Origin of the sequence: Flavobacterium olei, assembly GCF_039749035.1 — a bacterium.
GTDB classification, from domain to species: domain Bacteria; phylum Bacteroidota; class Bacteroidia; order Flavobacteriales; family Flavobacteriaceae; genus Flavobacterium; species Flavobacterium olei.
Genome location: NZ_JBDKWC010000004.1, coordinates 1 through 57,671 on the forward strand (window position 1 = coordinate 1; position 57,671 = coordinate 57,671).

At 34.7% G+C, this 57,671-nt stretch carries 53 protein-coding genes and 1 pseudogene; 21 read left to right on the top strand and 33 right to left on the bottom strand.

All coding sequences use genetic code 11. The features are described from left to right. The first annotated feature begins 169 nt into the window (after nt 1–169). Complete coding sequence (locus ABEB31_RS10880; protein ID WP_347051677.1) at nt 170–454, top strand: hypothetical protein; 285 nt, start codon at nt 170–172, stop codon at nt 452–454. A gap of 46 nt (nt 455–500) precedes the next feature. Here ABEB31_RS10880 and ABEB31_RS10885 read toward each other — a convergent pair whose 3' ends face one another. From ABEB31_RS10885 to ABEB31_RS10915, 7 genes are all read right to left on the bottom strand, one after another. Then, nucleotides 501–3,320, bottom strand: coding sequence for a T9SS type A sorting domain-containing protein (locus tag ABEB31_RS10885; protein ID WP_347051678.1), 2,820 nt, complete (start codon nt 3,318–3,320; stop codon nt 501–503). A gap of 338 nt (nt 3,321–3,658) precedes the next feature. Next, on the bottom strand, nt 3,659–3,964 hold the full coding sequence (locus ABEB31_RS10890) for a DUF6787 family protein (RefSeq protein ID WP_347051679.1): 306 nt from the start codon (nt 3,962–3,964) through the stop codon (nt 3,659–3,661). 33 nt (nt 3,965–3,997) lie between these two features. Beyond that, on the bottom strand, nt 3,998–4,435 hold the full coding sequence (locus tag ABEB31_RS10895) for a DUF6146 family protein (RefSeq protein WP_347051680.1): 438 nt from the start codon (nt 4,433–4,435) through the stop codon (nt 3,998–4,000). A gap of 187 nt (nt 4,436–4,622) precedes the next feature. Continuing rightward, nucleotides 4,623–5,186, bottom strand: coding sequence for a DUF937 domain-containing protein (locus ABEB31_RS10900; RefSeq protein WP_347051681.1), 564 nt, complete (start codon nt 5,184–5,186; stop codon nt 4,623–4,625). 102 nt (nt 5,187–5,288) lie between these two features. Continuing rightward, nucleotides 5,289–6,239: a D-2-hydroxyacid dehydrogenase gene (locus tag ABEB31_RS10905; RefSeq protein WP_347051682.1), complete on the bottom strand. Its 951-nt coding sequence runs from the start codon at nt 6,237–6,239 to the stop codon at nt 5,289–5,291. A 114-nt stretch (nt 6,240–6,353) separates the two neighbouring features. Beyond that, complete coding sequence (gene serC / locus ABEB31_RS10910) at nt 6,354–7,424, bottom strand: 3-phosphoserine/phosphohydroxythreonine transaminase (protein ID WP_347051683.1); 1,071 nt, start codon at nt 7,422–7,424, stop codon at nt 6,354–6,356. A 93-nt stretch (nt 7,425–7,517) separates the two neighbouring features. Next, nucleotides 7,518–8,588, bottom strand: coding sequence for an acyl-CoA reductase (locus ABEB31_RS10915; RefSeq protein WP_347051684.1), 1,071 nt, complete (start codon nt 8,586–8,588; stop codon nt 7,518–7,520). Between the two features lie 150 nt (nt 8,589–8,738). Between ABEB31_RS10915 and ABEB31_RS10920 the strand changes: the two genes are divergently transcribed. Together ABEB31_RS10920 and ABEB31_RS10925 are read left to right on the top strand one after the other, a co-directional pair. Next, nucleotides 8,739–9,089 (top strand): 4Fe-4S dicluster domain-containing protein, encoded by a 351-nt coding sequence (locus ABEB31_RS10920; RefSeq protein WP_111366760.1) that lies wholly within the window; start codon nt 8,739–8,741, stop codon nt 9,087–9,089. 163 nt (nt 9,090–9,252) lie between these two features. Next, entirely contained in the window at nt 9,253–10,413 is a 1,161-nt protein-coding gene (locus ABEB31_RS10925; RefSeq protein ID WP_347051685.1) for a peptidase associated/transthyretin-like domain-containing protein, read from the top strand. Between the two features lie 91 nt (nt 10,414–10,504). Here ABEB31_RS10925 and ABEB31_RS10930 read toward each other — a convergent pair whose 3' ends face one another. Then, nucleotides 10,505–13,171 carry a TonB-dependent receptor gene (locus tag ABEB31_RS10930; protein WP_347051686.1) on the bottom strand — a complete coding sequence of 889 codons (2,667 nt, stop codon included), beginning with the start codon at nt 13,169–13,171 and terminating at the stop codon, nt 10,505–10,507. A 265-nt stretch (nt 13,172–13,436) separates the two neighbouring features. Between ABEB31_RS10930 and ychF the strand changes: the two genes are divergently transcribed. From ychF to ABEB31_RS10975, 9 genes are all read left to right on the top strand, one after another. Then, nucleotides 13,437–14,531 carry a redox-regulated ATPase YchF gene (ychF, locus tag ABEB31_RS10935; RefSeq protein ID WP_347051687.1) on the top strand — a complete coding sequence of 365 codons (1,095 nt, stop codon included), beginning with the start codon at nt 13,437–13,439 and terminating at the stop codon, nt 14,529–14,531. Nucleotides 14,532–15,003: 472 nt separating this feature from the next. Continuing rightward, a complete protein-coding gene (locus ABEB31_RS10940) occupies nt 15,004–15,681 on the top strand; it encodes a TIGR02117 family protein (RefSeq protein ID WP_347051689.1) in 678 nt (225 codons plus the stop codon). Nucleotides 15,682–15,774: 93 nt separating this feature from the next. Further along, nucleotides 15,775–16,719 (top strand): YihY/virulence factor BrkB family protein, encoded by a 945-nt coding sequence (locus tag ABEB31_RS10945; protein WP_347051690.1) that lies wholly within the window; start codon nt 15,775–15,777, stop codon nt 16,717–16,719. After that, a complete protein-coding gene (locus ABEB31_RS10950) occupies nt 16,716–17,240 on the top strand; it encodes an NADPH-dependent FMN reductase (protein WP_347051691.1) in 525 nt (174 codons plus the stop codon). The genes ABEB31_RS10945 and ABEB31_RS10950 overlap by 4 nt, the downstream gene beginning before the upstream one ends. A 4-nt stretch (nt 17,241–17,244) precedes the next feature. Continuing rightward, entirely contained in the window at nt 17,245–18,222 is a 978-nt protein-coding gene (locus ABEB31_RS10955; RefSeq protein WP_347051693.1) for a transglutaminase domain-containing protein, read from the top strand. A gap of 81 nt (nt 18,223–18,303) precedes the next feature. Next, nucleotides 18,304–19,479 (top strand): nicotinate phosphoribosyltransferase, encoded by a 1,176-nt coding sequence (gene pncB / locus ABEB31_RS10960; RefSeq protein WP_347051694.1) that lies wholly within the window; start codon nt 18,304–18,306, stop codon nt 19,477–19,479. Between the two features lie 161 nt (nt 19,480–19,640). Next, a complete protein-coding gene (locus ABEB31_RS10965; protein WP_347051695.1) occupies nt 19,641–21,509 on the top strand; it encodes a DNA topoisomerase IV subunit B in 1,869 nt (622 codons plus the stop codon). 19 nt (nt 21,510–21,528) lie between these two features. Then, entirely contained in the window at nt 21,529–22,632 is a 1,104-nt protein-coding gene (locus ABEB31_RS10970) for a PDDEXK nuclease domain-containing protein (RefSeq protein ID WP_347051696.1), read from the top strand. A gap of 29 nt (nt 22,633–22,661) precedes the next feature. After that, a complete protein-coding gene (locus tag ABEB31_RS10975) occupies nt 22,662–25,382 on the top strand; it encodes a DNA gyrase/topoisomerase IV subunit A (RefSeq protein WP_347051697.1) in 2,721 nt (906 codons plus the stop codon). A gap of 71 nt (nt 25,383–25,453) precedes the next feature. Here ABEB31_RS10975 and ABEB31_RS10980 read toward each other — a convergent pair. Then, nucleotides 25,454–26,095, bottom strand: a pseudogene (locus tag ABEB31_RS10980) (AAA family ATPase); the annotation flags it as partial. A gap of 3 nt (nt 26,096–26,098) precedes the next feature. Here ABEB31_RS10980 and ABEB31_RS10985 point away from each other — a divergent pair. Next, the gene (locus ABEB31_RS10985) at nt 26,099–27,865 is read left to right on the top strand and encodes a type VI secretion system baseplate subunit TssF (RefSeq protein WP_347051698.1); all 1,767 of its coding nucleotides are present in this window, start codon (nt 26,099–26,101) and stop codon (nt 27,863–27,865) included. Nucleotides 27,866–27,922: 57 nt separating this feature from the next. Here the strand turns inward: ABEB31_RS10985 and ABEB31_RS10990 are convergent, their stop codons facing one another. From ABEB31_RS10990 to ABEB31_RS11040, 11 genes are all read right to left on the bottom strand, one after another. Further along, nucleotides 27,923–29,707, bottom strand: a complete 1,785-nt coding sequence (locus tag ABEB31_RS10990; protein ID WP_347051699.1) for a cytochrome-c peroxidase — start codon at nt 29,705–29,707, stop codon at nt 27,923–27,925. Nucleotides 29,708–29,776: 69 nt separating this feature from the next. After that, entirely contained in the window at nt 29,777–31,255 is a 1,479-nt protein-coding gene (locus ABEB31_RS10995) for a PhoX family protein (protein ID WP_347051700.1), read from the bottom strand. A gap of 163 nt (nt 31,256–31,418) precedes the next feature. Beyond that, nucleotides 31,419–32,045 carry a 3'-5' exonuclease gene (locus ABEB31_RS11000; RefSeq protein ID WP_347051701.1) on the bottom strand — a complete coding sequence of 209 codons (627 nt, stop codon included), beginning with the start codon at nt 32,043–32,045 and terminating at the stop codon, nt 31,419–31,421. Nucleotide 32,046: 1 nt separating this feature from the next. Further along, nucleotides 32,047–33,966: a DUF294 nucleotidyltransferase-like domain-containing protein gene (locus tag ABEB31_RS11005; RefSeq protein WP_347051702.1), complete on the bottom strand. Its 1,920-nt coding sequence runs from the start codon at nt 33,964–33,966 to the stop codon at nt 32,047–32,049. Nucleotides 33,967–34,119: 153 nt separating this feature from the next. Further along, nucleotides 34,120–34,491, bottom strand: coding sequence for a DNA topoisomerase IV (locus ABEB31_RS11010; protein ID WP_347051703.1), 372 nt, complete (start codon nt 34,489–34,491; stop codon nt 34,120–34,122). A 70-nt stretch (nt 34,492–34,561) separates the two neighbouring features. After that, nucleotides 34,562–35,137, bottom strand: a complete 576-nt coding sequence (locus tag ABEB31_RS11015; protein WP_347051704.1) for a DUF1572 family protein — start codon at nt 35,135–35,137, stop codon at nt 34,562–34,564. A gap of 2 nt (nt 35,138–35,139) precedes the next feature. Next, nucleotides 35,140–35,712, bottom strand: a complete 573-nt coding sequence (locus ABEB31_RS11020) for a pentapeptide repeat-containing protein (protein WP_347051706.1) — start codon at nt 35,710–35,712, stop codon at nt 35,140–35,142. Nucleotides 35,713–35,774: 62 nt separating this feature from the next. After that, nucleotides 35,775–35,996: a DUF6095 family protein gene (locus ABEB31_RS11025; RefSeq protein ID WP_347051707.1), complete on the bottom strand. Its 222-nt coding sequence runs from the start codon at nt 35,994–35,996 to the stop codon at nt 35,775–35,777. 165 nt (nt 35,997–36,161) lie between these two features. After that, the gene (gene murQ, locus ABEB31_RS11030) at nt 36,162–36,974 is read right to left on the bottom strand and encodes an N-acetylmuramic acid 6-phosphate etherase (RefSeq protein WP_347051708.1); all 813 of its coding nucleotides are present in this window, start codon (nt 36,972–36,974) and stop codon (nt 36,162–36,164) included. A 544-nt stretch (nt 36,975–37,518) separates the two neighbouring features. After that, a complete protein-coding gene (locus ABEB31_RS11035; protein WP_347051709.1) occupies nt 37,519–38,187 on the bottom strand; it encodes a ZIP family metal transporter in 669 nt (222 codons plus the stop codon). Between the two features lie 85 nt (nt 38,188–38,272). Then, nucleotides 38,273–39,037 carry a class I SAM-dependent methyltransferase gene (locus ABEB31_RS11040; protein WP_347051710.1) on the bottom strand — a complete coding sequence of 255 codons (765 nt, stop codon included), beginning with the start codon at nt 39,035–39,037 and terminating at the stop codon, nt 38,273–38,275. Nucleotides 39,038–39,192: 155 nt separating this feature from the next. Here ABEB31_RS11040 and ABEB31_RS11045 point away from each other — a divergent pair, with 155 nt between their 5' ends. Both ABEB31_RS11045 and ABEB31_RS11050 read left to right on the top strand, forming a co-directional pair. Continuing rightward, complete coding sequence (locus tag ABEB31_RS11045; protein WP_347052238.1) at nt 39,193–40,359, top strand: THUMP domain-containing class I SAM-dependent RNA methyltransferase; 1,167 nt, start codon at nt 39,193–39,195, stop codon at nt 40,357–40,359. Nucleotides 40,360–40,552: 193 nt separating this feature from the next. Beyond that, nucleotides 40,553–40,789 (top strand): hypothetical protein, encoded by a 237-nt coding sequence (locus ABEB31_RS11050; protein ID WP_347051711.1) that lies wholly within the window; start codon nt 40,553–40,555, stop codon nt 40,787–40,789. A gap of 123 nt (nt 40,790–40,912) precedes the next feature. Here the strand turns inward: ABEB31_RS11050 and ABEB31_RS11055 are convergent, their stop codons facing one another. From ABEB31_RS11055 to rlmD, 3 genes are read right to left on the bottom strand one after another with little or no spacing between them, the layout of a single operon-like run. After that, nucleotides 40,913–41,755: a DUF6048 family protein gene (locus ABEB31_RS11055; RefSeq protein WP_347051712.1), complete on the bottom strand. Its 843-nt coding sequence runs from the start codon at nt 41,753–41,755 to the stop codon at nt 40,913–40,915. Continuing rightward, on the bottom strand, nt 41,727–42,266 hold the full coding sequence (locus ABEB31_RS11060) for a DUF6452 family protein (protein ID WP_347051713.1): 540 nt from the start codon (nt 42,264–42,266) through the stop codon (nt 41,727–41,729). Before ABEB31_RS11060 ends, ABEB31_RS11055 begins: the two co-directional genes overlap by 29 nt. Before the next feature lie 7 nt (nt 42,267–42,273). Beyond that, on the bottom strand, nt 42,274–43,686 hold the full coding sequence (rlmD, locus tag ABEB31_RS11065) for a 23S rRNA (uracil(1939)-C(5))-methyltransferase RlmD (protein WP_347051714.1): 1,413 nt from the start codon (nt 43,684–43,686) through the stop codon (nt 42,274–42,276). Between the two features lie 330 nt (nt 43,687–44,016). Here rlmD and ABEB31_RS11070 point away from each other — a divergent pair, with 330 nt between their 5' ends. Next, nucleotides 44,017–44,892: a sensor histidine kinase gene (locus tag ABEB31_RS11070; protein WP_347051715.1), complete on the top strand. Its 876-nt coding sequence runs from the start codon at nt 44,017–44,019 to the stop codon at nt 44,890–44,892. A 47-nt stretch (nt 44,893–44,939) separates the two neighbouring features. Here ABEB31_RS11070 and ABEB31_RS11075 read toward each other — a convergent pair whose 3' ends face one another. From ABEB31_RS11075 to epsC, 3 genes are all read right to left on the bottom strand, one after another. Further along, nucleotides 44,940–45,926, bottom strand: coding sequence for an aldo/keto reductase (locus ABEB31_RS11075; protein ID WP_347051717.1), 987 nt, complete (start codon nt 45,924–45,926; stop codon nt 44,940–44,942). A gap of 103 nt (nt 45,927–46,029) precedes the next feature. After that, nucleotides 46,030–46,917: a cysteine synthase CysM gene (gene cysM, locus ABEB31_RS11080; protein WP_347051718.1), complete on the bottom strand. Its 888-nt coding sequence runs from the start codon at nt 46,915–46,917 to the stop codon at nt 46,030–46,032. A 2-nt stretch (nt 46,918–46,919) separates the two neighbouring features. Then, complete coding sequence (gene epsC, locus ABEB31_RS11085) at nt 46,920–47,711, bottom strand: serine O-acetyltransferase EpsC (protein WP_347051719.1); 792 nt, start codon at nt 47,709–47,711, stop codon at nt 46,920–46,922. A 190-nt stretch (nt 47,712–47,901) separates the two neighbouring features. Here epsC and ABEB31_RS11090 point away from each other — a divergent pair, with 190 nt between their 5' ends. Next, the gene (locus tag ABEB31_RS11090; protein WP_347051720.1) at nt 47,902–48,603 is read left to right on the top strand and encodes a DUF1003 domain-containing protein; all 702 of its coding nucleotides are present in this window, start codon (nt 47,902–47,904) and stop codon (nt 48,601–48,603) included. Between the two features lie 93 nt (nt 48,604–48,696). Here the strand turns inward: ABEB31_RS11090 and ABEB31_RS11095 are convergent, their stop codons facing one another. Beyond that, nucleotides 48,697–48,963: a DUF2752 domain-containing protein gene (locus ABEB31_RS11095; RefSeq protein ID WP_347052239.1), complete on the bottom strand. Its 267-nt coding sequence runs from the start codon at nt 48,961–48,963 to the stop codon at nt 48,697–48,699. A 148-nt stretch (nt 48,964–49,111) separates the two neighbouring features. On the opposite strand from ABEB31_RS11095, the gene ABEB31_RS11100 reads away from it, so the two are divergent. Both ABEB31_RS11100 and ABEB31_RS11105 read left to right on the top strand, forming a co-directional pair. Next, nucleotides 49,112–49,261, top strand: coding sequence for a hypothetical protein (locus ABEB31_RS11100; protein ID WP_347052246.1), 150 nt, complete (start codon nt 49,112–49,114; stop codon nt 49,259–49,261). A gap of 1 nt (nt 49,262) precedes the next feature. Continuing rightward, nucleotides 49,263–49,814, top strand: a complete 552-nt coding sequence (locus tag ABEB31_RS11105) for a Smr/MutS family protein (RefSeq protein ID WP_347051722.1) — start codon at nt 49,263–49,265, stop codon at nt 49,812–49,814. A 143-nt stretch (nt 49,815–49,957) separates the two neighbouring features. Here ABEB31_RS11105 and ABEB31_RS11110 read toward each other — a convergent pair whose 3' ends face one another. Beyond that, nucleotides 49,958–50,932 carry a hypothetical protein gene (locus ABEB31_RS11110; protein ID WP_347051723.1) on the bottom strand — a complete coding sequence of 325 codons (975 nt, stop codon included), beginning with the start codon at nt 50,930–50,932 and terminating at the stop codon, nt 49,958–49,960. 89 nt (nt 50,933–51,021) lie between these two features. On the opposite strand from ABEB31_RS11110, the gene ABEB31_RS11115 reads away from it, so the two are divergent. Continuing rightward, on the top strand, nt 51,022–52,146 hold the full coding sequence (locus ABEB31_RS11115; protein WP_347051724.1) for a cysteine desulfurase family protein: 1,125 nt from the start codon (nt 51,022–51,024) through the stop codon (nt 52,144–52,146). A gap of 52 nt (nt 52,147–52,198) precedes the next feature. On the opposite strand, the gene ABEB31_RS11120 is transcribed toward ABEB31_RS11115, so the two are convergent. From ABEB31_RS11120 to ABEB31_RS11130, 3 genes are all read right to left on the bottom strand, one after another. Then, the gene (locus ABEB31_RS11120) at nt 52,199–52,768 is read right to left on the bottom strand and encodes an L-threonylcarbamoyladenylate synthase (protein WP_347051725.1); all 570 of its coding nucleotides are present in this window, start codon (nt 52,766–52,768) and stop codon (nt 52,199–52,201) included. A 102-nt stretch (nt 52,769–52,870) separates the two neighbouring features. Then, on the bottom strand, nt 52,871–53,839 hold the full coding sequence (locus ABEB31_RS11125; protein WP_347051726.1) for a WaaS/CpsH family glycosyltransferase: 969 nt from the start codon (nt 53,837–53,839) through the stop codon (nt 52,871–52,873). 53 nt (nt 53,840–53,892) lie between these two features. Then, entirely contained in the window at nt 53,893–54,969 is a 1,077-nt protein-coding gene (locus ABEB31_RS11130; RefSeq protein WP_347051727.1) for a glycosyltransferase family 4 protein, read from the bottom strand. 84 nt (nt 54,970–55,053) lie between these two features. On the opposite strand from ABEB31_RS11130, the gene ABEB31_RS11135 reads away from it, so the two are divergent. Beyond that, nucleotides 55,054–55,821, top strand: coding sequence for a Kdo domain containing protein (locus ABEB31_RS11135; protein WP_347051729.1), 768 nt, complete (start codon nt 55,054–55,056; stop codon nt 55,819–55,821). On the opposite strand, the gene ABEB31_RS11140 is transcribed toward ABEB31_RS11135, so the two are convergent. After that, on the bottom strand, nt 55,802–56,587 hold the full coding sequence (locus ABEB31_RS11140) for a glycosyltransferase family 2 protein (RefSeq protein ID WP_347051730.1): 786 nt from the start codon (nt 56,585–56,587) through the stop codon (nt 55,802–55,804). The genes ABEB31_RS11135 and ABEB31_RS11140 overlap by 20 nt on opposite strands. A gap of 5 nt (nt 56,588–56,592) precedes the next feature. Then, nucleotides 56,593–57,660, bottom strand: a complete 1,068-nt coding sequence (locus ABEB31_RS11145; protein ID WP_347051732.1) for a glycosyltransferase family 9 protein — start codon at nt 57,658–57,660, stop codon at nt 56,593–56,595. Between the last annotated feature and the right edge of the window lie 11 nt (nt 57,661–57,671).

Genomic DNA, 57,671 nt, shown 5'->3' on the forward strand with positions numbered 1-57,671 from the left:
CTAAAATCTAAAATCTAAAATCTAAAATCTAAAATCTAAAATCTAAAATCTATCCCGAAGCCTCGGGACTAAAATCTCAATATGGAAATTAAGGAACGATATTTGAAAATGAAATAATGACTTTAGTTTAGTAATTTTTAATTTTGATTTACTTTAAAATAAATGTGTTATGCAAAATTTGGAAGTTGTAGAAGATAACAGAATGTCTAAACTAATCATCGGATTAGTGTTGGACGGAATCGGTATGATTTCATTTACGATTCCTTTTTTGGGTGAATTTTCAGATGTGGTTTGGGCTCCTATTGCAGCAATTATTATGGCCCGAATGTATAAAGGAAGAGTGGGGAAGGTTGCCAGTGTTTTGACTTTTGTAGAAGAAATAATTCCGTTTACGGATATTATTCCGTCATTTACCCTGACGTGGATTTATACTTATTTCTTTCAGAAAAAATAAAAAAGGCGGTTCAGTTGAACCGCCTTCAAAATTTTTTGGGGCAAATTTATCGGATTATAATTTTTCTGGTGTATTGTATTTTCTTACTCTGCGGATTAACCACTTTTATTAGAAAAACTCCTTTTGAATGCAACTGAATATTTTCCTGTGTTTTTCCTCGTACTTTTTGTTTCCATATTTCTTTTCCCGAAATATCATATATTTTAAGATCTGAGATTTCTGTTTCTTCATTATCAATAAAAACAGAGAAAGATCCGCTGCTTGGAACTGGCCATACTTTAAAAGAATTGTTTTTGCTTTCTGTGATTACTTCATCTGTTCCTAATGTCAGACTTTGTCCGCTAATGATGTTCACTTTTCGTTTCATTGTTCCGCCTTCAGAATCCGTAACTGTAAATTCAAAAGAACATAATCCGTTTGCATCGGGTGTAAAAGCTACGATATCGGTGTTTAAAACTGCATTTCCGTTTACAATATTCGAAACTGCATACGAAACTCCATTTGTGAATCCGCGTGATAGTTTTTGAATATTGATATCGATTTTACTTCCGTCAGGAGATTCATAGTGTGGTAAAGACATCCATTGCAAATAAGCATCTAAATTAGTGTAACCATCATTATTCGTATCTGCATTAGAATCTGAGAAATCGCCAATAGCAGAGTTTATATTTGTGCCTGTTATTGTTTCCCACCAATTTGGTAAACCGTCCTGATCGCTGTCCCAATCTGCATTTCTAACCACCGTTGGATAACTTTCGAATCCTCCAACATCCGATTCATTATCCGGAAAACCGGGTTTTCCCGTTACGCTTCCGACCGCAGAATAAGTTCCGTTTAATGTTTCTGCGATAATGCGCTGATCGTGATCGTCAAATTCGGGTTGGGTGCAGCCTACATCTGAAAGTACAATTTTATAAGCATTTTTTGCTGATTGCGTTGTTACGTAAGAGGGGAAGAATGGCGTATTTACAAAATTATCATAAGTAACGGAATTACCGGATGCTTTTCTCCCGGCTGTCTGATTGCTTTCGTCGAAATAACCGGGCATTACGTTTCCATTGAAATAACATTGCTGCATTCCGGTTCCAACTCCTTCATTCTGCTGATTAAATGCCACAAATATTTTTGTTCCTGCTCCGGGTTTATAGTAATTGTTAACAAAATTTACCTCTTTGGTTCCGCCATCTGTAGATCTGTTTCCCCAATTATAAACCACATTATTGGTAATGTCCATTCTTCCTGTGTAGGCACCGCTTCCATCCAGTCCGCCTCCGAGACTCCAGTTTCTACCGTAACAATGCGCTAAAAGATTGTGGTGGAAACTTCCGATATCACCACCGATTGTGGCTGCATATCCATGTTCTGTACCTGTCGGATAATTTTGATGGTTGGCTGCATTTAAAGCTTCGGAGATAAGAGTTCTTTGAAGTGTGATATTTTTTCCGGATCGGGAACTGAAGGATTCGTCAATTGTCCAGCTGATCGAGCAATGGTCAATTATGCTATTATCGGCTCCGGTTAATCCCATTCCGTCATAAGTTGGTCCTGCGCCAATTCTAACACGAAGATTCTGAACCACCGCATCATTTCCTGTTACTCCAAACGGAGCAGATTTAATGGTAATTCCTTTTCCGGGAGCCGTTTGTCCGGCAACGGTTACATAGGGCTGACTTAAAACCAGACGTGATTGTAACTGAATAATTCCTGCTGTATTAAAAATAATTGTTCTGGGTCCGATATCATTTGTAACAGCTTCACGAAAACTCCCCGGACCGCTGTCATTTAAATTGGTTACCGCTACTACTTTTCCGCCGCGTCCGCCGCGTGCAAAACGTCCGTATCCTTCTGCTTCAGGAAAAGCCAATTGTGCAGGACGAAAACGCCAGACATTTCCTTTTTCAATTCCGTTAGTGCAAACTTCATCAATGCGCCAATAATAAGTAGCTCCTGTATAAAGTCCGTTTACCTGGTAAGAGTTACTGGCTAAAGCCTGATTGCCTTTAAATTCCGGAGAAGACGTTGTCGCATTGTCAACAGCAGCCTGATCTGCCCCAAAATAAATGTTGTGCGAAACTGCATTTGCAGCAGACGTCCATTGCAATAATTTTCCGCCAGAACTTAATTCGACATGTTCGTCATTTTGTTTTGGACTTGGATTTGTTGCCTGATAAAAGATATTAGGTGTGTTAAGCTCAAATCCGTTTAAAATGAAGTTTTTAATGTTTTCTGTTCCCGAAGTTTCTGCAGACATTAATAAGACAACATCATTTCCTGTTACAGCCTGAAATTTCAGATAAACAGATTTGGCATCTGTTGTTTTTGTAGCTCTTACAGATGGAATTAAATTGTCTGCCACTAAATTACCATCGATTGAAATATCGATCGGACTAAAATTATTTCCTGAAGGACTGTCTACAGCATTAAAAAAAGCTAAAACAGTATGCTCTCCCGTCGCTAGTCCACTTATTTTTAGTTCAATTCGAGCACCCAGATTAGCAGTTGCTCCTTTTACTGTAAGTCCGTCACAAACTAATCGGGCATAATATGGAGCCTGAATTCCTGCTTTATACCAGTTCGTTCCAAGTGCATCTCCATTATTTCCTACACGGCTTACAGTAAATGTTATGCCTTTTTCCGTATAAGTGCTTGTGTTTCCCGAGGCTACTACCCAGGCGGTATAATCTGGATCATTCACTTCAGTTTTAGGTCTCGCTGACTGGTCAAAGTCAATTTTTACAATCGGATTCTGTGCAGAAATCTTCTGGATTGGCGCAACAAGACAGATTACTGCCACTATTCCACAGAATTTTAAGTAATTTTTCAGCATGTCAAAAGGTGGTTTGGTTAGTAAGTATAGATCAGTCATAACTATTTTTTAAATAACTGAATATCAGGTTTAAAAAGTAATTATCACTATAGTAAAGATTGTTATTACTACAAATAAAAGTATCCTGCACCATCCTGTTCTGGTTGGTTATTTCGTGTTAATTTTGGATAAAATGAAGGTGATTCGTTTTTTTATATTGAATTTTTGTGAAGTTTGTATTAGATGAATACAAGGATTTAATCCACTTTGCCATAAAAAAGGAAAGTTGAAGAATAAATCCTCCAGCACTGAAAAATTTTAATATAAGGAGGATATTTATTTTACAAAAGCATTTGAACCAGAATGGTTTTCAGTCGAAAAAAAGCGAAAAGCGAAAATTAATCTTTAAATAAGAATCCAAGTCCCATTCCTTTAAGCATTTTTTTTTCAAAATTCCAAAAGAAGCGAAATTGTCCAAAAATGGTTCCGATTGCAACCAGTAGAACCTGGTAAACCGGAAGAATAACTAATAAACGGATTAAAGTAAACCACACTGCACCAAGATCTTCTTTGTGAATTCCGACCCAGTCGCAAAAAGGTTTCGAAATCCATGCGGATGCAGATCCGGTGATAGCAAAAACAATAAAAATAATTACGGCTTGTAGATTGGAAGTAATTCCCCAGCGTTGTTTAAGTTTCTCCATTATTTATTTATAACCTTTACAAATATACTAACATTATCTTAGTGGTACATAGCCCGCGAGTTTTTGTTTGTAAGTATTTTGAAAATAAATCATATAGTTATAAATGAGGTAATTTACTTCATATCCATAACGAATCTGTTGCTGATAATCAATCGTCATTTCATAGAGGTTGGGATTGTAGCGATTAGGTTGAGAAGCTCTTATATTCCATTCTACTACATATTGGTAATTTTTATTTTCCAGATAAGATAGAGTGTAATAATTTCTCGGAAGAGCGCGGGAATTAAGCCAGGAGCTAAATCCGTTGTCAATGATTATAACTTCGTATTCTAAAGAATCATTTGCGATTCTAACGGTATCATTTCCTTTTTTGACCGATTTTGTATCTGTCGTACCCGCAATATTTTGCGAAGCCGAAGAGCAGGCAATTATGGTGCAGATAATGATTAATATGGAAATGCATTTTTTCATACTTTAAATTTACGAATAAATTTTTTAAGATGCTAAGTTTCTGAGCCTCGATCCATACATTTCAAGACTAGGTTTTGTTAAAATAAAAAGCCGCCTGCATAGCAAACAGCTTAATGTATTTTTTTAAAGTCTCAAAACTTTAGTTCTGAGGCTTCGTGATAGTATCTACGAATCTTAGAACCTCAGATTAGGATTTTCCAAATAACTTACCAATAAAACCGGCAATTCCTCCTTTACTCTTGGTAACTACCAATACATCGGCCACATCTACTTTTCCATCATTGTTCTGGTCCAGACCAAATTGCATTCCGTATTTAGAAATCGTATCCATCAATCCAGATGCCTGGGTGCTGTTTCCTGAAATTGCCGAAATAACATCAGAAATTTGGAAACTGTTATCATTGGGATCTTTTGCTTTATTTACTAACGAATTTAAAATCTGAGGAATCATATTGGAGGCCACTCCCGTAGAATCGGCACTGCTTAGACCGAATTTTTCTCCAAGACTGCCGCTCAGTTCCTGTTGAATTTTCTGAACCACAGGATTTGTACTGTCTATTGCTTCATTACCGGCAAATAATCCGGCTAATTGTTCTCCGCCGCCTTCAGAAACCAACTTTTGAAGACTGCTGAAAATAGAAGAACTTGTTTCGCTGATCACGGCTTGATTATGTTCGTCCGGAACAGCAGCATTGTTTACTACAGCATCTCCGCTGTATTGTTGTACTAATTGGGTTAATTGTTCAAACATAATATATAGAGTTTTAAATTACACACCAAAATTAATAAAAAGAAAGGGATTTACTACAAAATTGTAATAAATCCCTATAAAGATAAGTTATTTTTTAATTGCTTAGCTTAACAACGTAATAATTTGAGAAGCTAGTTCTGTACCAATTCTGTCTTGTGCCTCTCCGGTTGCAGCTCCAATGTGTGGGGTCAGTGAAATTTTAGAATGCATTAAGATAGCCATTTCCGGTTTTGGTTCGTTTTCGAAAACGTCCAGACCTGCAAATGCCACTTTTCCGGAGTCTAAAGCTGCTACTAAAGCTACTTCATCAATAACACCTCCGCGTGCGCAGTTTACAATTCCAACGCCGTCTTTCATAATTTCAAGTTCTTTCTCTCCAATAATGTAACCATTCTGAGCAGGAACGTGAAGAGTAATAAAATCTGCTTCTTTAAATAATGATTCTAAAGATTGAGAAACCACTTTTGTAGTAATAGATTGTCCGTCAAAAAATTCAACTTTAATATCCACTTCAGGAATAAAACTATCTGCTGCAATAACTTTCATTCCTAAACCAAGAGCCATTTTTGCAGTAGCTTGTCCGATACGGCCAATACCAACAATACCTAAAGTTTTCCCTCTTAACTCAGTTCCGTTTGCATATGCTTTTTTCAGACCGTCAAAGTTTGTATCTCCTTCAAGGGGCATATTTCTGTTAGAATCGTGCAAGAAACGCACGCCGTTAAATAAATGTCCGAAAACCAATTCAGCAACAGATTCTGAAGAGGAAGCCGGAGTATTAATTACATGGATTCCTTTGCTTTTCGCATAATCCACATCTATATTATCCATACCAACACCACCACGGCCAATAATTTTGATTCCGGGACAAGCGTCGATAATATCTTTACGAACTTTAGTGGCGCTGCGCACTAAAATTACGTCTACATTGTTTTCATTAATATAATTAGCTACTTGTTCCTGAGCTACTTTTGTAGTGATAACTTCAAATCCGCCTTTCTCTAAGGCCAGAATTCCACTTTTAGAAATTCCGTCATTTGCTAATACTTTCATTTTTTGATATTTTGTTTATTTGGTTAATCGTTTATTTATTTAATCGATAACCAACTATTATGTTTTTCTTTTGATATTTTAAAGCAAAGATTTTACGATTAAACGATTTAACAATTAAACTTTACTTTCAAGCGCTTTCATTACATCAACTAAAACCTGTACGCTTTCAATTGGCATAGCGTTGTAGATGGAAGCTCTGTAACCACCAACAGAACGGTGTCCTGGCAATCCTGAGATATTGGCTTCTTTCCATAAAGCATCAAATGTTGCAGCATGATCCGGGTTGGTCAATAAGAAAGTAACATTCATGTTGGAACGGTCTTCTACATTTGCAGCACCTTTAAATAATGGATTTCTGTCGATTTCGGCGTAAAGTAATTCTGCTTTAGCGTTGTTTAATTTTTCAACAGCAGCAATTCCGCCTTTTTCTTTAATCCATTTTAAAGTTAAAAGAGAAACATAAACAGAAAAAACAGGTGGAGTATTGTACATACTTTCTGCTTTGATATGTTTAGCATAATCTAACATACTTGGAATTGTTCTTCCGTTTTTACCTAAGATTTCTTCTTTAACCACTACTAAAGTTGTTCCTGCAGGTCCCATATTTTTTTGAGCTCCGGCATAGATTAAATCAAATTTTGAGAAATCTAATTCACGTGAAAATATATCAGAACTCATATCGCAGACAACCGGAATATTGGTTGCCGGAAAATCTTTCATCTGGGTTCCGAAGATTGTATTGTTACTTGTGCAGTGAAAATAATCTGCATCTGCAGGTATTTGGTAACCTTTTGGGATATTAGTATAATTATCTTCTTTTGAAGAACCTACGATAACTGTTTCACCGAAAAGTTTAGCTTCTTTTATCGCCGCAGTTGCCCACGTTCCAGAATCCAGGTAAGCTGCTTTTCCGTTTTCTTTCATTAAGTTATATGGAGCCATTAAGAATGCTGTACTAGCACCACCTTGTAAAAATAAAGCCTGATAACCTTTTCCCTGAAGTCCTAATAATTCTAATGCAAGCGAACGAGCTTCCTCCATCACTTCTACGAAATCTTTGCTTCGGTGCGAGATTTCAAGGATTGATAATCCTGAATCATTAAAATTTAAAATTGCTTGTGATGCCTTCTCAAAAACTTCCTGAGGTAAAATACTTGGTCCTGCGCTGTAGTTGTGTTTTTTCATGGTTGTTGTTAATAGTCGAAAATTTTAAAGACGCAAATTTCGGCAATAAGAGCCGAAAAAGCGTTAAAATATTCGAAATAATTAAACAATTTATTACTTTGTTGTTAACAAAAACGTTATAGTATCGACATTATCTGCGTAATCCCACAATTGGGGTTTTTGTGTTTCTCCAAATGCAATATTGTTCGATATTAAATTGCTGCTTACTATACACTGAATCTGATCGGAGTCATTTTGCAATCGTTTTTCCAGTTCATCGGCGTTTTCATAATATTCGTAAAAAACACTCGAAATAGGCGAGGCGTAGCTTGCGTCTTCCTTTAAAGTCAAAAATCCGTTATCCAGCAATTTGAAATTACTCATTAAAAAAACTGCCTTATTGTAATCGTAATTATTAGCATATTTTTCGTAATGTATAACATCCTGATATTTAAAAATGGCCTGAAAAAATGCATCAAAAGTATATCCTTGCGGAACAAATAGTTTGGAAACATTGCGGCATCCCAAACCAAAATACCTGAATATATCTTCGCCCAGATTTTCTAATTCTTCCGTAGTTTCTTTTCCGGTTAAGATCGCAACAGAATTTCTGTTTTTTCGAATAATCGAAGGTTTGTCTTTAAAATAATATTCAAAATATCGGGAAGTATTATTGCTTCCGGTTGCAATAACAGCATCGAAATTCTCCAGTTTCCCTTCCACGAAAGTGATTTTATCTTTTAAATTTTCATCAACAGCAATTAAATATTTTGCTAAAAAAGGCAAAAGATGCTGATCGTTTGAGGAAGTTTTGATTAAAGCCTTATTCCCGGTAATTAAAACTGATAAAAAATCGTGAAAACCCACAAGCGGAATATTTCCCGCCAGTATTAAAGCAACCGTCTTTTCTTTTGTAAGATTCTGATCGCCTAAGGAATATGCAGAAAGCCATTTGTCAAGGTTTTCTTTTGTTAGTGCTTCTGCCCAGGATTGCAGTGAAAAATATACCTGTTCCGGCGTGTACCATCCATTATGAGATTGTGATAAATGAATTAGCTTTTCGAAATCATCAAAAAAGATATCATTATATAAAACGTCAGATTTTTGCACAGACGCTCCTTCAGAAAACTGACTTAAAAATTTTCCTAATTCAACAAAAACACTTTTTTTTGTTTCTAATGTCATAATGTTTGCTTATGAATTGTTTTGATTGTAATTTTGCACAAAAATAAGTTTTTTTAGCGGTAAGCGATACGCTTTATGCAATAAGCTTTAGAAAAAAATAATATTAGCAAATAGCTTAAAGCTTAAGGCTTAAAGCATAAAATAAAAAAGATGGCAATTATTATAACTGACGAATGTATCAATTGTGGGGCTTGCGAACCGGAGTGCCCGAATACAGCAATATATGAAGGAGCAGATGATTGGAGATATAAAGATGGTACAAGTCTTTCTGGCAAAATAGTTTTACCTGACGGAACTGAAGTGGACGCAGATGATGCTCAAACTCCAATTTCTGATGAAATCTATTATATTGTGCCTGGGAAATGTACAGAATGTAAAGGTTTTCATGATGAGCCTCAATGCGCGGCTGTTTGTCCTGTAGACTGTTGTGTACCGGATGATAATCATGTGGAAGATGAAGAAACCTTGTTGGAAAGACAGGCGTTTTTACACAACGAATAAAAAATTAAGTAGTTTTACTATAATCCCGGTATATCCGGGATTTTTTTATGCCGTAAAACTATTCTATTTAGTAAAGTTAGTTCTCTGATTATTAATGTTTTATTTTTCAATGATGATTTATTAATAAAAATTTAATACTTTAGTTGAAAATTTAATAACGCCTATGAAGAAATTACTACTTTTTTTTGTCGTATTATTTAATATAAGCGGTTTTGCCCAAAGTCAGGAATATTCTATTATTGTCAAAGACATCGAGACTTTGGAACCAATAGAAAATGCCACTGTGGTGATCTTAAAAACCCAGCAAATTTTATTGAGTAACGAACAGGGTATTGTAACTTTTATGTTAAGCGGCGGTTCTAATATTCAGGTTTCAGAAACCAATTACGAAGATATTACGGTACGATGGACATCTTTAAACGGAGATCAGAAGTTTGTTATTTATTTAAAAAGTAAAGATAATAAACTCGACGAAGTAGTTTTATCTAAAGAATCTCCCGAAAAAATACTCCAGAAATTAGTCTCTAATTCGATAAAAAAAATTAGCGTTTCACATCGCCAGAAAGTATATGTCAGAGAATTTTTTATGCTGGACAATCAATATTCCTATTATAATGACGGATTGGTGAATTTTCAGTTTGATAAAAATAATAATGCCACTACTTTGCTGGTGGAGCAAAACAGATCGTACGGACTGTTGGAAAGCGATGTTAGTGCCGATCTTAAAGGTTATGATCTGAATAATATCATGGAGAATTATTCCAATTTTAAATATTTTGATCCTTTATTAGATTCCAAATCAAAGAAAGAATACGATTATACAATTAAAGGACATTCTACCAACAAAGAATATTATGTAATGTCGGTGAGTCCTTTGGATAAAGCTAAAGAAGGGATTGATAATTTTCAGATTATTTATGATCCTGTTAAAAAGCTTATCTTAGAATTCACTATTTCGGTAACACCCGCAAGTCTGAATAAGCTGGAAGAAAAAACAAAAGAAGGGGAAAAGAATCTAACGAAATCTTTTGTAAAAGTAAACTACAGGTGCGACGGAAAAGATTATTATGTCTTATGTTCTAATGAAGAAACGGGTTATAGTGTTATTCAGAAAGAGAAAACTAAAAACATTCAGGTGCGTAACAGTTTTGTTACGACAGGTTTTAATAAACAGAATTTCACGTATAGCGAAAGTGATGTTTTTAAAGAAAAATCCCTTTTCAATAAGAAAAATAAAATCCTGACCAATTACTGGGATATTTCAGGATTTAAAGCAACCGATGAAGAAAAAGCCATCATCGCCTCTCTCGAGTTTAAATTGTAATTAATAAATAGAAAAGAAAAATCCTGAATTGTGAAGTTCAGGATTTTTTGTTTTTATATGATGAAGTTGTTCAGATGGAAAACAACAATTCTTAGAAATTAAATCCAAGTCGTGCGTAATAATAAGCTCCGCTGAAACCCATTTGTACAGCGTCCCAATATCCTCCGGCTTCTGTATTACCTTGCTCATCTTGTTTGGTTGGATAAACATTCAGTAAGTTATTGCTTCCGACGCTGATTTTTAAATTTTTACTCAATTGATAGCCCACAGTCAGATCTGTAATTAATCGCGGATTGTAAACATCATCTTCATCGGCATAATCAACCAAAACTACTTTACTGAAACGGGTAAAAGCTAATCCGGCATCAAATTTCTTTCGGCTGTAATTTAAGTTAAGGCCAAATTTATTATCCGGAGCAGACGCCAGTAAAAAAGCTCTTTCTCGTTTTCCAAAGAAAGTGGCTTCATCCAAAGTTCCGTTTTGAACATTGTCAATTTTCATATCATTAATATTCCCAACCAAAGTTGCTCCAAGCTGGGACTCGCCAAATTTCTTTTTCCACGAAAGTACTAAATCCAGTCCATGAGTGCTAGTATCTACACCATTAACGAAAAATTGTGCTTCAGAAACGCCAAGGTTCAGTGCAGATGCATCAAAATATCCGGTAAGTACGATACGGTCTTTTACCTTAATATAATAACCGTCTATGGTGGCAGTAAAATCGCCAAATGATGCGGTAAAACCTAACGAAGCATTTAGTGCTTTTTCTTCGTTTAATTTCTGAATTCCAAAGGCTCTTGTTACCGGACTGTCATTTGGTGCCAGTAAAACTTCTGTTGCGCCACTTGAATTAAAATTCGTAAAACGCAGGTTATAATAAATCTGCGCGAGTGACGGAGCGCGGAAACCTGTACTTACAGAACCTCGTAAATTTATATGATCAGAAAGTTTAAGTCTTGAAGCCAATTTTCCGTTTACAGTGCTTCCGAAATCGCTGTAATTTTCAAAACGAACTGCCGCGTTAAACATTAAAGCTTCTGTAACATCTAATTCGGCATCTGCATATAGAGAAAAATTGGTTCTGTCTTTGTTTACCTCATTTGCAGGACTGTAACCAGGAAAACCCTGAGAACTTCCTGGTCTCGGAATAGTTGGTGAAGATTCCGGATCTGTAGGATCGTAATCCGGATTGGGAACTGTTGGCGCGCTTTGCGTTGTAGGGTCGGTTATGGGTTGTCCGTTTGTATCGTAAGTGGTATATGAACCTTCTTCACCTGCAAAAATCTCAAATTTCTCAACTCTGAATTCACTTCCAAAAGCGATGTTTAAACCACTTAATACAGAATCATAGTTTTTTGAAATATCAAAATTAGTTGTGTTTTGAAGTAAGCTATGTCCTCCCGCATCAAATTCCAAAGGAGAGTTTTCTTCCAGCGAAGCATTTATTGTTCCTTTAATGTCGTATTGAAATTTATTTTTACCAAAAGTATTACTCAAATCCAGTTTCCATCCTCCGGAAGTTTCAGTTCTGATTCCTGCTGCGACAGAATTATCATTTATTTTTGAAGTAATTCGAGGCGTATAACCGCCGGGATAAACAGATTCTACAACTCTTTCACCATCATTTCTGGTAAAAGCGTAAGCATCAGTATCTCTGAAGTTGCTTCCTCCAAAGGCATAAAATTCTGTTTTATCTGCAATCGGAATAGTCAGGTTGGCAAATAAATTGACACCAGTCATTTCAGCGTCGCCAAAACCTTTTCTAAAATCATAAGCAGGTCGCAGCGTTTTATTTTTGTTTAAAAATTCTCCTGTGATATTTACAAAACCTCCTTTACTGCCAATTTTTGTTCCATAGTTGGCCGCAACTCTAACCGAACCTCCATCAAAATCCTGATCCTTTCCATATGAATTTCCGTTCCCGTTCAGATCCAGTCGATAACCTTTTGTATTGGGAGTTCCGGGTAAAAATTCTCCTTTAGCATGGGTGTTAAATACGCCATAAGTAACAGAACCTGTCAATTCATCGACATTATCATTCGTTACAATATTTATAACACCCGAGATAGCGTCTGAACCATATTGCGCAGAAGCTCCGTCTCTCAGAATTTCTATTCTTTTTATAGAAGCTGCCGGAATTGCATTTAAGTCTGTTCCGGTGTTTCCGCGTCCGCGAGTTCCAAATAAATTGATTAGCGAAGATTGGTGTCTTCTTTTTCCATTAATTAAAACCAAAGTCTGATCGGGTCCCATACCTCTTAATGATGCCGGATCAACGTGATCGGCACCGTCAGAACCAGATTGTTTATTGGCATTAAAAGAAGGCGCAACATATTGCAAAAGCTGATTGATTTCTATTTTCCCACTTTGTGTTGTTACCTCTTTTACATTTATAACATCAATGGGAACGGCAGAATTTACAACAGTTCTTTTTGCATTTCTGGAACCAACAACCACTACATCACTTAAAACCTGACCTCCGCTTTCGTCTAAAGTAACATCGATTTTGCTGCCTGAAGTACTTTTTTCAACCGTTCCAAATCCGACATAACTAAATATTAAAGTAGCTCCTTCTTTGACTTTAATGGAATAACTTCCTTCAAATCCTGTCGACACTCCATTGCCTGTCCCTTTTTCTAAAATATTTACTCCTGGCAGCGGTGCGCCGGATTTATCTGTGACGACTCCCGTGATTTCCTTTTGGGCAAAGAGGAAAGCCGAGTTGAATAGCAATAAAAATAATGCAATCTTTTTCATGAGTTTTGGTTTTTTGGTTTGTTTTTTTGTTGATTAGTATTATAAATGTAGTGTTTTTTAACAAAAAATTAGTAAAATGTTTAAAAATTTATTCAATTAGCTTTATAATTATATTATTGAACATTTTTACTTCCTGCAAGAGGTATTAAATCTTATATTTGCAAAATTTTAAAGCCAAAAAATATCATTTTGGCAGAAATAGAAATTCGAACAGTCAACGGGTCTTATATATTGAGGCTCAAACAAAATAAATACAAATCAACAGATGAAAGCAGGAATTGTAGGATTACCAAATGTTGGAAAATCAACATTATTTAATTGTTTATCTAATGCTAAAGCGCAGAGTGCAAACTTTCCGTTTTGTACAATTGAACCCAATATTGGTGTTGTAAACGTTCCGGATCCAAGAATCAACAAATTAGAAGAATTGGTAAAACCAGAACGTGTGCAAATGGCCACTGTAGATATCGTAGATATTGCAGGTTTGGTAAAAGGCGCAAGTAAAGGGGAAGGTCTTGGAAACCAGTTTTTAGGAAACATCAGAGAGTGTAATGCCATCATTCATGTTTTACGTTGTTTTGATAATGACAATATTGTGCATGTTGACGGAAACGTAAATCCAATTCGTGATAAAGAAACTATCGATATCGAATTACAGTTAAAAGATCTTGAAACGATCGAAAAACGTCTTGAAAAAGTAAAACGTGCAGCAAAAACAGGAAATAAAGAGGCTCAGACAGAAGAATCCTTGTTAAACAGAATTAGAGAAGCACTTTTACAGGCAAAATCGGCAAGAACGATTATTCCACAAAATAATGATGAAGAGGTTTTAATGGAAGGTTTCCAATTAATTACTGCGAAGCCGGTATTATATGTTTGTAACGTGGATGAAAGTTCTGCCGTAAATGGAAACAAATATGTAGATCAGGTTCGTGAATTGGTAAAAGATGAAGAAGCTGAGGTTATCATCCTTTCAGTAGGTGCGGAAGCCGATATTACAGAGTTAGAAAGCTACGAAGAGCGTCAGGTTTTCCTGGAAGATATGGGATTAACAGAGCCGGGAGCTTCTGTTTTAATTCGTGCTGCTTACAAATTATTAAAACAACAAACCTATTTCACGGCCGGAGTAAAAGAAGTTCGTGCATGGACCATCAATATTGGAGCAACTGCGCCACAGGCAGCGGGAGTTATCCACACTGATTTTGAAAAAGGTTTCATTCGTGCCGAAGTTATTTCATACGAAGATTACGTTCAGTACGGTTCTGAGGCAAAAGCAAAAGAAGCAGGGAAGTTTAAAGTTGAAGGAAAAGAATACGTGGTTAAAGATGGTGATGTAATGCATTTCCGTTTTAACGTTTAATTTTTTTTTGATATTAGAAGAAAGAGGGAAGAAGAAAGAAGAAAGAATATAGAGTAAAGAATATAGAATATAGATAAACCGTTGGAGAAATTCAGCGGTTTTTTGTTTTACCGCAAAAAGATCCAGGAAGAATTTACTCAAAGGTTTGCAAAGATTTAATATTATAAAATTGCAAGGCTTACATAGATTACTTTATGTCAGGCTGAGCGAAGTCGAAGCCCCGCAAAGATTGGCAAGTCACTTTTAGATTTTCTTACTTGTCCTTCTCCCGTACCCCGGGTCGTTCGGGAAAACAAAAAATGTTTATAAATCTGTTTTATTTGCAAAATCTGCGAGAAAAAATCCTCTTAATTTACGCTTCCGCGAAAGCGAATCTCAAAAATAGTATAGTATTTTAATGCAGAATAATTTTTGGCTAAAAAATTGGTTACAGAAAATTAACCAATACTAAATCTAAAACCAATCTATCAAAATGGTAAAAAAAGCACTCAAATTTCTCGGCTGGACACTTTTCGGAATTTTCAGTTTTCTTGCTTTATATGTCACATCAGTTTTACTTATTTCAAAAATTACCGTCAATTCAGATACTGACTTTATAAAACAACAAAAAACTGTTCCCATTTACATTCTCACAAATGGGGTTCATACCGATATTGTAGTTCCTGTTCATAACGAAATCAAAGACTGGCGAAATCAAATTCAGTTTAGTCAGACCAAATCAAAAGATTCTTTAATGAATTATATTGCTTTTGGATGGGGCGATAAAGGATTTTATCTGGACACGCCCGAATGGTCCGATCTGAAAGCAAGCACAGCTTTAAAAGCCACGTTTGGAGTAAGTTCTTCTGCCATGCATACCACCTTTTTTAAACAGCTGCATGAAGGGGAAGATTGCAAACGCATTTTGATTTCAAATGAAAATTATCAAAAATTAGTCAATTATATTTCAGATAGTTTTAGTGATCCAATTCATCCGCAATGGATCGAAGGTCACAGTTACGGAAAGAAAGATGCTTTTTATGAAGCAAAAGGAAGTTATAGTCTTTTTTATACTTGCAATACGTGGGCGAACAGCGCTTTAAAAGCTGCCAATCAAAAAGCAAGTTTGTGGACGGTTTATGATAAAGGGATTTTTTGTCATTACGAATAATTTCACATGGAAAAAATATAAAATTCATCTAAAAAGCAAGAATTAACCTTTTCGAATATTGCTTAAATTTGAGTGTATCTCAAAAATCAGCATATGAAAATCAAAAATATTCTATCAAAGACGTGGTTTCTGTTAAAAAACACTTTTCTTGAATTTAACGAAGATAACGCCATTAAACTTAGTGCCGCATTGTCCTATTATACCATTTTTGCATTGCCGCCTTTATTGATTATTATTATTACAATTTGCGGATTCTTTTTTGGTGAAGATGCTGTAACAGGCCAGTTGTACGGACAGATAAATGGTTTGGTAGGAAATGGCGCTGCAACTCAGATTCAGGAAGCTATAAAGAATGTCGAGTTATCGGGAAGCAATGTTTTTGCAACCGTTTTTGGTATTGTAATGCTGCTGATTGGAGCATCGGGGGTTTTTGCTGAAATACAAAGTTCTATAAATTTTATTTGGGGTCTGCGTGCAAAACCGGATAAAGGCGTCAAGAAATTTATTCAAAACAGATTAATGTCGTTTTCTATGATTGCATCTGTTGGGTTTTTAATGATTGTCAGTCTTTTTATCAATACAATATTAGACGTAATGAGTGCGCGCTTAAAATTGTACTTTCCCGAAAGCACGGTTTATCTATTTTATGTGGTCAATATAATTATTGTTCTGGCGAGTATTACATTGTTATTTACCATTATTTTCAGAACCTTGCCCGATGGTAAAATTAAATGGAAAGATGCTATTATAGGATCCAGCGTTACGGCAGTCCTTTTTATGATTGGTAAATTTGCAATTGGTTTTTATCTGGGTAGTTCGACCGTAGCATCTGTTTATGGCGCTGCAGGCTCGGTGATAATTATTTTGGTGTGGGTTTATTATTCGGCAATTATTCTGTATTTTGGAGCAGAATTTACCAAAGTATACGCAAAATCTTACGGAGGTAAAATTTATCCTAACGAATACTCGGTTGAGATTCAGAAGGAGATTTACGAAATAAATCCCGAAAAACAAGAACAAGCAAAAGAAAAAATATGAAAATTATAGCCTTTGGAGGAAGTAACAGCACACAGTCGATCAACAAACATTTAGCCACTTACGCCGCTAGTTTATTTGCAAACGCAGAAGTTGAAGTTTTGGATCTAAACGATTTTGCAATGCCCGTTTTTAGCGTTGATTTAGAAAAAGAAATCGGTCAGCATGAAGTTGCACAATCTTTTTTAAACAAATTAAAAGAAGCCGATATTTTGGTGGTTTCAATGGCGGAAAACAACGGAAATTATTCTGTTGCTTTTAAGAATGTTTTCGATTGGAGCTCGCGAATTGAGAAAGATGTTTTTCAACAAAAACCAATGTTACTTTTAGCGACTTCGCCAGGAGGTAGAGGCGGTTCATCAGTTTTAGGAATTGCTGAAACACTTTTTCCGCGGTACGGAGCCGAAATTAAGGCAACTTTCTCATTACCAGCTTTTGGCTCGAATTTTGATTTAAAAGAAAACAGAATCTCAAATCCAGAATTGGATCAACAATTAAGAGATATAGTTCAATCCAGTTTTTAAATTTATGCCTTTTAAAAAAAGTGTTTTTATTTTTCTTCTAAATATAATTTTCATTCAGTTAACTGTTTCACAAGGGTTAACTGAAGTGGATAAACTTGTCGCGAAATATCCAAAAAGCTTTAGTACTACTGAAAAATTAGCCGATAAAATCGAAAAAGATTTTAATTCTGATGAAGAAAAGGCGCGTGCTATATACACGTGGATTGCCTTAAATATAAGATACGATTATAATGCATATTTGAATCCGCAACGGGTACAGGGTTTCAGTTATTCCACAGAAGCAGAAAAACAGCGAAAAATTAAGCAGCTCAATGATAATTTAATTCAGAAAGCATTTAATTCTAAAAAAGCAGTTTGCGAAGGTTTTACTGCTTTGTATCAGCATTTGGCTTCGTTGGTTGGACTAAAGTCAGAGATTATCCGTGGCGATTCTAAAACCAGTGTCCGTGATATTGGCAGAAAAGCAACTTCATCCAATCATGCATGGAATACGGTATTAATCAACAGAAAATGGATTTTGGTAGATGTAACCTGGGGTCAGGGGTATTATGACAGTAGTAAGGGCAGAATGGTTAATGATTTTGATCCTGTATATTTTGATACAGATCCAAAGTATTTTTTTGCTAAACATTATCCGGATTCCGGAACTTTTTTGGGAGACAGAATCAGTAAAGATGATTTTTTAAATGGTCCGTTGATTTATAACAGAACGATTACCAATGATTATGAAATTAAAGCTCCCGAATCGGGAATTATTGAAGTAAGAAGAGGCAGTACTGTTAATTTTGAAATTAAAAATGTTTCAAAGGCTAATCAGATCTTTTATTTAAATAAAAAAAATCAGGCTGTTAAAGTTCAAAATCCAAAAGCAAAACGTGGAAGTCTGGAATTTGAAATTTTAGTAGATAATAATGTTGTTGATTATATTACTATTTTCGTTGATACGAATAGTATAGTTTCCTTTAAAGTAGTTTCAAAGTAACTTCTCTAAAACACTCTTATATATTCTGATTTTTCCTCAAATTGCCGTACCTTAGCAAGGAATCGAATCGAATTTTAAGCTATGGAAACAACTTTTTTGAAATCAATTTTAGATAATGATTTCTATAAATTTACAATGCAGCACGCTGTCATAAAACTTTTCCCGAAAGCTAAAGTCCGTTATGAATTTATCAATCGTGGCAAACATATTTTTCCTCCCGGTTTTGCCGCTTTACTGCGCGAATCTGTAGACGCGCTGGCAGATCTTCGCCTGACGAAAGCCGAAAAGGAGTATCTGGCAAAATACTGCCCCTATCTTGATCCCACTTATTTAGATTTTTTACAGGGATACCGTTATGATCCTTCGGAAATTCAAATTACACAAAATGGATCAGAGATTGAAGTAAAAGTGGAAGGTTTCTGGTATCGCACCATTTTATGGGAAGTGCCTTTGATGGCCTTAATTTCAGAACTTTTTTATAAAGCGAATCATCTCATCCGCGCAGACGATGATAAAATAAAAGAAATTACAAAAACCAAGATTGACAGTTACAATGCTTTGGGAGTTTCAATTTTAGAATTCGGAACCAGAAGGCGTCATTCTTATGCTGTTCACGACTTGGTTAATGAAACTTTGAAAACCTTTGGAAAAGAGAGTTTTATTGGGACAAGCAATGTGCATTTTGCAATGTTGAACGACAAACGTCCACTGGGAACGCACGCTCACGAATGGTTTATGTTTCACGCTGCTGTATACGGTTTTCAGACTGCCAACTTAATTAGTCTGGAACATTGGACACAGGTTTATGGCGGTGACCTCGGAATTGCCTTAACGGATACGTACACCACTGATATTTTCTTCGATCAGTTTGATAAAAAATATTCTAAACTTTTTGACGGCGTTCGCCATGATAGTGGAGATCCCATCGAATTTGCTCAAAAAGTCATTACGCATTACAACAAAATGGGGATCGATCCGAAATCTAAAATCATTGTCTTTTCGGATTCTCTAAACGTCGAAAAAGTAAAATTAATTTCGGATTTCTGTAAAGATAAAATTAAAATGTCATTTGGCATCGGAACCAATTTTACCAATGATACAGGTTTACCGTCGATGAATATGGTTATTAAATTAACCGAAATCAAATCTGAAAATACAGACTGGCAGGGCGTGGTAAAACTTTCAGACGAAAAAAACAAAAATACAGGAACGCCGGAGATGATTGCACTGGCCAAACAAGTACTGGGAATCAAATAGATTTTTTTGCTGAAAAAGCAGTTTTTTTATAATTTTAGCGCCCGTTTTATTTTAAAATCAATTTAAATAGTTTTAAACTGTTATTATTCATAACAAAAAATGAATACGCTTTTATTTTTTACCGATAAATGGTACATTAGCCAAAAATCCTAAATTCATTTATGCTAGAGCAAAATCAATACAACGAAGATAATATTCGTTCACTCGATTGGAAGGAACATATTCGTATGCGTCCGGGTATGTACATCGGGAAATTAGGGGACGGATCATCACCTGATGATGGTATTTATATTCTTTTAAAAGAGGTTCTGGACAACTGTATCGATGAATTCGTTATGGGTGCCGGAAAAACAATTGAAGTAACCATAAAAGACAGAACGGTTTCTGTTCGTGATTACGGACGTGGAATTCCGTTGGGTAAAGTCGTAGACGTAGTTTCTAAGATGAATACAGGAGGGAAGTACGATTCTAAAGCTTTCCAAAAATCGGTTGGTCTAAACGGAGTCGGAACAAAAGCAGTAAATGCATTATCCAATTATTTCCGTGTAGAATCTGTGCGTGACGAAAAACAAAAAGCAGCTGAATTCTCTGCAGGAAACCTGGTTCAGGAAGAAGATGTAATTGAGACTACAAAACGTAAAGGGACAAAAGTAACTTTTACGCCAGATGAATCTATTTTTAAAAATTATAAATTCCGTTTAGAATATGTGATTAAAATGGTCAAAAACTATTGTTATCTAAACAATGGTCTGACGATTATTTTTAATGGAGAAAAATACATTTCAGAAAACGGACTTCGCGATTTATTAGAAGAAACGATCAACGAAGACGACTTAGAATATCCGATTATTCATTTGAAAGATCACGATATCGAAGTAGCGCTGACGCATAGTAAAACTCAATACAGCGAAGAATATCACTCTTTTGTAAACGGTCAGAATACAACGCAGGGAGGAACGCACTTAGCTGCTTACCGTGAAGCAGTGGTAAAAACGATTAGGGAGTTTTACAATAAAAACTTTGAGGCATCAGACGTTCGCAAATCGATTGTAAGTGCGATTAGTATCAAGGTAATGGAACCGGTTTTTGAGTCTCAGACCAAAACCAAATTAGGTTCTACCGATATGGGTTCAGATGACGGAACGACTCCGGTTTCTGTACGTACTTTTGTAAACGATTTTATCAAAACCAAATTAGATAATTATTTACATAAAAATCCACAGACAGCCGAAGCTTTATTGCGTAAAATTCTTCAGGCAGAACGCGAGCGTAAAGAATTATCCGGAATTAGAAAACTGGCAACAGATCGCGCTAAAAAAGCCAATCTGCACAATAAAAAGTTAAGAGATTGCCGTGCGCATCTTCCAGATACCAAAAACCCTAGAAACTTAGAAAGTACGCTTTTTATTACCGAGGGAGATTCGGCTTCTGGATCGATTACAAAGTCGCGCGACGTAAATACACAGGCGGTTTTTAGTTTGCGCGGTAAACCTTTGAATTCATACGGAATGACGAAGAAAATCGTGTATGAAAACGAAGAATTCAATTTACTGCAGGCCGCGTTAGATATCGAAGACGGATTAGAAAAATTACGTTATAATAATATCGTAATCGCAACCGATGCCGATGTCGACGGAATGCACATTCGTTTGTTGTTAATCACTTTCTTTTTGCAGTTTTTCCCTGAATTAATAAAAGAAGGGCATTTGTATATTTTGCAGACACCGCTTTTCAGGGTTCGCAATAAGAAAGAAACGATTTATTGTTATTCTGAAGAAGAAAGAAAAGACGCGATCGAAAAACTAAAACCAAAACCGGAGATCACACGATTTAAAGGTTTAGGAGAGATCTCGCCAGACGAGTTCAAAAACTTTATCGGAGATACCATTCGCCTTGATCCTATTATGATGGATAAAAATACTTCAATTGAGCAGTTGTTGTCTTTTTATATGGGTAAAAATACGCCGGATAGACAGGAATTTATCATTAAGAATCTTAAGGTAGAGATTGATGAGTTGGAAGAAGCTTAGAATAAATATATAAATGCAATTGTCAAACGATCTTCAAAATAAAGTACTATTCCAACAAGTTGTCGAGTTGCTTCAAAATGCCCGACAAGAGGTTTTGCGTACAGTAAATTCTACGATGACAATAACTTATTTTGAAATTGGAAGAATTATTGTTGAAGAAGAGCAGAACGGGAAAGACCGCGCTGAATACGGAAAACAATTATTAAAAGGACTTTCTCAACAGTTGACCAAAGAGTTTGGAAAAGGATTTTCTATTAGGAATTTAGGACAAATAAGACAATTCTATATGACTTATTCAAAATCCGAGTCACTGTCTCGGATTTTTGAAATTCAAAAAGCGCAGTCAGTGACTGCGAAATTCAAATCACAAAAAACGCAGACGCTATCTGCGGAATTTAATAAGTTAGATTATCAAACTTTGTCTTCGTTTTTTCAATTGAGTTTTACTCATTATGTCTTTTTAATGCGAATTGATGATGAAAAAGAAAGAAGATTTTACAAAATAGAATCTGAAAAAAATAATTGGAGTGTCCGTGAATTAAAGCGTCAATATGATTCTGCACTTTATACACGATTAGCTTTAAGTCGGGATAAAGAAGGAGTTTTAAGACTTTCGGAAGAAGGACAAATTATAGAAAAACCTAAAGACATTATCAAAGACCCTTATATACTTGAGTTTTTAGGCTTACCAGAATTGAATCAATATTCTGAATCTCAATTAGAGGAAGAAATTATCAATAAACTGGAACATTTTCTATTAGAATTAGGTCACGGTTTTACTTTTGTCGGAAGACAGCAAAGAATTACTTTTGAGGATAAACATTTCAGAATTGATTTAGTTTTTTATAATAGGATATTAAAATGTTTTGTTCTTGTTGATCTGAAAATAGGTGAATTGAAACATCAGGATTTAGGACAAATGCAAATGTACGTCAATTATTATGATAGAAAAATGCGTTTGGAAGATGAAAACAAAACAATTGGGATTGTTCTTTGCCAAAATAAAAGTGAAGCCGTAGTTAGATATACTTTACCAGAAAATAACGAACAGATTTTTGCGAGTAAATATAAAACCGTTTTGCCAAGTGAGTCAGATTTAAAAAGGCTTATTGAAAACATATAACATCAAATTTATAATTTCGAATATAAATAATGAAAGACGAAGAAGACGATAACATAATTCCAAACGACGACGAAAACAATCAGGACGAAAACCAAATTGATGACAATCAAAATGGTAATGACGATGAGATTATCGATGTAGATGCCAAACATTTTGAAGGACAGCATTTCTACGAAAATCAGGAAGAGGAAGGAGAAGATGTTATAACTAAAGTAACCGGAATGTACAAAGACTGGTTTCTGGATTATGCATCTTATGTAATCCTGGAACGTGCTGTTCCTGCTATCGAAGACGGATTTAAGCCAGTTCAGCGTCGTATCATGCACTCGCTTAAAGAGCTGGATGATGGTCGTTATAACAAAGTTGCAAACGTAGTTGGTCACACCATGCAGTATCACCCTCACGGAGATGCCAGTATTGGTGATGCTATGGTACAAATTGGTCAGAAAGATTTATTAATTGACTGTCAGGGAAACTGGGGAAATATACTAACAGGCGACGGAGCTGCAGCTTCGCGTTATATTGAGGCACGTTTATCTAAATTTGCTTTGGAAGTTTTATATTCTCCAAAAATTACAGATTGGGGAGTTTCATATGACGGACGTCGCGCTGAACCGAACAATCTTCCGGTAAAATTTCCACTGCTTTTGGCACAGGGAGCAGAAGGAATCGCGGTTGGACTTTCAACGAAAGTTTTACCTCATAACTTCAATGAGTTAATCGATGCTTCAATTAAAATCTTAAAAGGCAAACCTTTTACGCTTTATCCTGATTTTATGACTCAGGGTATTGCAGATGTTTCCAATTATAATGACGGAATGCGTGGCGGACGTGTGCGTGTGCGTGCTAAAATTTCGCAATTAGATAAAAATACACTGGTAATTACACAGATTCCGTTTTCGACCAATACAACAACTTTGATTGACAGTATTTTGAAAGCCAATGAAAAAGGTAAAATCAAAATCAAGAAAATTGAAGACAATACGGCTGCGGAGGTTGAAATCTTAATTCATCTTTTTCCCGGCGTTTCGCCAGATAAAACAATCGATGCATTATTTGCCTTCACGGCCTGCGAAACTTCTGTAGCACCTTTAGGCTGTGTAATTGAGGACAACAAACCGTTATTTATAGGTGTTTCTGAAATGTTGAAAATTTCAACAGAGAGAACTGTTGATTTATTGCGTCAGGAATTAGAAATTCATTTAGAAGAATTAAAGAATAAATGGCATTTTTCTACTTTGGAGAAGATTTTCATCCGCGAAGAAATGTACATTGATTTCAAATTATATGGTGATAGAGAATCGCTTTACAAATATTTGTATGACAGATTTGAGCCATTTAAAAAACAATTTGTCAGAGAAATCAATGATGACGACTTGTTGCGTCTGACACAAATTCCGATGATTCGTATTACACGTTTTGATTCCGACAAAGCAGATGATCTGATCGCAAGATTAGAAGACGAAATGAAAGAAGTTGAACACAACTTAGCCCATTTGGTAGATTTTGCGATTTCTTATTTTACAAAGTTAAAAGAGAAGTACGGAAAAGGAAGAGAGCGTCAGACAGAACTTCGAATTTTTGATAATGTTGAGGCAACAAAAGTAGTTTTGCGAAATACAAAATTATATGTAAACCGCGAAGAAGGTTTTGTAGGAACCAGTTTAAAGAAAGACGAATATGTTGCAGATTGTTCTGATATTGATGATGTGATTGTATTCTTGCGTGATGGTACCATGATGATCACAAAAGTCGATGCCAAAACGTTTGTAGGTAAAGACATTATACATATTGCAGTGTTTGATAAAGGCGATAAGCGTACCATTTACAATATGATTTATCGTGACGGTAAATCAGGACCATCCTATATAAAGCGTTTTAACGTCACGGGAGTAACCCGTGATAAAGCTTACGATTTGACCAACGGAACTAAAGGTTCACAAGTAGTTTATTTTTCGCATAATCCAAACGGAGAAGCTGAAGTTGTAACTATTTTACTTCGCCAGATAGGAACGATAAAAAAACTGAAATTCGACATAGATTTTGCTTCTTTGGCTATTAAAGGCCGTGCATCCAAAGGAAATTTGGTTACCAAATATCCAATCAAGAAAATCGAATTAAAGGAAAAAGGAATTTCGACTTTATTACCTAGAAAAGTTTGGTTTGACGATACGGTTAGACGTTTAAATGTGGATGCAAGAGGAGAATTGCTGGGTGAATTTAAACCAAGTGATAAGATTTTGGTTATCAGTCAGACTGGAAAATTAAAGGTAATTATTCCGGAATTATCTACGCACTTTGATGAAGATATGATTGTCTTAGAAAAATGGAAACCTAAAAAGCCAATTTCTGCAATTTATTATGATGGAGAAAAAGAGCGTTATTTCTTAAAACGTTTCCTTGTAGAAAATGAAGCAAAAGAAGAGAGTTTTATTACCGATCATCCAAATTCACAGTTAGAGATCGTCTCGACAGATTATCGTCCGGTTGCACAATTGGTTTTTGCGAAAGTCAAAGGAGTTCAAAAAGATGATCTTCATGTGGACATAGAAGACTTTATAGCTGTAAAAGGTATTAAGGCACTAGGAAATCAATTGACGACTGATAAACTAAAACAGGTTAATTTATTAGAGCCTTTACCTTATGAAGAGCCTGTCGAAGAAGTTCCCGAGAAACCGGAATTATCCGGCGAAGATTCAGTTGAAACAGAACTGGATGATGATGGCCAGATAGGTTTGGTTTTAGAATAATAAATAACAACCGCTAAGAGATAAAATCTTAGCGGTTTTTTTATAAAATTATTTTAGGTATAGTAGTAAGATTATTTCTTTTTAATCCACTTTACCTCATTGTTTTCGATACTTATTTTAATTTCATCTCCATCTTGTACTTCACCTGAAATTATTTTTTTTGCTAAAGGCCTTCTCAAATGAGTTCTTATAATGCTTTTTATGGGTCTGGCTCCGTATTTAGCATTAAAACCATTTTCTGCAAGAAAGATTTTTGCGTCATGAGGAATTTCTACAGTTATATTAATTGTTTTCAGCAAATCGAGAAATTCCTTCTTAAGATGTACTTCAAATATTTTTAAAGCATTTTCTTTGTTAATAGGAGCAAACGGAATAATTTCAGTTAAACGCCCTAAAAACTCAGGTCTGAAGTAGTTGGTCATTATTTCCATTAAGGAACCTGAAGTTGGAATTTGATTGTCATTGAAATTTTCCACAATATAATCAGCTCCAATATTGGATGTAAAAAGGATTATAGCATTCGAAAAATCTCCCTCTTTCCCTAATCGGTCATGCAATTTTCCTTCATCCATAATCTGAAGAAATACATCGTAAACAGAACTATGCGCTTTTTCAATTTCATCAAACAATACTATCGAATATGGTTTTTGCCTGATTTTGTTTACAAGTAACCCTCCCTCTTCATACCCAACGTAGCCTGGAGGCGCGCCATAGAAATGGAAAATTCGTTTGATCCAGTCGTTGGCATGCTGCTGAATGCATTGTCGTACGAGTTAGAAAAAATAGCACACGAACTCGAAGATTCAAAAACCCGTGTGGTAGAGCGTGTTCTCGAAATAATGTTTCCGGAAGTTACTGCTGGCGTGATGCCTGCTCGAGCGATTGTCAATGCGGTGCCAATAGAAAATAATGTCAAAGTTTCGCTGTACAACCAAATGCGGGTGAGCAGAAGGATTCACAACATTTACAATCCGCTGCTGCCGATTTTAAAAGAAGTGGCATTTTCGCCAACTTTGGAAGTGAAATTAAGTTCGTGTACAGTAAAATATGTGGCTTATGAAAAGAACTTTTTCCATATTTCGAATCTTTTTAATAAAGAAAGCATTCGCGATTACCATCAGACATTGCCTTCCGGGGAAGTAATTTTAGGGCTTGAATTGTTAGACAATAAAACAATTCATCTGGAAGATTTGATGCTTTATATTGATATAAAAAACACGCATCAAAAAGAAATGTTTTATTACTACTTAAAACAGATGAAATGCTTTCATGACAACGAAGAAATCAAAGTAGAAGAAGGTTATAATGTTCCTATACATACCATCGACGCTAAAAACATAATCAATCGAAATTATACACACCTCAGCGAGATTTCACAGGAAATAAATCAATTTTATTTTGACAACTTTTATACCTTAAAAGATGTTTTAAAACATAAAAAAATAACAGAATACAGCGCAGAGTACAAAGTTTTTGAAGAAATTACCAATAATAGTTCTAATCCTGTTATTTGGATAAAACTGGTTTTTCCGGAATCTCTAGTACCGCAGATTATTGATAATATTTCATTTACAACAAATTGTTTTCCGGTTATAAATAAAAAGCGAATAGTATCAAATAATACGATGGGCAAATTTATGCTATACGCTGCCTTAAATACAGAAAACGATACATATCTGGATATTGATTCTGTCATTGATTCTGAAAACAATCATTACGAAATAAAAGAATTTACTGATGATATTTTAGAAGAAGGAAATGCAGTAATCAGAACTGGCGGAGTATCCAGATTTGATTCCAGAACGGCTTCAGAATTACTTCAAAATGTTTTGGATTTATTAAAAGACGAAAGTTCTGCATTTTCCGGATTAGGAAAAGATTTTATGAACAGCGCATTAACAGAAATCAACCAACTTCTCGCTTCTGTACAGCAGCAAGCAAAAGAAAGTAATTTTTCTAAAAGCAATGATCCTTATTTAATGATTAGACCCAAAGGAGAGGATTCTGCAGCAAAAACGTTCGCAATAAATTATTGGTCCACTTGCGCAGAAGAGGGAAATGATATAAAAACGGGAACTGTATTAGAGTCAACAGAAGATATGTTTTTTATGAGCAACAAGATTACGTTAATGACGAATACTGTAGGAGGCAGAAATAAGCAAAATAACAAAGACCGAATTTTGGCATATCGCAACGCTTTGCTGACACACGGAAGGATTGTAACATTTGCCGATATAAAAGCTTTAAGCTTCAACCATTTTAAGAATACAATTCAGGATGTAAAGATTGAAAAAGGCACCAGAAAGGAAATTTCGGTCAAAGCCGGATTCAGCAGAACTGTCGATATTTATCTTAAAACCAATGCCGAAGAAAGAGAATTATTATCTACAAACGAATGGGACTATTTATGCGAGAGCTTTATAAAAAATTTAAAAAGTAAATCTTCAAATGTTTTTCCATATCGACTTTTTATAGAAAATTAAACCAAAAAACGCTGAGAATTTCTCAGCGTTTTTGTTTGTAATAATGGATTATTGGTTTTATTCGTATCTTTTATCCGTGAGTGTTTTCATAAAAGCAACTAAATCTTTTTCTTCATTTTTTGTGAGTTTTAATTCATCAAAAGGCAGCGTTTGGTTTTCTACATTCAATCCTAAACCTTTCCCGCCACCTTTGTTGTAGAAATCGACGACTTCTTCTAAAGTTTTGAAAACCCCATTGTGCATATAAGGCGCAGTTATAGCTGCATTCCTCACCGTTGGAGTTTTAAATGCACCTTTCAATTGAGGCATTTGGTTATATAAATAACGTCCTAAGTCCGGACTTATTTTTTTTCCAGATTCATCTTGCGGCGTTCCAATGACTTCATGTTCAGTTTTTGAATAACTTGGCGGAACGGTTCCGTTAAAGATTGGAGTAAAATGGCAAGTCGCGCATTTTGCTTTTCCCATAAAAAGATTCATTCCTTTGATTTCCTGTCGGGTTAGAATATTTTTATTTCCTCTCATAAACTCATCAAATCTGGAATCAAATGAATTTAAAGATCTTACATAACTGGCAATCGCATTTTGAATTTGCCACTGTTCTGGTTTTTGAGTTTTTGGATATGCCTTTTTAAATAGCCCGATATACTCTGTATTTAAAAGAATTTTAGCATGAATTTCATCCATTGACCCATGCATTTCATCTTTGTTTTGAATTACATCGACACTTTGTTTTTCTAAGTCTAATTGGCGCATATCCCAAAACTGCGCATTTTGTAACGAAGCGTAAGTAAGAGTAGGAGTATTTCGTGCTAAATTGGAGCCCGTTAGAGACACATTGGTTTTTAAACCATCTGTAAAAGCTTTTTCGGGATTATGGCAAGTAGAACAACTTCTGTCATTATGATTAGAAAGACTATTATCATAAAATAATTTTTCGCCCAATTTTGCTTTGTCTTTTGTAAAATTATATTCTGATGAAAGTACAAAAGCATTTACATCAAAAGCATCTTTATCAAATAATGTTTCAATCGTTGGTTTTAACGGACTTGTTTTTTTTACATTTTTAATGTTTCCTCTTTTCTGAAAAGCCTTAAGGTTTTTGGAAATCGGATTTAAAAATTCAGTTATAAAAAAGGCTCTGTCAAAAGAATTAAAGTTATCGTTTTCAAGACAATATTTTTTGGCTTTTGTAGTCAAATTCTGTATTTCGGCTACAGATTTATCTTTAGAATTAATTATTTCCAGCGATTCAGAAACGGAAAGTAAACTTTCTCCTGCTTCAGGAATAGAAGATTGTAAAACGGGACTGTCAAAACCGGTAATTCCCAACGAAATTATTCTGTATACATTTTGCTGTAGCGCATCTAGAACATAATCATCAGATATTGCGATAACTTCAAAAGTACTTTGAAGCTGTTTAATGTTCGATTTAAAAATATTTAGTTCTCTTATAATATTTTCTTTATCCACAGTTTTATATTCTGGATAAATCATTTCTTCAATCACCTGAAAACCATGAGGTTCAAAAGATCGGTTTTCTTCCAGTTCCATTTCGTCCAAAGCCGGACCATTCATAAAACGGGCCGTTTCGGGAATAAAATATTCAATTGCCCACTCTGATTTTTTATAAAAAATTCTTGATTTTTTAAACTGATTTACAATTTCTTTTTGAGGTGCATTATTATTTATAAGTTTCTGAAATTGTAGAATTTCATTATTTAATTTATTTAAATCTACAAGCAAATGTTGCTTAACTGTAGTTTTGGAAACCTCATTTTCTTTGCACGAAAAAAAAAGAGAAATGGTTAAAAGAAGAAATATAAAATGCTTTAATTTCATAATGGTATTTTAAAGGAACAACCCTTATTGTATTAATAAGGGTTGTGTATAGATTTTTGAAACAAATTATTAACGTTGTACGTTTCTAATAATTACAGTTTGTCCACCTTCTTTATTAGTGTTTATTCCTGATCCGTCAGCATTTTTGAATGCCTCACTTTGCCAGGTATGCGGATGAATGTTTACCGTAAAAGTATCCGGAACACCAATAATATCTGAAATATCTTCCATCGCACCAAACTCCCAGCTTCCAAATCGCATTTCGCCAGATTGGTTATAAAGAGTATTCCATGCAACATCAGTTCTTTTGTGGTTCATATTCAACCATGCTTTGTTCTGTTTTGTACCGATATTGTATTGCCAGATGTAAGAATCGTGTTTTGCATCAGCATAGTAACTGTCTCCGTCTTCCTGAATGTAAACGTAGTTTTCAGTTACACATAAATTATCAGGATTGATGATTCCTGTTCCCGGAGTACTGTCACCTTCTACAGCAAGTTCTAAAGTTCCTTTTAACGGGTTTGCAGCATCCATTTTTAATTTATAGACTCTTCCCCACATTGTGTAGCCTTCAACTGGTGCATTTGCACTTGCCTGACCTGTAGCAGTAAAATATACTTCTCTATTATTTTTAGCGCTTCCTTTTCTATAATCTACGTCTTCAACTCTCGAAAAACGAATAGCTTTTAAATCATTTACGGTAGTGTTAATTACCGCTCCCGTTAAATTTTTCGCATTCGGAATTTCAACAAATTCAACCGGATATGAATTGTTTAAAGTTATAGTCGTTTCAACCTGATTTCCGTCTGTTCTTTTTAATGCATATAATTTTCCGTTGGATAAATCTCCAACCGTACTCATATACATAATTAATTGTCCCGCACTTACGTGAGAAGTTGCGTAAGATTGATCTTCTCCGATTAAAATAACTGTTTTTCCGGGATAAGCTTCTTTTGGCAACGGAACCGCATTTTCCATACTTGCTTTTCCTAAAGCAGGCAAAACTCTGTCAGTTCTCGCTTTATCAGAAGATAATCCTAACGGATTGATTCCGTGAACCATACTTTCCTGTCCGCTTTCTCCGGCTGTTAAAAATATCGGTCCGAAACCATGAATTTCTGGAGTTGCTAATGTTGCAGAGCACAAACGCGTTAAACCACCCACACCGTCAACCAAATAATCTCCTTTTACAGGTTTGAATGTCTTATCTAAATAAACTCTGGATACAGATTGCAATATTTCGTGATTGGTAATCATGATGTAACCATCTCCATTTGGATCTTTCATTAATCCGGCGCCGTCTGGCTGTGCTCCATAAATAAAAGAAGGAGATTCAGGAAGTACATCTGTAGTAGCAATTAAAGTGCTGATTTTTAGATTTTCGAAGCCGCTCATTGGATATACAAAAGGTGGTACTTTTGAATGCGAAGTGAAATCAATACTGGCATTGACGGCATTTGAATCTTTGTTATCATCATTCTGACAGCTTATAACCGAAAGACTGGCCATCCCAACAAATGCAATGGATTTTAAAAAGTTAGTTTTCATAATTGTTTTTCATTTTTTTGATTAGAACAAAGCTATCTTTCAAAAACAAAATACATGTTATGGCTATTTTTTCTTTTTGCTAATAAATATAAGTCTAGTATTATTAAATAGTAAATTGTAATGGATAAATGTAAATTTTAGATTCCTAAAAAAATCTTAAGACTTATTTAAAAAGCTGATTGAGGTTAACGGCTTTCTTCTCTCTGAGTTTTTTAATTATTTTTAAGAAAGCGATTGCAGTAATGTAGGCATCTCCCAAAGCGGTATGTCGGTCTTTTTTGGAAATATCAAATTTATCGGCAAGATCATCAAGCGTGTAATGATCTTTTCTTTCAAATAAATGAGATTCTATTAAAGTCTTTTTATATAGATAAGCGGTATCAAGACTTTTATTTTTCAGCTCGGGAAGCCCGTTTCTTTCTAAAGCTCTATTGATCATCGTAACATCAAAAATAGTATGATGGGCAATAATTATGGAGTCGCCTAAAAAGTCTAAAAACTGTTGTAAAGCTTCTTTTTCGCTCGGTCGCTGGATTACAAACGCCTTTAATATTCCATGAATTTGAGCCGTATTTTTATCGTAATGATCCTGTTCGATATACACTTCAAAACTTTCCTGAACAGCAATAATTCCGTTTTGAAGGACTAAAGCACCGATACATAATATGCGGTCATTATCAAAGTCAAAACCCGTTGTTTCTGTATCTAAGACAACAAAACGGGTTTCCTCAATGGTGATATTTTCCTCGAAGGGACTTTTTTCTTTTTTCCAAAAATTGAATAAACTCATCTTATACCAAATTTGAAATATTAAAACGTACAGAAATTAATTCCTGAAGTTCCTTGATAGTTTTAAAAGTACGTTTAAGCTTAATTTTTTCCATCTTGGTCAAAGATTCCAATTCAATAAACTGACCTGAATCATGATGTAAAAGACCCTGTTTGGTTCTGAATTTTAGCAAAGCCTTAAACGAATAGGAGCAGGACAAATAGAGTTCCCTGTTATTGGGTTCGAGCTCGGCTAATTTTTCAAAACGCTCTGCTGTATTACTAATTCCTTTTACCGAATGGGATAATATTAAAACCCTTGCAGCATCTGTCAATGGCATTAAAGCCCTTCTTTTAATATCGAAATTGTCTTTGTTGGCGCCATCCTGCTCGACTAGAAATTGTCTGAAAAAACCAGTGGGAGACGGACTTTGCAAAGCGCCGCTCACCAAATGCATATAAAAAATGGGATTGGCTTTTATGGTTTCAAAAATATAATCAGATAATTGACTAACAATTTCAGAATCACCATAAGTAGCGCTGTAATCAAAGAAAATAAACGATAATAAAACCTCATTTTTTCCCGGATTTGTAATCCAATGCTTTACCTTAGATTTCCACTCGTCCAGACTCATACACCATTTCGGACTTGAAGCCATCATATCTGCCGGGCAATAATCGTATCCTATTTCAAAAAGACCTTTATTAATCAATGCAGCAAATTTCGAAAAGTAAATTCTGGTTTCGTCCCTGAAAACTTCATTTACATTTTCGTATACAATCGCATTATCCTGATCCGTATGCAGCATTTGCTCGCCGCGTCCCTGACTTCCCATAGCCAGCCACGCAAATTTCACAGGTGGCGGACTGCTCATTTTATCGATACAAATTTCGATAACACGTGTAGTACAGGCCTCGTTAAGCTCTGTAATGATTTTTGTAATCAGAGTCATCGGGATATTTTGATCCAGATAACCTTGCAGTAATTGCATAATCTGATTGCGAATTGGTTTTATTTCCTTAATTTTTTTGGTGCGTTTTAAAGCTTTGATCAAAACCGCCGGATTATTTCCCAGCGCTACCATTACATCATGTTTAGATAAAATTCCGACTGCTTTTGTGTTTACAGTTCCGTCTTTTGTTAAACATAAATGACTAATATCGCTTTTCATCATTGCCATTTGCGCTTCTGTAACCGTCATTTTTTTAGAATACGTAATAACAGGTTTTGTCATTATTTCTTCGGCAATGGTTGTTATCGGAAAATCACCGGTTACGATTTTATTTCGAAGATCTTTGTCAGTTAAAATTCCAATCGGCAACATTTCATCTACAATCAAGATAGCGCCAACTTTCTTTTTGCTCATTATTTTGGCAATATCCCTAACAGTGGTAGAAGGACTACAGGTCACAATTTTTTTTGAGTATTTTATAGGAGCCAAATCAAAGGAATGATTGTTAGAATTCAGACTTTCGTCTAAAATATCATCTCCATACAATTTATCTTTATGAATATCAGAATACGGATTTCGGGTATTTGAAGCATAACTTTCGATCAAAAAATTACCGATATTTCTGTTTTCCAGAGCATAAGGCTTAAAAATCGCAATAGGAACGGCATAGAGAATACTTTCTTCGTGAGCCACCGCTTCCATAATATAGTTTTCCTGTGCCAACAGCGGACGGAGGCCAAAAATATCGCCTTCATCACACATGTCTAAAACGGTGTTTTTAGTGCTTTTTTTTAAAGCTACCGCTCCTTTATGCACCACATAAAAAGAATCGTGCGTTTTATCATTTTCTGCAAAAACAACGGCATCTTTTTCTTTGTAAATAATAGAAATCTGTTCCGAAAGTTTTTCTAAATCCCGCTGATGTAAAAAATTAAACGGCGGATAATTCTTTAAAAAGTCGGCTACTCTTTGCGAAATCGTATTTTTCATTGGTGGGTTAGATTTAGGTTCTAATGTACTATTAAAAACAGAAATGTAAAAGAAACACGTTATAATAATTTGCAGCAAAGGCACAAAGCCGCAAAGTATTTATTTCTTTGTGTCTTTGTGCCTTCGTAGTATAAATATATCTAGTCTAAACTATTAGTCGACTTTATAAACGGTACCGCGTTGCTTTTCTTCAGAACCAACTAATCCAAATTCAAAGGTATAAGAATCTTTAGAAGTGTTTAAAATCTTCATACTGATAGCTTTTTCCTCCGCCATATTCTTGGGATGTTTTTTTTGCAATACATATTCGCAGTCACTTACCCAACGAATGGTCGCCGTATCAGTCTTACCTTCAAAGGTTTCAATCTCGATATCGCCTTTACGTTCAAATAAAGTCGTTTTTTTAACCCCGTTAACTTCAGTTTCAAATTTAAATTTACCGGTTTTAAAATCTTTACAATTGTGTTCTGCATTATAGCAGGAAACTAATGTTAGAAAAGGAAATAAGAATATTGTTTTTTTCATTTTAATTTTAATTCAAGTTTTAGGGAGCTCTTCTCCAGATGATTCAGACTCTGTTCAGACAGACAGGTATTTATTTGAATCTTTTCAATTCATCGTCTGTAAAATTCCTGATTTCTTTTTCTTTGGCAAACTTTTCAGCATTGTAATTTCCTGATTTGTTCTTAGGAATGGATAAACTTTTCCATTCACTGTTTTTCAGTTGTTTAGCATAAAAAACAATCTGACCAATGTGATAAGGGTAATGAGCCAGCTGCCGATTTATGGCTTCAATTACGGTATGTCCTTCATTTCGTATGTAAATTATATCAGAAAGTTGTTCCGGGGTTAAACTCTTTAAGGCATTTTCGAGGCAATTCCAGCCTTTATTCCAGACGTTCAGAACTTCTTCTTTTGATTGTAAATCATTTTCAAACTCCGAATCGCGGTTGCGCCATTCTTTTTCTCCGTCAGAAGTAAGAAAGTCGGTCCAGCGCGAAAGCATATTTCCCGAAATGTGTTTTATAATAGTAGCAATGCTGTTGGTATCGTCATTCAGGGAAACAAAAAGCTGTTGAGGTTCCAATTGTTCCATTGCTTTTTCGCCCAGCATTTTATAATACAGAAATTGCTTTTTTACACTTTCCAGATAAGCAGTATTAGTTTCCATAATCAGACAATTTTAATATCATATTTATCTAATAATCCGACAATTCCGTCTGTAGAAAATTGTGCTTTTTTCATCGGATTAAATTCCGGATCAATTTTATAATTATAAGCCGTTCTAAAATCTGCAGCTGCCAATTGTGTTTCGTTAAAGATTGCTCCATCGAGATTACAGTTATCAAAAGTGGCACTGGTTAGGTTTGTTCCGATAAAAGTAACTTCGCGAACCGAAGAATTGATGAACTTGGTTTTAGGCATTTTTTTATTCGAAAACAAAGCATAATCCAAAACACATTCTTCAAAACTAACCTGAAATAAGAAATCATCGCATTCGTTAAAAGCGATTCCGAGAAGTTTACAATTTTTAAAGGAAACATTTTTAAGACTCGTTCCGGCCAAACTTGTCATCGAAAGATTGCAGTCGATAAATTCGCAGTCTAAAAAAGTACTATACGCAAAATTACTGTTTGAAAAGTCGCAGTTTTTAAACACACAATCTTCAAATTCGCGATTGTTTATTTTTTTATTGATGTAAACAACTTTCTCGAATGTTTTCTGAATGTGGATTAAACTTTCCATGAATTTTTTTGTTATAAAGATAGTAATGTTTCAAGTTATGAGGTTTACTTTGGTGTTATCGACTAGTCATTAAACAAACCTTTCATAATAATTCTCAATCCTAAAAAAATCAAAAGCATAGAACCCAGACAAGCTACAATTCCAATTCCTAAAACAAGATAATGCCAATTGTTCTGCTGATTTTGAAAAGCGTTATAAATCAAAGAAGGACCAATAAACATTAAGGGCAATGCACTACTCAGATATTTAACTCCTTTTAGTAATAATTGTTTATTTGTAGCCATTTTTTTTAGTTTTTTTGTTGCACTTCGTATTTAACCACAAAGAACGCAAAGTTTTTTATATACCCGACTTTTCTAAAATGAAAAGTTCGCAAAGCTTTAGAAAAAACTTGCGAACCTTGCTTAAACGTTAGCCAACTTTGCGGGTAAGCCAGTACGCATAAAACGTTACTTTTTATAATTATCGACAGCATTCCTAACGCTGCCGTATTTTTTTAATAACTCAGATCCTTCTTCATACGAAACCGGAATTTCGTCCATAATCATTTTAACGCCGCGATCAATCAATTTAATGTTGCTCAGCTGCATATCGACCATTTTATTTCCTCGTACTTTTCCAAGTTTAATCATAGCTGCGGTCGAAATCATATTCAGCACCAATTTCTGGGCAGTTCCGGCTTTCATTCTTGAACTTCCGGTTACAAATTCAGGTCCGACAACTACTTCGATAGGAAATTGCGCTGTTAATGCCAGCGGACTTCCCGCATTGCAGGTTATACAGGCAGTAACGATATTGTTTTCGTTACAAGTTTGTAAACCACCAATAACATAAGGAGTTGTTCCGGAAGCTGCAATTCCAATTACGGCATCATTTGGACCAATATTATGGTTTTTAAGATCGATCCAGGCTTGTGTGGCGTTATCTTCGGCATTTTCTACCGCACGACGAATTGCTGTGTCTCCACCCGCGATTATGCCATTTACCAAATCAAACGGAACACCAAAAGTAGGAGGACACTCAGATGCATCAACAACGCCAAGACGGCCCGAAGTTCCTGCTCCAATATAGAACAAGCGACCGCCCAGTTTTAATTTTGATACAACCTGATCAATGACAGCCTCAATTTGCGGCAAAGCTTTTTCTACAGCAAAAGGAACAGTTTTGTCTTCCTGATTAATATTGGTCAACAATTCGTGAACAGACATTGTTTCCAGATGTTCGTACTTCGATGCTTGTTCAGTAGTTTTCGTAAATGTCATTTTTTATCGTTATTTAGACGCGTCAAAATTAATATTTTTTAGTTCAATCTCGCAAAGTCTCAAAGAATTAAAGTTGTTTTTTTGTTTTATTTGTGATGTTACGAATGCGTTCGGAAATCTGCATCAAAAGGACTAAAATATTATATTTGTTTAATTTTTAAAGGTAAATGGATAAACTTAATTTCCTAAACGGATTATTTGGATTACTGTTTTAGTATTATTCTTGCTTGCATTTTTTTCACTAACGGTAGATACCAAAAATAAATCAGCAAACCGATTATTTGCTTTTCTGTTTATTTTTAATTTAGTCAAATCCAACAAAATGCAGATCAATTTATAATATGCAACGCCATTAAAAGCGGTTTATAGGAAGTTCTTCCGGAATAAAAGATAAATATAAAAGAATGCAATTTTAGAAAATCAGTAAGAGAGAAGGAGAACAGGGAAGTAATTAGTTTTTTAGTTTATTAGTCCATAGTCGTTTGTCTCTAATAAAAATTTAAGTACTAAAGTACTCTTACAAATAAGTAGGGACTATAAAAAATTATAAAAAGAAGGCCAGTAAAATTCCTAAAACAATCATAGAAACTTTTGCAATGTTGAATTTATGTCCTTCACTGCTTTCAAAAATAATTGTTGACGAAATGTGGAATAAAATACCAATTACAATGGCGGTAATTTCAGTATAATAATCGTTTAAAACAGGCAGAAATTCTGATGCTACAGTTCCCAGCGGCGTCATAACTGCAAAGGTCAGCATGAACGCAAAGATGGCTTTTTTATTTAAATCGGCATTGATAAAAAATGTCGTTAAAATTACTGCAATTGGTAAGTGGTGAATGGCAATTCCGACAGCCAGACCCTGATGATGACTCACAGGAAAACCTTCTAAAAAGGCATGAATACAAAGACTTATAAACAACAGCCAGGGAATCTGAGACATTTTTGCATGTCCGTGTACGTGACCGTGTTCTGCGCCTTTTGAGAAAAATTCAAGTACGATCTGGAATAAAATTCCGATCATTATAAAGATTCCAATGTTATGATTGTGCGTTTCATACACTTCAGGAAGCAAATGCATTACAGTTAACGACAATAAAAAAGAACCGCTAAAAGCCAGCAGTAATTTTAAATTGGTTTTGTTTTGAGGTTTTAGAAACAAAGCCACACCATATCCTAAAAGTACAGAAAATAAGGGCAGTAAATAGTTCATTTGTATGTTGTTCAATCGTTGATTCGTTCAATCGGTTAATTGTCTTTGCTTCCTGTACAGTTTAACAATTAAACGACTAACCGGTTTATTTAAAAATCATGATTAATCTTTCGCTTTCGGTCTTATGGAATTTTTTAAGCTTGTAATCTCCGAAAATATCCAAAAGAAAAATTCCTGCTTCGTCCATTAAATCCTGAAAGTCTTTCAAAGTTAGTGCTTTTACTTTTTCGGTAAAATGATATTTTCTGCCTTGATCTTCAAAATCTATTTCTTTCAGAATATGTCCATCTTCAACATATCTTTTGATATGAAAATCAATTCCTTCAACTGTTTTTGTTTCCTGCGGAACTAAGGTTTCTACAACCTGAGTTACATTCATAAAATCAATTACAGCAAAACCGTACTCAGATAAACTTTCCTTAATAGCTTTTAAGGTGGTCAGGTTATCTTCGTCATTTTCGAAATATCCAAAGCTCGTAAAAAGATTAAAAATGGCATCAAATTTTTCTTCAAAAGCCTCACGCATGTCGTGTACTTTAAAGTGAAGTGTTTCGTTGCTGTTTTTACTGGCTTCGGCAATACTGTTTTCAGATAAATCGGCACCCAGAACGTCGTAGCCCAATTGATTTAAATAAATAGAATGACGCCCTTTTCCGCATGCCAGATCAAGTACTTTAGCTTTTTCGGGCAAATTAAGATAATGCGTTAAGTTATCCATGAAAATCTGCGCTTCACGATAATTTCGATCTTTATATAAAATATGATAATATGGCGTATCAAACCATGAAGTATACCAGTTTTGATCGTCTCCGTCCTGATTCGGGATTGATGCGTTATGCTTTTCAGACATTTATTCTATTTCAATTAATTCAAAGTCCGGCAAATTTAGTGTATTTTTGCCGAAAAATTACTATTAATCATAGATACATCTTATGAATCTATTTTGTAAAAATGTATTTAAAGTACAGTTTTTGATTTTTAGTTTTTTTTAATTCAAAAATAATGATGGAAGAAAATTTTAAAATGATTGCCAAATGTTTTTTTGGCTTCGAAGAAATATTAGAAAACGAATTACGCACACTTGGAGCTCAGGATGTGGAGAAAGGTGTTAGAATGGTAAGTTTTAAAGGGGATAAAGGTTTTATGTACAAGGCCAATTTATCGCTTAGAACAGCTTTAAAAATCCTGAAGCCAATTTACTCATTCAGAGCCAATAATGAGCAGGCTTTGTACAAAGGAATTTCGGGTGTAAACTGGTCTAAATATTTAAGTGCAAACCAGACTTTTGTAATAGATTCTACTGTTCATTCTACTTATTTCAATCATTCTGAATTTGTTTCTCAAAAATGTAAAGATGCAATTGTTGACCAGTTTCGAGAAAGAACAGGACAGCGCCCAAGTATAGACAAACAATATCCGGATTTAAGAATCAATGTTCATATTGACAAAGATCAGGTTTCGGTTTCATTGGATACTTCAGGAAATTCATTGCACCAGCGTGGTTACAGAACTGCTACGAATATTGCTCCGATTAACGAAGTTCTGGCTGCCGGAATTTTATTATTATCAGGCTGGGAGGGACAAAGCCATTTTCTGGATCCAATGTGTGGTTCGGGAACTTTTCTGGCCGAAGCGGCAATGATTGCGTGCAATATTCCGGCTAATATTAACAGAAAAGAATTTGCTTTTGAAAAATGGAAAGACTGGGATAATGATCTTTTCGACCAGATTATTAATAGTCTGATGAAAAAAACAAAAGAGTTTCATTATACAATAAAAGGGTACGACAAAGCTCCAAGTGCGGTTAGTAAAGCCAAAGACAATATCAAAAATGCCAATCTTGAAGATTATGTAACCATTCGCGAAGACAACTTTTTTGATACAGAAAAAGAAACAGAAGGGAAACTTCATATCGTTTTCAATCCGCCTTACGACGAGCGTTTAGATATTCATATGGAGCGTTTTTATGCCAGTATTGGCGATACCTTAAAGAAAAATTATCCGGGAACAAATGCTTGGTTTATCACTGCTAATCTGGAAGCCCTGAAATTCGTCGGCCTAAAACCTTCAAGAAAAATCAAGCTCTTTAACGCAAGTTTAGAAGCACGTCTGGTTAAATATGAAATGTACGAAGGAAGTAAGAGAACCAAGTTTCAGACGGAAGCTCAGTAGCTTTTAAAGGTTCTGGGTTCTAAGATGCTAATGTGCTAAGTTTTTAGTTGCCGCGTTTTTCTTAGAACCTTTGTTAAGTTAACACATTCCCGAAGTTTCACATAGAAAAAAAAAATAATAATTTTCTAAAAATTAAGATTGATAAAAAACTTAGCATCTTGATACCTTAGAATCTTAGCAACTTTAAAAAAAAATGTCAAAACTACAATTACGCGCTTTTTTATACCAATTAGGATGTTTTGCAATTTTGTTTCTTGCTTTTAGATACATTATTGCGGCTTACACAGGATTAACCGGAATATGGATTCCGTTAACTGCTTTTGTTATTGGGACGATTATTGGCCCTAAATTTCAGGCAGTGAAAACAAAAGATGGTGAAAAGCTTTTTATGAAATGGATTTTCATAAATGGAATCAAAGAAATTGGGTAATTATTTGATGAAAATAAAATAATGTGGATCGTCAGATAAATTCATTCGACTGCCGCACTAAATTTTAAAATGTTTTATAAAAAGAAATCCCCGAAATTTAAATTCGGGGATTTTTTATAAAATTTATTTTTTCTTTGGTTTGGTTTCTTCTGCTCTTTTTGCTACTTCAGATGCCATCGTCTTTTTCTTGTAAATCGGAATAAAATAGGAAACGGTATAATTGAAACCAACTCCGAAACTTCCGTCGTAAGTTCTGTTGAAGCCCGGTATATAAAGATTATCAAAGCCACTTGGTTTGTTATTCATTGCCAGAAGTTTAAGCTGAACGCCAAATCCCATAAAGAAATTTTGAAATACTTCTGCTTTAAGTCCCAGAGCAACTTCAATCCATGCGGCAGACAGGCCGTTATATTTTTTATTTACATTTTCGCCGGGTAATTCGCCCCAATAAGGATTTGGGTTGTAAATCTTATAATTGTGCAATTCCTGACTAAAAGCACTAAAACCACCACGCATTCCTATTGTAATAAGATTTTCCATATCTAGCCAGTTTTGATAAAAATTATAATCAAAACCTCCTTTAATATACGTTCCGGTGGCTGACGAAGTTAATCGGTCGTCTTCAGTAGTTTTGTCTTCAAAACCTAATTCTGCAGCCAGATAATACTTTTTTGTTAATCTCCAGTCGGCAATAAATTCAATTCCTTTATAATCCTTGTCGTAAAGCCCGCGGGTAAGTTTGTATAAATCTAAACCAACACGAAGACCATAACGATCTGTTTTTACAACGCTGTCTATTTGAGGTTCCTGAGTTTCCGGTTGTTGTGGTTTTACCTTTTCGGTTTTTGGCTTTGTTTTGAGCGTGTCAAGTTTATTAGGTGATATCTCCGGTACGTCCTGAGCATGTCCTAAAAATACTGAAAACAAGAAACAAATACTAGAAATAAACTTTAATGTGTGTTTCATCTTCAGATTCAATATTAGGGTTTTGTAAATTAACTTGAGTCATCCAGGCCGTACTTCCATCTGGATTTGTAATCACAAATGGGTCGACGTTTAACTGAAAAATAGTTTTAAAACCACAGGCGCGGGAGACATATACATTTTGTGGTGTATAATTAAACGTTATAACGTCAGTAGTAATGGCGGTCGGAATTTCACTCAGTGAATTGTTAACAAACTTGTACGTTACGGTACTGTCAGTTACCTTTAGCGGAAGCATAACACTGCTTCCACTGGTTACATATCTTAATGAATCAGTTACAGGAAGGCTTTCATTAAAAACAATTCCTTCTTTCATTCCTTCACCAATAACCATCAGGTTACTCACATTTCTTGTTTTGGCAGGATTGGATATATCATAAAATGTTATGACCAATCTTGGCGTAGTTGGTGTATTGGGATCGCAAATGTCGTCTTTTTCGCAACTGGATAAACCAAAAGTAAAAAGCAGTAAAATAGAGATTATTTTTTTCATGTCTTTTTTATCGAAGTTCTAAAAGTACAACATTTTCAACATGATGCGTCTGCGGAAACATATCTACAGGTCTGACACGTGTTACTTTATATTTTTCATCCATTAAAGCTAAATCACGCGCCTGAGTAGCAGAGTTACAACTTACATACACTACTTTTTCAGGAGCAATCTTTAAGATTTGTTCCACTACATCTTTATGCATTCCGTCGCGTGGCGGATCTGTAATAATAACATCCGGTTTTCCATGCTGTGCAATAAAAGCTTCGTTAAAGACTATTTTCATGTCACCAACAAAAAACTCACAATTTGTAATATTATTGCGCTCTGCATTGGCTTTGGCATCCAAAATGGCTTCGGGAACACTTTCTACACCAATTACTTTTTTTGCTTTTTTAGATACAAATTGTGCGATTGTACCGGTTCCGGTATACAAATCGTACACTGTTTCGTTTCCTGTTAAGCCCGCAAAATCTCTTGTAATTTTATACAATTCATACGCCTGATCAGAATTTGTCTGGTAAAAAGATTTGGCATTAATGCTGAATTTCAAACCTTCCATTTCCTCCAGAATATAATTTCTTCCTTTATAAAGAATAACATCCTGATCGTAGATAGTATCATTTGGTTTTCCGTTGACCACATATTGTAAAGAGGTAATCTGAGGAAATTTTTCATAAAGATGGTCCAGAATTAATTCTCTGTTTGCTCTGTCCTCTTCAAAAAACTGAATTAAAACCATAATTTCTCCGGTAGAAACCGTACGGATCATAAAGGTTCTTAATAAACCGGAATGTTCTCTCGGATTGAAAAAAGTTAAATTATGTTCGTTTGCAAAAGCTCTGATTTCGTTACGAATGGCATTCGAAGGATCTTCTTGTAAATAACATTTATTGATATCCAGAATTTTATCCCACATTTTTGGGATATGAAATCCTAATGCATTTCTGTTTCCTAAATCTTCTGTACTTCCAATTTCCTGCTCTGTAAGCCAACGACTGTTAGAAAAAGAAAACTCCATTTTATTTCTGTAGAAAAACTGTTTTTCAGAACCTAATATATCTTCAAATTCCGGAAGCTCGATTTTTCCTATTCTTTGTAAATGATTTTTAACTTCATTTTGTTTAAATGCAAGTTGCTGGCCATATTTCATATTTTGCCATTTGCAACCTCCGCATACTCCAAAATGTTCGCACACCGGATCTACTCTGTAATCTGATAATTCATGAAATTTTACAGCTTTACCTTCGTAATAAGCCTTTCTTTTTTTAAATGTCTGCACATCTACTACATCTCCGGGCACTACATTCGGAATAAAGATTACTTTTCCGTCAGGTGCTTTTGCTACTGAAACTCCTTTTGCACCAGCATCAAGAACTTGAATTTGGTGAAAGACAATTTTGTCTGTATTTTTTCTTCCCATAGCGCAAAAATAAGCCTTTGAAAACTTTTACAAATTTAATTTTACAAAATTTTTAGAAATTCATGAAAATAGTGGTTTAATGAAGCATAAAAGTTAAATTTGTTAGGGAGTAAAACCCAAATAAAATTGAAATTTTAACCTACCTTATTGTTTTTTATGAAGTTGTATCATAAACTTTCACAAATAAGCTTTCTGAAAAAAAGTTATGCGTTTAAATTTTTATTCGTAGCATTCATTGGCATTCATATACCCTTAATCGGGATTTTATTTTTCGTGCTGTTTTTCAAACATACTATTTCTCCAACCTCGATTTTGGTTTTTTCCATAATAATGACATTATTGGCGACAGGAATAACGCTTTTGTTTTTAAATAAATTAATTCAGCCCATTGCTAGAGCTTCCAAAGCCTTAGCCGATTACAGAAATCACAGAAAATTATCTGTTTTGCCGACAGGATATTCAGATGAAGCCGGGTTGCTGATGTGTAATATTCAGGAATCTATTTATGAAGCGGAGAGTTTTATAAATGAAAAGCAGGATTTAGTTTATATGCTTTCGCATGATTTAAAGAATTTTGCCGGGAATCCGCAGGGTTTGGCCAAACTCATCATAAGCGAAGAGCCATCAGAATCGGTTAAAAGTCTGGCAGAGCTTATCTGTGAATCAACTGATCTTCAATTTAGGTACATCGAAAACTTTATCAAACTTTTAAAAGAACAGGACGAAGTTCTAAAAATAGTTCCGGAAGTTAAAACGATCTTATTTTCAAATATTCTGCCATATATAAAAGAGCAGGTGGAGCAGCTTTTAATCAATAAGAAAATCACACTAAATTTAATGGTGGAATGTGCCGAAGCAAAACTCAAAATTGACGAAGAACTTTTGATTCAGGTTTTGGTAAATCTAATTAGTAACGCAGTTAAGTTTTCTTATTTTGAGAGTGAGATAAAAGTCAGAATCTATTCTGAAGAGTCAAAATTAATTATAACAGTAAAAGATAACGGGATTGGTTTTGATAAATATCAAATAGAGGAGTTGTTTAAAAAGTTTACCAAAATGAGCCGATTCGGAACTGCAAATGAGGATTCAACCGGAATTGGACTTTATTTATGCAAAAAAATCATCGAAAGGAGTAAAGGCAGATTAAGCGCTTCCAGCGATGGAAAAAACAAAGGGGCAGAATTTAAAATAGAATTTGATATTTAAGGTTTCTAAAACTGAGAAAATCTTAGAAACCTTAATATGTATTATACTTACCAAAGCTGATGAACAGCAGGTTTAATAATATCATCGTAAATTTTATTCATGGCTGAAATTTGGTCTGATGTTAATTTGGGAACATCATAAACTGACAGATTCGATATTACATGCTCTTTTTTGGATGCGCCCGGAATAATACAGCTGATCTCGTTAAAGTTCAAAATCCATTGTAACGCAATAGGAGCAAGGTTTTGCGAATTTGGAAAGACGTTTTTCAGTGCTTCTACAGCTTTTAGACCTAATTCGTAATCAATTCCGGAGAAAGTTTCGCCTTTATCAAATGCTTCTCCATTACGATTAAAATTTCTGTGATCCTGATGATCAAAAGTGGTTTTTGAGTCAAATTTACCAGTTAAAAGGCCGCTTGCCAAAGGAACTCTTGCAATAATTCCGATATCTTTTTTCTTCGCTTCCGCGAAAAACAATTCAGATGGACGCTGACGAAATAAATTAAAAATAATCTGCACCGTCGTTACATTCGGGTATTCGATTGCTTTAAGGGCTTCTTCAACCTTTTCGACGCTTACGCCCAGATTGAGAATCTTTCCCTGATCTTTCAACTTTTCAAAAAGTTCAAAAATTTCAGGTCGGTAATACACTTCCGTCGGCGGACAGTGCAGCTGAATCAGATCTAACGTTTCCAGTCCGGTTCTTTTCAGGCTGTCTTCGACAAATTGCTGAAGTGCTTTTGGAGTGTACCCTTCATTTACATGAGGATTTATTTGTCTTCCGCATTTTGTAGCGACATAAATGCGTTCAGAACGCGAACGGACAACTCTTCCAACGGCAGTTTCGCTTAGTCCATTTTCATAAACATCGGCTGTATCAATAAAGTTAACACCATTATCAATTGCGGTGTTTATAAGTTCGTCAGCAGTTTTATCATCGAAACCCGATCCCCATTTTCCTCCAACCTGCCAGGTTCCCAGCGAGATTTCAGATATATTAAAGTTTGTTTTTCCTAGTTTTCTGTAGTTCATTTTTTTCTTTTAAGGTTCAAAGTTTCAGAGGTTCAAAGGGACAAAGGTTTGCGGGATGTTACAAAACTTTGTCCCTTTGAACTTTTATACCTTTGTTGCTTTATCAGTCAAATAAATCCGAAGACAAATAGCGGTCGCCTCTGTCGCAGATAACAGCAACAATTACTCCCGATTCTAATTTTTCGGCGATTTTTAAGGCGACAGCAACAGAGCCGCCACTGCTCATTCCGGCAAAAACACCTTCTTCAAGCGCCAATCTTTTGGTCATTGCACGTGCCTCTTCTTCGCTCACATCTACAACCGTATCTACTTTAGATGCATCAAAAATTTTCGGAAGATATTCCTGTGGCCACTTGCGAATTCCCGGAATCTGAGAACCATCACTTGGCTGTGCGCCCACAATCTGAATATTTGGATTTTTTTCTTTTAAATAAGTAGAAGTCCCTATTATAGTTCCTGTAGTTCCCATTGCAGAAACAAAATGTGTTACAGTTCCGTCGGTATCATTCCATATTTCGGGTCCGGTTGTTTTATAATGCGCTTTCCAGTTGTCGTCGTTCGCAAACTGATTCAGCATTAAGTAACCGCCCTGCGCTACTTTTTTATCAGCGTAATCTCTGGAACCAATAATTCCTTCACTTGCAGGCGTTAAAATAACAGTAGCACCATAAGCGCGCATGGTCTGTGTGCGTTCTTTTGTAGAATCTTCCGGAAGTACCAATTCGATTTCGATACCAAATAACTGTGCAATCATGGCCAGCGCAATTCCGGTATTGCCGCTTGTGGCTTCAATTAATTTATCGCCTTTTTTAATATCGCCTCTCTCCAAAGCTGCGGCAATCATATTGTATGCCGCTCTGTCTTTTACGCTTCCGCCGGGATTATTTCCTTCCAGTTTCAGTAAAAGTTTTACATTTTTATTTGGAACCAAATTGACTGTTTCCATCAAAGGAGTATTGCCAATCAGGTTTAATAATTTCTGTGGACCCATTTTTATTTTATTTCTTTTATTTTGACTTCAGTTGTGGTGGTATTGAGAACAATAGAATTTTGAGGAATAGATTTGGTTACCCAGGCATTTCCTCCAACTATACTGTTTTTTCCAATGGTAGTTTCGCCGCCCAGAATTGTTGCATTGGCATAAATACAAACATTGGCTTCAACCGTTGGATGTCTCTTGGCGTTTTTCATCTCTTTACTAACGCTTAATGCACCAAGCGTAACTCCCTGATAAATTTTTACATGTTTGTGGATAACGGTAGTTTCTCCAATTACTATCCCTGTTGCGTGATCAATAAAAAATGGAGAAGCAATAGTAGCCCCCGCATGAATATCGGTTCCCGTGATTCGGTGTGCATATTCGCTCATCAGACGGGAAAAAAGCAATAAATCTAAATGGTATAATTCATGGCTTAATCTGTAAATTGCAATAGCGTAAAAACCCGGATAACCCAGATATACCTCATCTATACTGTTTGAAGCAGGATCGTTTTCTAATATATATTCTGCGTCCTGATTTAACATCTCTAAGACGCCCGGAAGTTTTTCCAGAAACCTGTCCCAGATCGATTCACAGGAATTTTCAGGCTTTTTACAGGCCAGGACGGCGATTTCCTTAAATCGTATTTCGAGTTCGTCAATGCTCTCATCTAAGGCGGCATTCGAATCAAATAGCGTGTAAAAAAGCTTTTCTGTAAAGTCTTCTGTTTTGGTTTTAATGCCGTAATTTATGTGCGAATGACTCTTTAAAGCCTTTATGTTTTGTATGATAGTGTCTTTTGTCACAATGGTAAAAATGAATGAATAATTTGGAACGTTAAAAGTAAGGCGTTTTTTGGAAATAAAATCACGATTTAACTAAAGATATTTTCTTTGCAATATGAGATTTGTGATAAAAAATGAGTTTTAAACCGTTCCGTTTTATGTAATTCTTAAGAAGTTAATTGCGTAAATTAGCTTCCAAAACCTGTTAAAAATGAAAAGCAATCAAACATTTAAAAGCGCCATTTCCGGACTTGATTTTCACGAAAGTGAGAAAATTTACGGTAAATCTATTCATGATCCCATTTTAGGTTTAATTAAAAACGATTTTCCGGAATTTAAAGACGAAGATTGTATTGCAGTAAATGAATTGAATGTTTATCGCCAGAAATACATTTCAAATTATCTTTCGACTGAAATCGGAGCACTTTCAGCGATGGAACAGAATGTAGTGGCTTCTCTCAAAGAAGATAAATCGATCGTAAGTCTGGTAGAAGATGAGGAAGAAAACCGAAATCTGGGGCAGAGAGTAGCAGATAAAGTGGCAGACTTCGGCGGAAGCTGGACTTTTATTATTTCGTTTGTGGTTTTTATTACGATTTGGATCAGCTCTAACGTTCTCATTTTTGTAAATAAAGGATTTGATCCCTATCCTTTTATTCTTTTAAATTTAATTTTATCCTGCGTAGCCGCACTTCAGGCTCCTGTGATTATGATGAGTCAGAATCGTCAGGAAGAAAAAGACCGCAATCGCGCCAAAAAAGATTATATGATTAACCTGAAAGCAGAATTAGAAATCAGATTGATTCATGATAAAATCGATCATCTTATTATGCATCAGCAGGAAGAATTAATCGAAATTCAGAAAGTTCAAATCGAGATGATGAATGATATTCTGAACCAGATTAAGAAGTAAATGATATAGAATTTCTAATTTTTGATTCTCAAATTTCATAGACTACTAAAATTAAAAATAGATCAGAGCACGGTCAAAAATGTAAATCAAAAATCAGAAATAAAAGTGTTTGAAATAATAACCGCCAATCATAAAAATCAAATTTAAAATTGCCATTCGGGAAATCAGCTTTTTGTAATTTTTAGATTGATCCACAAAATGAAGGCCGATAAAAAGGAAGAGTAAAAGACAGGTAAAAATAGCCGGATACATTTTGAAAGCAGCAAAAAATTCGCCCTGAAAAAGTAAGAATAATGCGCGCTGAAATCCGCAGCCTAAACAGTCGAAACCAAAGAAGGTTTTAAACAAACACGGAATCATGTATTTCTCCAAACTCACGGCAGATCTTTTTTGCAATTTTACTAAAAAAATATGACAAACGTTTGAATGAGTATAGAAGTCCTATTTGAAAGTTTTATACTTTTGAAATCTTAAATAACATATGATGAAAATTTTTAAAATAATAATAATGATTCTTGCGATTTCAGTTGCATTGTATGAACAGGTTTCGGAAGAGAAAAATATCTACATCATGATTATTGCCATTGTAATTTTCATGTTTGGAATGATGCAGTTAAGCGCCAAAACGCCAAGTAAAAATAACGATAAAGAAGAATAGGATGCTGGTAAAAGGAGATAAGGTTTCAGTATTAGATGATGCTATTAACGGGACGGTCATTTCAGTTAAAAACCAAGAAGTTTTAATTGAAACTGAAGACGGATTTATGATGACATTTTTTGTCAATGAGTTAATTAAAATTCAGGAATCCAGTGATTTACTAAAATCTATTAAAAGAATTGATTTAGATGAAGCCTCTAAAGATAAAATGGAACCAAAACCACGAAGTTTTGTCAAAGAAAAGAAGGAAAAGCGTGATGTGGGAGTTCCGGAATTTGATTTACATATTGAAAAACTGGTGCCCAATAAACGCGGAATGTCGAACTATGATATTTTGACTTTACAGACAGAGACGGCAAAGAGACATATCGAATTTGCGATACGAAACCGCATCCCGAAAATCGTTTTTATTCATGGTGTAGGTGAAGGAATTTTAAAAGCCGAACTTGATTTTTTATTAGGCCGATATGACGGAATTGATTTTCAGGATGCCAATTATCAGAAATACGGTCTTGGCGCGACCGAAGTTTATTTTAGACAAAATAATAAATAAAAGGAATTTTTAAAGGTTTAAAAGATTCATTTTTAAGCATAAAAAAACGTCTGTTTTCTATCTGATTTAATATGAAAATCAGTTTTGAAAACAGACGTTTTTTTGTAAGAATTATTTTTTATATCTTCTTTTAAATGGAAAATTTAGTTAGGTACAACCCTTTCGATTTTTCCCAGAACAAAGCTGGTTCCTAATTTGAAATTACTTTTACCTTTTTCTAAAACTACATCTTTAAGCACAATAGTATGGGTGTAAACATTGGCAGTTACAGTTGTCGACACTTGGATAATTCCATTAAGCTGGCCTGTCCAGGTTTGATCTATTGTAGGTCCGGTACCGGAACAAATATTAGCTTCTGTAAATATACCGGTATCTGCTTTTACGGTTTTATAAAATACTTTATTCATTGTTGCAGTAATCTGACTTTGTCGCGGCTGATTGTCAGGAGTGACAGTATTTACAAGCAAAGCAGGATCAATATCATCAATCGAGATATAGAACGCGGCGTTGTAATTATAAACTCTTTTAATATCGCTGCATTCGTAAGCCGTGCCATTCGGATTCGGCTTAAATGTTAAATCTGCGGGTGTTACAGGTATCTTATAACTTCCAAAAACAAGTTTTTCGTTTGTCTGAATGCCTGAAGGCTTTGCAAATGTGATGTTTCTAAAGATTATACTGTGAGTGTAACTAGTGATTCTTGTCCCTCCATCTTTGTTTGAATTTGGTTCTTCATTCTGGGTAGTTTGAATTTCAATTTGTCCATCTGTTCCAATCCATTCTTCTGTTACTCTTGGTGTGCTTGGTGGAATTGTGCCGCAAATATTTGCTGTTGCAACCGTTCCGTCATACGCTCTATAAACTACACGATACTGGCCGCTTCCTTTTGAATCAATATCATAAGTATAAAGTCCGGGATCGTTAACAATTTTACCTTCCGGCATTTGAAGTAAAAGAGCTTCCTGGTCTTTCAGTTTGTAAATTAAAGTATTTGTCAACGGGTCACATGCCTGGGTTGTCTCAATACTTTCAAAATCTATTTCGTCTACAGTTAAATCTCCATCATCACAACCATTCAGCAAAAAAGCGAATAATAAGAGAGCAGTATATTTTTTCATCGTAAAAATTTATTTGGCTTCAAAAATAGTGAAAAAATTGCCAAATGATATTTAAGATTTCACAATTGATATTTCTTAACTTTGCAGAGATGAAAAAAGTATATCTTGATAATGCCTCCACGACTGCAATGCGTCCCGAAGTAATTCTGGAAATGACAAAAGTAATGCAGGAAGATTATGGGAATCCGTCGTCTACACACAGTTTTGGACGAAATGGTAAAACAATTTTAGAACTTTCCAGAAAAAGTATTGCGAAACATTTTAATTGTACTGCCCAGGAAATCATTTTTACTTCCGGCGGTACTGAAGCAGACAACTGGATACTGCGTTCTGCTGTTGAAGATTTAAAAATAGAACGCATTATTACTTCAAAAACAGAACATCATGCGGTTTTGCATACCGTCTTGGCGCTTAAAGAAGAATATAATATTCAGGTCGATTATGTAAAAATAAACCTGGACGGAAGTGTGGATTTAACGCATTTATCAAATTTATTGTCTGATGAAAAAAAGACCTTAGTCAGCTTAATGCACGTTAATAACGAAACCGGAACTATTTTAGATTTAGATCGGGTAGGTGTGATTTGCAGACAGTATAATGCATTATTTCATTCTGATACAGTTCAGTCTGTCGGGAAAACTGAAATCGATCTGCAAAAGACTCCAATTGACTTTATTTTGGCCAGTGCACACAAATTTCACGGTCCAAAAGGAGTCGGATTTGCTTTTGTACGGAAAAATTCAGGTTTACAGCCCTTGCTTTTTGGCGGTGAACAGGAAAAAGGACTCAGAGCAGGAACTGAAGCCGTGCATCAAATTGCCGGAATGGCTAAAGCTTTAGCAATTTCTTATGAAAAACTGGATGAAGAAAGAGCGTACATTACAGATATTAAAAACTATCTTATTGAGCAGTTGGAAATTCATTTTCCTGATTTTAGAATTAACGGGAAAAAAGAGGATTTCTATAATATCATCAATATTACTTTGCCTCTTTCTGCAGATAAAACTTCGATGTTACTTTTTAATCTCGATATGAAAGGAATTGCAGTTTCAAGAGGAAGCGCATGTCAGTCCGGAAGTATAAAACCTTCACATGTTTTAAAAGAAATGCTTTCGGAGACCGATTTAAAATTACCAAATCTCCGAATTTCATTTAGTCATTATAACACAAAAGAAGATATCGACTGGCTGATTGAAAGCCTTAAGGTTGTTTAAGGTTTCGAAATTTGAAGTTCTGTTTGCAATTTGAAACCTGAAACAAAAAAAGCTATTTGCGAATAACTTTTACTTGAGAATCGTTTGTTAGTTTTATAATTGTGGAAGATTTTCCATTGATTCTGTCCTGATGTAATTGGACCACATAATCGACTCCTTTGATAATTTCGGGGCTAATGTCTTTAAAAGACAAGGGTGTTGGCTGTCCGGAAATATTAGCAGATGTAGAAACTAAAGGTTTTTTCATTCTTTCCATCAATTTGAAACAAAATGGTTCTTTTACCAGTCTCACGCCCAAAGATTTATCGGCTGCTATAATATTCGGAGCTACATTTCTGGCGTCATCTAAAATTAAAGTTGTAGGTTTTTCAGATAAGTCCATAATCTGCCAGGCTACTTCAGGAATGTTTTTAAAAACATTGTACATCATTTTTTCCCCATTCATTAAAACAATCATACTTTGGGTTTCTGCTCGCTGCTTTAATTTGTAGATTTTAGCAACAGCTTCGGCATTTGTAGCGTCGCACCCAATTCCCCAAACCGTATCAGTGGGATATAAAATGATTCCGCCTTCTTTAATTACCTCGTAAGCATTGATAACTTCCTGATTGATATTTTCCATTTGAAAAAAAACTTTAATTTTTGCAAAGATACTAATAAACTCTATAAACAAAAAAAGACAGGTGCTGCCTGTCTCGTCTTTTATGGAATAAATTGCCCTTTTTTAGGGGTTAGAATTTTTGAAAATTACATTTTCAACCCAGCCATTTACCGTGTATTTTTTATAAATTGATTCTGGAATTTTTTCATATTCATTTTCGAAAAAAGCTGCCGGTATTACAGGATTATTTTCATCTATAATCAGGATATTATTCGGATTGTAAAAATCGTAGTTTTTAATATCATAATTTGTCGTAATAAGCTTTTTTTCTAATCCCAAACTTTCAAAAATCCTAAAAGTTAAACCAATCTGACCTTCCCGATGAATATCTAATAATACCTTAGAGCGGTCTGTATATTCGTTAACTTCGGATAATGGCATATGCTTGCTGATATAAGTAATACCATCATCTTTTTGTTGATGTTCGTTCTTTTTATCGTAAACTATAAACTTGAAATTTATTTTTTTTGATTTTAATTCGTTAGCTATTCGAATTAAGGCAGAAAGCCTTTTGTCTATTGTGCTAATATTAAATACACCATATTCTTCGGCGGTTTTATCCTTAGAAGCATTATCGGTATATATCCAGTTAGGGGCAAAGTTCATATTAAAGTTGGCGCAATCTTCCTTTTCAAAGGAATACGTTTCATCAAAACTGGGTATAACCCGTTTTATTTTTGGGCAACGGTAAATATTGTCATTAAAAAAGCCAATTGATTTTTTAGTAAACTTTTTAAATTTTAAAATGCTATCCGGATCAATAAAATCTCCTTTAATAGTTAGAATGACATCCTGAAGCTGACTATTTTTTTCTAATTCTTTCAGTATTTCTTTGCCGTGATGCAGTGTTTTGAGATTTTTTTTAAAGAAAGCTTTCAAAATAAAATTATAAATCCTGTGAAAAACAGAAGGATATTTGTACTTATAATCTCTAAAATTAATATGACGTACGTTATGTCCTTGTTTTTTCAGAGCAGACGAAATACATTCGTTCATTCCTAAATTATCTAAGCTTATCAGGGTTATATTCATTATGTATTTCTATGCAATTTAGAGTTTAAATTGTTTTGATAAGAGATTGACTTTTAACTTAAAATAGTGTTGTAGACTTTTAAGTACTCTTCGGCAGCTGTTTTCCAGTTAAAACTTGCAGCTCTTTGTTTAAAAAGTATTTCCTGTTCAGTTTTATTATTTTCAAAGCTGTTTAATCCGTCAAACAATACTGTTTTCATATATTCAGGATCAAAATCAGACCAGTATTTTGCGGCGTTTCCTCCAATTTCCGGCAGTGAAGTTTTATCAGACAAAAATGTTGGTTTTCCAAAACTCATTGCTTCTATAGGCGGCAATCCAAATCCCTCTCTTATTGAAGGAAAAAGAAATGCAGTACAATTTTTCATGAAAAATTGCTTTCCTTCGTCAGATACTTTTCCGGTTAAAAAAACCTGATTTGCTAACCCGTTCTCACTAATTAATTGTTTTATTTTTTCACCGTATTTTTTATCATTATTACCTGAAATTATTAAATTAAAATCTTTTATTAATTTCATCATTTTAATAATAGACTCATAATTTTTCCTTTCTATAAAATCTCCAATAGTATAGAAAAACGGTTTGTCAACAGGAACATTAGGTACATATGAAGAGGTGTCCAGCAATTCTGTAATCGGGTTTCCGTTATGGATCACGTATTCCGGAACATTTGGAACATTAAAATATTGATGGGTTTGTTTTTTTGCAAACTCAGAAATATAGGTAACAGCGGTAGCTTTATTTAATTTTTCTAAAAAAAGTTTATTTCTCTTGTGATTGAGGTCGGAAGATATTTCCTCCGCAAAATTCACATCATGAATCGTAAGTAGATATTTGGTATGCTTATAAGGTTCAACTTTTATGTTTTGGTTTACAGAATGCCATAAATCGTACTTTTTACGAATTCTAAAGAATTTCATTCTGGATAAATTACTGTATTTATTGTAGTCGAACTTCTTTCCAAATTCATTTTCAAGAAGTTTGGTGTCTGTAGCATTTAGTGTTAGTTTTAGAATATTAAATTCTAACTCAGAAAGGCCTTTAATTAATTGATAATTAAAAGTTCCTAAGCCCGTAGCCCTGTTGTTGATATTGTGGGTCTCTAAAAAAACAGTCTTTTGTTGTGACATCCTTTTATTTTTTTTACGAAAATACAATATTAATTTGAAGTGTTAGATTGTATATGTATTTTTGTAGTTAATAAAAATATACTGATGAATTTTAAAGTAAATCCAATTTTCAGGAATAATACAGATGCCATCCTGAACTGTATTAAAGATTTTAATAATACGGGAATTCTTTTTGGAAATGGTGATAGAAATAGAATAAAATTATTCGGACTTGACGAAAAGACAATCAATATCAAGTCGTTTAAAATTCCAAATATTGTCAATAAAATCGCTTACAAATATTTTAGAAAATCAAAAGCCAGACGTTCTTTTGAATATGCTACTATTTTATTGGAAAAAGAAATTGGAACTCCACAACCAATTGCTTTTCTTGAAAATTTCAATTTTACAGGGTTAAAAGACAGTTATTATGTAAGTGAACATTTGATAACTGAATTAACATACCGTGAATTGGTTGAAATTCCGGATTATCCGGATCATGATGTTATTTTAAGACAGTTCTCTAAATTTTGTTTTGATCTTCACGAAAAAGGCGTTGAGTTTTTAGATCATTCACCTGGAAATACTTTAATAAAGAAAGCTGAAGGGAGTAATTACGAATTTTATCTAGTAGATTTAAACAGAATGAATTTTCATAATCAAATGAGTTTTGAACAGAGAATGCATAACTTCAGTCGTTTAACTCCTAAAAAAGAAATGGTTGAAGTAATGAGTAACGAATATTCTAAATTCTACAAAGAAAAAACCGAAACTGAAATTTTTGAAAAAATGTGGCAGGCAACGGTTGATTTTCAGGAAAGTTTTGCCAAAAAGAAAAGGCTAAAAAAGAAGCTTAAATTCTGGAAAAAGTAATTTTAGATTTTATTTTTTTAAGTTCCCGAAAACGCACCGCAACACTTAAGGCATTGAGATAGCAAATTGATAATCCGGCTTTTCCGTCGAGAAAACCTAAGCGAATCAAATACTGATGTAGAAATTGATAAGCCGGTCGTATATAAAAGTGAAATAAATTTGGTTGGGTGTTTTTTGCTAATTCTTCCTGTGCCTTTAGTTTTCCGTAAAAGATCATTTTGTGCTTATAATCTTCAAAAGTAGAGTAAGAGAAATGAATCAGCTTATTTTTTAATTTGGCAGTTTCTCCATTGATCACAAGTTTTTCGTGAACAATCTTTTCATGGTTATAATAAGCATTTTCTTTTTTAAACAGTCGAATAATTTTATCTGTTTGCCAGCCGCTGAATCGTAATCTTTTAGTTGTAAACATAAAGGTGCGATACATATAATAGGCTGAAATGTTATTTTTTTGATTAATAACCTTCGTAATTTCTGATTGAAGATCCTGAGTTAACCGTTCATCAGCATCGATAAATAGAATCCACGAGTTGGAAGCCAGGCTGATGGCGTAATTTCGCTGGGAAGCAAAATTCTCAAAAGTGTGCTGAATAACTTTGACATTTTTAAATGATGAAGCGATCTCAAAAGTCCGGTCTGAACTAAAGGAATCTACGACAATAATCTCATCGGCAAATGATAGATTTTCCAAAACATATTGAATGTTTTGTTCTTCATTGTATGTGATAATTAAAGCTGTTAAAAGTTGTCTTTCTGAAACAATCATCGCAATTAATTAAAGTCGTTTTGTTGTAAAAACAATTTAATTCGGTCTTCAAAAAATTCAGGTAAAAATTTCTCATATAAAGGCAAAGCTTCTTTTTTGAGCATTTTCTCTGTTTTGTTTTCGAATAAAGCAGGGCGGTAATCTTTTAAATGGACAGAAAGATGATGAATTCCGTCTTCAAAAGTTGCCCATATTTTCTTTTCTATCCAGGGTGAAAAAATAATAAATGATGGCTTTTCTAATGCTTTTGCCATATTAATAGCCCCTCCGTCATTACCAATAATAGCATCACATTGGTTAACCAAACCGATAAAAGATCTAAGATCTCCACCCAGTAAATCAAAGTAAATTTTATTCTGAGTAGAAGTTTTACAGCCGTTAAAAACCTTTTTTGCGTCTTCTAATTGTTTCGGAAAATAATTAAAAAGAATGTTGACATCAGCATTATCGGCAACAAAATCGACTACTCTGGACATGAAAGGCAAAGGATAGGTTTTTAATTTCTCACTTCCTAAAAGACTTATCATGATTGTTTTTCTGTCTTTTCTAACATGATGTTTTTCAAAAAGAGCGATTGCATTCTGATTTTCTTCTTCGGAAACAAATAATTTCGGAATAGGATCAGATTTTATATTGAGTTTTAAAGGTTCCAATAATGAAAGTCTTCTTTCTATTGCCAGACCTAAATTGCTTTTAGGAACAGGTTCAAAAGGAACATTGTCTGTATATAAAAAAGTTCTGCCCGGTTTTTTATAAGAGATTTTTCGTTTAGCCTCGCTTAACAAAACTAAAATCCAGCTTTCTAATTTTGAATAGGCGTCAATTAGTAGATCATATTTTTCGTTTCGAATATGGAGGCCTAATTTTAAAAGTTCAATTTTACTCTTTCTATGTTTTTCTTCAAATAATATAACATTGTCAATACTTGTATTTCCTTCCAAAACAGGAGTGGTAGAAGCATACACCAGATAATCTATTTGTGCGTCGGGATAGGCAGTTCTCAGGTTATTACAAATAATGCTGCTAACCAAAACGTCTCCAATCATTTTTTGCTGGATTACAAGTATCTTCATAAAAAAAAAAA

Coding starts and splice junctions, on each gene's coding strand:
- ABEB31_RS10880 (WP_347051677.1), top strand. CDS start 170: ATGCAAAATTTGGAAGTTGTAGAAGATAACAGAATGTCTAAACTAATC.
- ABEB31_RS10885 (WP_347051678.1), bottom strand. CDS start 3,320: ATGACTGATCTATACTTACTAACCAAACCACCTTTTGACATGCTGAAA.
- ABEB31_RS10890 (WP_347051679.1), bottom strand. CDS start 3,964: ATGGAGAAACTTAAACAACGCTGGGGAATTACTTCCAATCTACAAGCC.
- ABEB31_RS10895 (WP_347051680.1), bottom strand. CDS start 4,435: ATGAAAAAATGCATTTCCATATTAATCATTATCTGCACCATAATTGCC.
- ABEB31_RS10900 (WP_347051681.1), bottom strand. CDS start 5,186: ATGTTTGAACAATTAACCCAATTAGTACAACAATACAGCGGAGATGCT.
- ABEB31_RS10905 (WP_347051682.1), bottom strand. CDS start 6,239: ATGAAAGTATTAGCAAATGACGGAATTTCTAAAAGTGGAATTCTGGCC.
- serC (WP_347051683.1), bottom strand. CDS start 7,424: ATGAAAAAACACAACTACAGCGCAGGACCAAGTATTTTACCTCAGGAA.
- ABEB31_RS10915 (WP_347051684.1), bottom strand. CDS start 8,588: ATGACATTAGAAACAAAAAAAAGTGTTTTTGTTGAATTAGGAAAATTT.
- ABEB31_RS10920 (WP_111366760.1), top strand. CDS start 8,739: ATGGCAATTATTATAACTGACGAATGTATCAATTGTGGGGCTTGCGAA.
- ABEB31_RS10925 (WP_347051685.1), top strand. CDS start 9,253: ATGAAGAAATTACTACTTTTTTTTGTCGTATTATTTAATATAAGCGGT.
- ABEB31_RS10930 (WP_347051686.1), bottom strand. CDS start 13,171: ATGAAAAAGATTGCATTATTTTTATTGCTATTCAACTCGGCTTTCCTC.
- ychF (WP_347051687.1), top strand. CDS start 13,437: ATGAAAGCAGGAATTGTAGGATTACCAAATGTTGGAAAATCAACATTA.
- ABEB31_RS10940 (WP_347051689.1), top strand. CDS start 15,004: ATGGTAAAAAAAGCACTCAAATTTCTCGGCTGGACACTTTTCGGAATT.
- ABEB31_RS10945 (WP_347051690.1), top strand. CDS start 15,775: ATGAAAATCAAAAATATTCTATCAAAGACGTGGTTTCTGTTAAAAAAC.
- ABEB31_RS10950 (WP_347051691.1), top strand. CDS start 16,716: ATGAAAATTATAGCCTTTGGAGGAAGTAACAGCACACAGTCGATCAAC.
- ABEB31_RS10955 (WP_347051693.1), top strand. CDS start 17,245: ATGCCTTTTAAAAAAAGTGTTTTTATTTTTCTTCTAAATATAATTTTC.
- pncB (WP_347051694.1), top strand. CDS start 18,304: ATGGAAACAACTTTTTTGAAATCAATTTTAGATAATGATTTCTATAAA.
- ABEB31_RS10965 (WP_347051695.1), top strand. CDS start 19,641: ATGCTAGAGCAAAATCAATACAACGAAGATAATATTCGTTCACTCGAT.
- ABEB31_RS10975 (WP_347051697.1), top strand. CDS start 22,662: ATGAAAGACGAAGAAGACGATAACATAATTCCAAACGACGACGAAAAC.
- ABEB31_RS10985 (WP_347051698.1), top strand. CDS start 26,099: ATGGAAAATTCGTTTGATCCAGTCGTTGGCATGCTGCTGAATGCATTG.
- ABEB31_RS10990 (WP_347051699.1), bottom strand. CDS start 29,707: ATGAAATTAAAGCATTTTATATTTCTTCTTTTAACCATTTCTCTTTTT.
- ABEB31_RS10995 (WP_347051700.1), bottom strand. CDS start 31,255: ATGAAAACTAACTTTTTAAAATCCATTGCATTTGTTGGGATGGCCAGT.
- ABEB31_RS11000 (WP_347051701.1), bottom strand. CDS start 32,045: ATGAGTTTATTCAATTTTTGGAAAAAAGAAAAAAGTCCCTTCGAGGAA.
- ABEB31_RS11005 (WP_347051702.1), bottom strand. CDS start 33,966: ATGAAAAATACGATTTCGCAAAGAGTAGCCGACTTTTTAAAGAATTAT.
- ABEB31_RS11010 (WP_347051703.1), bottom strand. CDS start 34,491: ATGAAAAAAACAATATTCTTATTTCCTTTTCTAACATTAGTTTCCTGC.
- ABEB31_RS11015 (WP_347051704.1), bottom strand. CDS start 35,137: ATGGAAACTAATACTGCTTATCTGGAAAGTGTAAAAAAGCAATTTCTG.
- ABEB31_RS11020 (WP_347051706.1), bottom strand. CDS start 35,712: ATGGAAAGTTTAATCCACATTCAGAAAACATTCGAGAAAGTTGTTTAC.
- ABEB31_RS11025 (WP_347051707.1), bottom strand. CDS start 35,996: ATGGCTACAAATAAACAATTATTACTAAAAGGAGTTAAATATCTGAGT.
- murQ (WP_347051708.1), bottom strand. CDS start 36,974: ATGACATTTACGAAAACTACTGAACAAGCATCGAAGTACGAACATCTG.
- ABEB31_RS11035 (WP_347051709.1), bottom strand. CDS start 38,187: ATGAACTATTTACTGCCCTTATTTTCTGTACTTTTAGGATATGGTGTG.
- ABEB31_RS11040 (WP_347051710.1), bottom strand. CDS start 39,037: ATGTCTGAAAAGCATAACGCATCAATCCCGAATCAGGACGGAGACGAT.
- ABEB31_RS11045 (WP_347052238.1), top strand. CDS start 39,193: ATGGAAGAAAATTTTAAAATGATTGCCAAATGTTTTTTTGGCTTCGAA.
- ABEB31_RS11050 (WP_347051711.1), top strand. CDS start 40,553: ATGTCAAAACTACAATTACGCGCTTTTTTATACCAATTAGGATGTTTT.
- ABEB31_RS11055 (WP_347051712.1), bottom strand. CDS start 41,755: ATGAAACACACATTAAAGTTTATTTCTAGTATTTGTTTCTTGTTTTCA.
- ABEB31_RS11060 (WP_347051713.1), bottom strand. CDS start 42,266: ATGAAAAAAATAATCTCTATTTTACTGCTTTTTACTTTTGGTTTATCC.
- rlmD (WP_347051714.1), bottom strand. CDS start 43,686: ATGGGAAGAAAAAATACAGACAAAATTGTCTTTCACCAAATTCAAGTT.
- ABEB31_RS11070 (WP_347051715.1), top strand. CDS start 44,017: ATGACATTATTGGCGACAGGAATAACGCTTTTGTTTTTAAATAAATTA.
- ABEB31_RS11075 (WP_347051717.1), bottom strand. CDS start 45,926: ATGAACTACAGAAAACTAGGAAAAACAAACTTTAATATATCTGAAATC.
- cysM (WP_347051718.1), bottom strand. CDS start 46,917: ATGGGTCCACAGAAATTATTAAACCTGATTGGCAATACTCCTTTGATG.
- ABEB31_RS11090 (WP_347051720.1), top strand. CDS start 47,902: ATGAAAAGCAATCAAACATTTAAAAGCGCCATTTCCGGACTTGATTTT.
- ABEB31_RS11095 (WP_347052239.1), bottom strand. CDS start 48,963: ATGATTCCGTGTTTGTTTAAAACCTTCTTTGGTTTCGACTGTTTAGGC.
- ABEB31_RS11100 (WP_347052246.1), top strand. CDS start 49,112: ATGATTCTTGCGATTTCAGTTGCATTGTATGAACAGGTTTCGGAAGAG.
- ABEB31_RS11105 (WP_347051722.1), top strand. CDS start 49,263: ATGCTGGTAAAAGGAGATAAGGTTTCAGTATTAGATGATGCTATTAAC.
- ABEB31_RS11110 (WP_347051723.1), bottom strand. CDS start 50,932: ATGAAAAAATATACTGCTCTCTTATTATTCGCTTTTTTGCTGAATGGT.
- ABEB31_RS11115 (WP_347051724.1), top strand. CDS start 51,022: ATGAAAAAAGTATATCTTGATAATGCCTCCACGACTGCAATGCGTCCC.
- ABEB31_RS11120 (WP_347051725.1), bottom strand. CDS start 52,768: ATGGAAAATATCAATCAGGAAGTTATCAATGCTTACGAGGTAATTAAA.
- ABEB31_RS11125 (WP_347051726.1), bottom strand. CDS start 53,839: ATGAATATAACCCTGATAAGCTTAGATAATTTAGGAATGAACGAATGT.
- ABEB31_RS11130 (WP_347051727.1), bottom strand. CDS start 54,969: ATGTCACAACAAAAGACTGTTTTTTTAGAGACCCACAATATCAACAAC.
- ABEB31_RS11135 (WP_347051729.1), top strand. CDS start 55,054: ATGAATTTTAAAGTAAATCCAATTTTCAGGAATAATACAGATGCCATC.
- ABEB31_RS11140 (WP_347051730.1), bottom strand. CDS start 56,587: ATGATTGTTTCAGAAAGACAACTTTTAACAGCTTTAATTATCACATAC.
- ABEB31_RS11145 (WP_347051732.1), bottom strand. CDS start 57,660: ATGAAGATACTTGTAATCCAGCAAAAAATGATTGGAGACGTTTTGGTT.